Consider the following 57,671-nt stretch of genomic DNA (forward strand, 5'->3'; position numbering starts at 1 on the left):
TTCACGTCCATAAACCTCTTCATCCCAACGCATGGCTTTTTTCAAAGACTCCATTGCATGTCCACATTTATCTTCATTTCCAGGTTCAACATAAATGTGTAAATCGATAGTGCGTCCCGTACAAGTAACAAATTGATCACTAACCCGAGCCAAATTGCCAGCAACTAAAGCAAATAAATACGAGGGTTTTTTAAAGGGATCATGCCAACGTACCCAATGACGTTGATCCGTCAAATCTCCCGAGTCGATTAAATTTCCATTAGATAATAAAATAGGATATTGCTTTTTATCGGCTGAAATACGTGTAGAGTAAGTCGCTAATACATCGGGGCGATCCAGAAAATAAGTAATCCGTCTGAATCCTTCTGCTTCACACTGAGTACAAAATAGATGATTGGAGCGATATAATCCGGATAATTGCGTATTATTTTGTGGATAAATTCGCGTCATTATCGTTAAGGTAAATTCATCCGGACAATTTTCTATAATGAGTGAGTCAGGTTGTACTCTATATGCAAAAGGCTCTAATTTTTGTCCATTCATATGCACACTTATTAATTCCAATTCGTCACCATATAAATGCAAAGGTCCTTCATGGCGGCGAATTAATTTAAGTTCGTTGCTGATCAATGCATGATCATCATATAAGTCAAAATTTAAATTCACAGTATCTACTGTAAAAAAAGGAGCCTGGTAATTTTTTAAATAAACAGTAGTGTTTGGCATGATTATGACATCCTTTATGAAAGAGCGATTAATTTATTGAGTTATATAAAAAATTTACTTAGTTTAGCCTATAATAATTATAAAGGGGTAGCTTCTAGTTCAATCTTTATGGTGGATGAGAAGTTAACTAAAACATTTATTGCTTTTATTCGCGAGAAGTATTAAATGTAAAGAAACATGTTTATATCCTTCACCAGGATATGTATAAGGGGATGGCACATGAACACTCAAGATTTTTTAACCGGATATACCAAACGTTTTGTTGATAATAAAGAAGAAGAACTGAGTTTGGAAGAATACCTGGAATTGTGTAAAAATGACCCTTCTGCTTATGCCAATCCAGCGGAGCGACTATTAATGGCAATCGGGGAACCAGAAATGGTCGACACCCGACATGATCCTGTTTTATCAAGAATTTTCTCCAATAAAGTGATACCACGATATCACGTTTTTCAAGATTTTTATGGCATGGAAGAACCTATTGAGCAAATTGTCGGTTTTTTAAAGCATGCCGCTCAAGGGTTGGAAGAAACAAAGCAAGTGCTTTATCTTTTGGGACCTGTTGGTGGAGGTAAATCTTCAATTGCTGAAAAATTAAAAGATTTGATGGAAAAAATTCCATTTTACGCCATTAAAGGTTCGCCAGTGTTTGAGTCCCCACTTTCTTTATTTAATCCAACGGAAGATGCTGAATTATTGCAAGAGCGTTTTGGTATCCCTTCTCGATACTTACGCTACCTCATGTCGCCCTGGGCTGTAAAAAGATTGCATGAATACAACGGAGATATCAGCAAATTCAAAGTGATTAAAGTAAAACCCTCCCGCTTAAAGCAAATTGCCATTGCCAAAACAGAACCTGGTGATGAAAACAATCAGGATATTTCTTCCCTGGTAGGTAAAGTTGATATTCGTAAATTAGAAGAATTTTCTCAAGATGATCCCGATGCTTATAGCTATTCCGGGGGACTATGCCGAGCCAACCGTGGTCTTTTAGAATTTGTTGAAATGTTTAAAGCACCCATTAAAGTGTTGCATCCATTGTTAACGGCAACTCAAGAAGGCAATTACAATCCAACTGAAGGTTTATCATCCATCCCCTTCGAAGGAATTATTTTAGCTCACTCCAACGAATCAGAATGGCAAACATTCAGAAACAATAAAAATAATGAAGCATTTATTGACCGTATTAATATTGTAAAAGTGCCTTATTGTTTACGCATTTCTGAAGAAAATAGGATTTATCAAAAGCTTATTGATAACAGTTCATTAACTCAAGCTCATTGTGCGCCAGGTACATTGGATATGTTAGCGCAATTTTCCGTCTTAACGCGTTTAAAAGAACCACAAAATTCAAGTATTTATTCTAAAATGCGTGTGTATAATGGAGAAAGTTTAAAAGATACTGATCCCAAAGCAAAATCCTATCAGGAATATCGTGATTTTGCTGGTGTTGATGAAGGCATGAGTGGAGTATCCACTCGTTTTGCGTTCAAAATACTTTCTAAAGTATTTAATTTTGATCACAGTGAAGTAGCAGCAAACCCTGTACATTTAATGTATGTGTTAGAACGTCAAATTGAACAAGAACAGCTCCCCCAAGAAGTACAGGAATCATACTTAGGGTTCATCAAAGAATATCTTGCTCCGAAGTATGTTGAATTTATTGGCAAAGAAATTCAAACAGCATATCTGGAATCCTACTCTGAATATGGACAAAATATCTTTGATCGCTACATTACTTATGCTGATTTCTGGATACAAGATCAAGATTATCGTGATCCAGATACAGGTGAAATTTTTGACCGGGCCTTATTAAACCAAGAACTGGAAAAAATTGAAAAACCCGCTGGGATATCAAATCCAAAAGATTTTCGTAATGAAGTAGTGAATTTTGTGTTACGTGCTCGTGCAAATAACCGAGGCAAGAATCCTGTTTGGAACAGTTATGAAAAATTAAGAACAGTTATTGAGAAAAAAATGTTTACCAATACTGAAGATCTGTTACCAGTTATCTCCTTCAATGCTAAAGCGTCGGAAGATGATAAGAAAAAACATGAAGAATTTATTTCGCGAATGGTAGATAAAGGGTATACACGCAAACAAGTACGCTTGCTTTGCGAATGGTATTTGCGAGTACGGAAGTCACAATAAGAAAAACCTCTCCACGATGAGAGAACCTGGATGAACTCGAAGCGATGAGCTTGGGCTCCAGGATTATAATTGTGCCTCACCAATGCTACAAATATTCACGAAAAATGATTTTTTATGGGGATATATTATGTCGCAATTGATTGATAGACGACAAAACGCAGGGAAAAAAAGCACGGTGAACCGCCAACGTTTCCTTCGTCGTTATAAGAATCAGATCAAACGTGCGGTCTCCGATGCTGTTGGAAAACGTAGTATTACTGAAATTGACCAAGGGGAACAAATTACGATTCCCGCCAAAGATATCTCTGAGCCCATGTTTCACCGAGGTCAGGGTGGACACATAGAGCGTGTATTGCCAGGAAATGACAATTTTATAGCTGGCGATAGAATAAAAAGACCTAGTAGTAGCTCTGGGGGAAGTGGTGATAGCTCTAATGCCAGTGATAGTGGTGAAGGTGAAGATAATTTCATTTTTGAATTGTCGCGTGAAGAGTTCCTTGATTTGTATTTTGAAGATCTTGAATTACCCGATTTAGTTAAAAAAGAACTCGCACAAATTAGTACGTTCAAAACCATACGGGCTGGGGTAACCACCAGTGGTATCCCTAACAATATTAATGTTCTCCGCTCTATGAAACAAGCAACAGGACGTAGAGTGGCTTTAGCATCTCCCTATAAAAAGCAATTAAAAGAAACTGTAGAAGAATTGGATAAACTGCAAGCACAACCTGTTCTAAATACAGATGAGATAAAAAATTTGGAAAAAAGAATTGCGTTTTTGAAAAGAAAAATACAAACAGTTCCATTTATAGATACAATTGATCTCCGTTATAATTATCGCATTCGAGTGCCCTCTCCTTCTACTCAAGCAGTGATGTTCTGCGTTATGGATGTATCGGGATCAATGGATGAGGCAAAAAAAGACATTGCAAAACGTTTTTTTATCTTGCTCTATATGTTCCTTACTAAGAATTATGAAAAAATTGAATTAGTGTTTATCCGGCACCATACTTCCGCCAAAGAGGTCAATGAAGAAGAGTTCTTTTATTCTCGAGAAACTGGAGGTACTGTAGTTTCCAGCGCATTGGAACTATTAAGCGCAATTATTGAAGCACGCTATCCACCTGAGTCGTGGAATATTTATGTGGCTCAGGCATCCGATGGCGATAACTGGAATGCTGATTCACCTTATTGTCAAGAGCTTCTTCAAGATAAAATTATGCCTTTACTGCAATATTTTGCTTATATCGAAATCATGCCTCGTCATCACCAAAGTTTATGGGAAGTTTATCAGCTCGTTAAAGAGCACTATCCTAATTTTGCTATGGAAAATATTGATACGGTAGCGGATATATATCCTGTATTTCATGAGCTATTTAAAAGGAAAACCGCATGAGAAAAAAACCATTATCTACAAGCGCAGAATGGACCTTTGAATTAATTCAGGATTATGATCGCGAAATCGCACGCATTGCTAAAGATTTTAAACTCGATACTTATCCTAATCAAATAGAAGTCATTTCTGCCGAGCAAATGATGGATGCTTATGCCTCAGTAGGTATGCCCATAGGTTACCATCACTGGTCTTTTGGTAAGCACTTTGTAAGTGTTGAAAAAAGTTACAAACGAGGACAAATGGGCTTAGCTTATGAATTAGTTATCAACTCTAATCCTTGCATTTCTTATCTCATGGAAGAAAATACGATGCCGATGCAGGCATTAGTTATTGCTCATGCGTGCTACGGCCATAACTCATTTTTTAAAAATAATTATTTATTTAAAATGTGGACCTCAGCTGATGCCATCATTGATTATTTAGTATTTGCCAAAAAATACATCAGTGATTGTGAAGAACACTATGGAATTAATGAAGTTGAAGCAATACTTGATGCCTGTCATGCCCTAATGAATTATGGAGTGGATCGTTATAAACACCCTGCCCCATTATCCATGCAAGAAGAGAAGATTCGCCAACAAAATCGCGAAATATACATGCAATCCCAAGTTAATGAATTATGGCGAACTATTCCACAAAGTAAACAAGTGATAACACAGTCTCAGAAAAAACGTTTTCCAGAAGAACCCCAAGAAAACATTTTATATTTTCTTGAAAAAAATGCCCCTTTATTAGAACCGTGGCAAAGAGAAATTGTACGTATTGTACGCAAGATGGCACAGTATTTTTATCCACAAAGCCAAACTAAAGTAATGAATGAAGGATGGGCCTGTTTTTGGCATTATACGATTTTACATGCGTTGTATGATGAAGGCTTAGTTACTGACGAATTTATGCTGGAAATCTTACAAAGCCATACCAACGTCATCATGCAGCCTCCTTATAATAGCCCGTATTATAATGGTATTAATCCCTATACATTGGGATACCATATGATGCAAGACATCAAACGGATCTGCGAAAATCCTACTGAAGAAGATAAGCGATGGTTTCCTTACTTAGCCAATACAAACTGGCTAACAAGTTTAGATACAGCCATGCGTAATTATAAAGATGAAAGTTTTATTGCCCAATATTTATCACCTAAATTAATCCGAGACTTGAAGTTATTTCATATTGTCGATGACGATCGCAGCCCCGATCTTTATGTCAATGCAATTCATAATGAATCAGGATATCAAAAAATAAGAGAAGCTTTATCAAGACAATATAACTTAGGTTATTTTGAACCCGATATTCAAGTATATTCTGTTGATTTACAAGGTGATCGTTCCCTAACTTTAAGATATGCGCAACATAATAGAGTACCTTTAGGGAACACCACTTCAGATGTACTCAAACATCTTTATTCTCTGTGGAAATTTCCTATTGTTTTACAAGCGGTAAATACAGAAAATGAAGTTACCCAAGAATATCATTGCCCACCTAAACCACTACCTAATGCTTGATTTGTATCTGTTTGCATGAATCTTGGAAGGTGCGCCAAAAAATAAATGCCCCATGGAGGGGCATTAGCAATTATTCTGAAGCCATTTCAATAGCAAAAGCTAAAGCCAATTTAGAAAAATTGGTCATATGTTCTAGACTTAATTTCTCCATTGTATCAGCAGAAGAATGAATGTAAGGATTATGATCATCAAAATTAGATTCACATGGGAATGCTGCTGGAACTCCTATGTGATGCCAGGAAGCATGATCACTACAACCATAACCACACTCTGAAAAATCAACTGGAACATGTATATAAGTCTCAATCAATTTGGCTACAAATTTACTTAAACCTTTATCGGTGTAATCAGTAAATACCCACATGGTTGGATCTTCACGATCTACACGGTAACCAGTCATGTCAAATTGAATTGCTGCTTTTACTGGGATAGATTTAGACATAAAATGTTCAACTACATACTGAGAGCCCACTAAACCTTGCTCTTCAGCAGCATACCAAATAATATAAATTGGACGCTTAAATGCTATTTTAGAATGTAACAATACGCGTGTCATTTCCATATTTGATGCTGAACCACTACCATCATCACCCGCTCCTGGCATACGACCATCAAGTGTGTCCATATGTGCACCAATAACTACAGCAGGTGCTTTAATATCTTTGCCAATAACAGTCACTAAAGAAGGTTGTCTATACCGACCTGTTTTTACAAAGAAATTTGTCGTATCAGTACGCCCACTTTCAGTAACCATCGCGTCAAAGGTGTTTTTTAACCAATTAGCAGCAGATACACCAGTATCTTTATTCGCAGCACGATTATGAAATGAGGTTAATTGAGTTAGTGTATGCCAAATATTATCAGGAACTATATTTTCTAATTCCTCATTAACTTCTTTTTGGTGTTTTATCTCATACACTGCACCACTTAGATCTGTTGCTTTAATTGTTTTTTGCTGTAAAAGTCTTTGGGCTGATTGCTTTTTTGTTGCAATTTGAGCCCCCTCAATTTTATGACTCACATTCACAAATCGACCGCAATGTGTTTGATCGGCTAAATGACTTAGAGCATCTAAATCCGTCATAGACATATCAATAATTTTAAAATCCTTATTTTCGGCCAAAACCTCATAGGGAGTAGTAATTTTTTCCGCAAGACATTGAGGTACTTGCACTTGTTCGTGAATAGCACTCGCTGCAAAAATATTAGCACTCGCAAACATTGAACCCGCTGCGATATAGGTCATCCATTGATTCAAACGCATTTCTACTCCTAAGTTAAATTAATTTTAAAACGAGTTTCGCTCGTGGCCATTTACTTTACCTAAATTCCCCAATGGGATCTACTGCTTAATTAAAGTCGCGTTACAACAAACAATGAGCATGTGCTCTTTTTTTAATCTATTTGCTATTGATAATCATTTTCATTTAGGATAAAGTGGTGACCCTAATCCACTAAATGAGCAAATATATGGCAATCAATAAAAAAAAATTTCCTATAAAAAAAATTCCCTATTATCTGCTTCTAACGCTTCTGACCACAGGAGCTAGTTTAATTCTTGGTTTTTTAAGTTTTGGTGGAATGTATGCATTGATTCCCGCTTTGTCAGTAGCATGTGCCACTTTTGGCCTCTCAGTGGCTTATGAAGGTGAAATTTATTTACAAAATATTAAAGGTGCCTTTAAGAAATTATTTAAAAGTAATTACTTAGAAAATCATTTAGCTAAGGAGTATTTATTACAAAATTTCCCTGAAAATACTGACGATCCGGATTGTCCTCAGTTTTTCAAGGATTATGAAAAACAACTGCAGCTTCTTAGCCTTTTTAAGCACAAACAACTTGATAAGGAAAGCAGAAAGCAAAAAAGGCAAATCGAAAAAACGCTAGCAGACATGGAAAAATGGTTTGCATTACAGCTCTTTCCTGCAAAAAACGCGCAGAGTGAAGAGCTTTCAGCCTATGCTTTGGAGTTGCGCAAATGGCTTGCAAGTCACCAACAAAAAGAATGGCAAGAAAAATTGGAAAAACGCCAATCCACCTTTAATTATGTAAAAGGTTTTAGTGCTCTTGCAGCAGCGTTTATGGGATTAGGCAGTACTTATCTTCTCGTGGAAGCATTTAGTGTGATTCCAGTAGTTGCTGCAATTCCATTTGCTTTTTGGCCAATTTTTATTGTTCCAATGTCAGTAATTGCTGGAGCAGCTTACGGAATGCTGACCTACAATACAATTACTGATTTGATTAACAACGATACCATTAAAAAATGGTATAACAAACTTCGTGATGATTTAAGCCAAGGTTTGACTGCCCGTAACGTATTTATGACTACTATGGCTCTCTTTTTAGCAGGCCTAGCTGTTGCACTTACGATTTGTACTGCAGGTACTTGGTGGACTATAGCGACCAGTGCACGTCCATTATTTGAATGGATGAAAAAGATGCCTAGTTTTATTATGGGAGTGATTAATCCAATCATCACTGGATTATCCGCTATATTCTTTAACATCCAAAATACTGCCGAATCTCTAGAAATGGTAGATGAGGCGACCCGCTCTAATAAAAACATATTTCGCAGTATTTATGAGTCAGTTACTGAAAACCTCGCTCATGTCCGAGATACAGAAAATTGGCTCCAGATTTTTAACCCCTTTCGCCTTCTTTTAAAACTCACCATTACCCCGCTACGAATCCTGCTCTTTTTAGGGCATCTAGTCAGTATCGCAGTGACTTCCGATCGTATGCCCGGTGTCCCGCAAATTGTATCCGCCCTGGTGGGAATTATCAGTGAAGGTTTTGAAGATGCTCATTATTTTGCTGGCCATGAAGAGAAGTCTTCGCAGGACGTTAAGAAAACAGCAACGCTATTGAAAGAGCGTTTAGCAGGAGACGCAGAAAATGAGTCTGATACAGACATCCCTACTCGTCTTCTAAAAGTCATAGCATCGCCTTTATACGCTCTAGCAGCGATTTGGGATTATCTGGCCAGTAAACTTAACGCAACATCTGATGCCCAAGGTTCACGCAAAACGCTCACTTTGACGCAAGCATGGAATAAACAGCTAGGAGTACAAGAAGAGACGAAAGTGGTATTACCTACACATACAAAACATCCTTCACAAGAATGGAAAGTAGAGCATACCGCGTACTTAATTGATAAATATTCGAGAAAACACTTAAATCAAGTCAAAATTGGTACTGCCTTGGCTGATGATAAGAGCGACGCACTTAAAGAACTAAAAGGTAAAGTTCGTGCAAAAGCATCTAATAGTGAGACATTAAACGAGATACTTACTACTGCCAAAAACAATCCTGTCTATAATCAACATCGATTATTTGCCCTCTCTAAAGATGAGAAAACAACAACACAAGAGTTTGTTGAAGACTTGTCTGAACGTGTTAACGCACTTGTATAAATTCTTGGAGGCCCCTCTACGCTCATCTCTACTTTAATCAAGTGGAGATGAGCAAACTACTCTGCATCACATGATTCAAATAAAATACAAAAACTACTTTTATCACTTCGTTTAACTGCTTGGGCTAATTGAGTATTTCCTTTGTCAATATGAACTCGGGATTTACTAACGTTAAGTTCAATATTATCAATTAGTTCACCTTGATATTTCACCATGATACTAATAATAAATTAGATTTCATAATAGCATATACCTTTACATCCAATAATACCCTTTTCTTAAGAGAGAAAGGGAACCTTCGTTCTAATTTGCAGCTTCAACTTTTGATATTAGGGAATAGTTTTATAATATTGAACTGTATTATATTATATGAAGAAACTTTCTTGTGATTGATGTTGATCCAACTCATATTCCTGTAAATTTTTCAATGTGTCATAATATTCTAAAAGCAGCGTTACAAATTTGGATTTTTTTGTTTCCTTCTGAAGAGAAGACTTATCAAATAGTTGATATAAGGTTTTATTTACCGTTTTCTCAATCCGATCAGGAACAGATACAGGAGCAGATAACAAGTTCTCAAGGTATACAATTTTGGTTTGAACCGCCCCACAAGCAGGTGAAGTCAAAGCCAACAAAACAGCACGCATTTGGCTAAATTCCAATCCTTTAGGATCTTTACTCTGTAGATCCTGGGCATAGGATAGCATTTCATCAAAGACCCTACCAAGATGCATTTGGACATGCCTATATTCTTCATTCTGGGTCTGTTGATCAACAGATGATCTCACACCTTGTACTAAAGAAAGTAAGTGATCCAACTCTTTCTTTGGCAATCTTGAAGAGTGCTCACAAAAGCAAAATTCGACCATCAAACGATTCATTTCAGCATGGCAATACTTATTAATGGCATAATGCTCCATTGCCGTTACTAACGTTTGAATCACTTGAGCAAGGCAAGCTAATAGATTTTTAAATATTTTACGCTGCCTCTCAAAGTCATTTAATAGTTTTTGGCCCCAAAAAGTGGTATTCTTTTGCTCATTATGACTTTTATTATCCAATTGTTTCAGTTCAAATAAACAATTGGATTGAATCTTCAACAGACGATCCAAATATTTTCCAGGCAAGAGATACAGTTGATCCTGTATATGCTCTATCAAAACCATTCGATCAAAAAAATCAGTATGAGACAATTGATTCTTGGAACGACGCATTAAATTGCGTTCATATTGTTTTTGTTCCTTACTAATCTGATTGGCTAAGACACTTAACTCTTCAAGCAACGATTGGCAACCATCTTGATATGAGTAGGTATTCTCTTGATCTGTCAAGGCTCGCTTAAATTCCTTACAAAACCTACGAACTGCTTCCACACATTGGGGTGCAGAAAGATTTCCCTCTTCAACAATGAGCTTTAGTTGCTGATAACTCTCTCGTAACAGTTTTTTGCATTGCTCTTCGACATTACCCTTTTTATCCGTTAAAATAAACTGTAACTTATTCTCACAGTTCTTTAAGATTTGATTTAAATCACTCAATAATTTTTGATTGAATAAATAAAATGTGACCTGTTCATTAACGATTTCATGCTTTAAAGTTTTAGAAAATTCTAAATCCTGATTATTAAAAAGTGATAAATGGTGCCTGAGCTCTTCATTTATAAATTGAACACGAGACAAATGAAGCTGGGTACGTTGTAGATTAATTTCATCAATTTCTTTTTCAATACCCGCATATAGACCCTGTATGGTGCTGTCTTCTATTTTACCATAAACCAAGTCTTGATTTTCATTCTGCTGTAGTGAAATTTGAGTTTGAACAACTTCTTTAGATGGTTCATTCTCATTGTTTTCAGTACTTGTTTTGTTTCGCTGAATAGTATGCAACTGTTCTTCAAGACGGATTTTTTTTAATTTTAAATTTTCATCTCTACCAGCAATTGTCAGTTCGAACTTGGTGGTAATGCGATTAATCACTGGTAATTTATAAGGATTTGGTCGTTCTAACAAACGAGCAAGATTGTTTCTGCTTGTTTCACCAGGACCATACAATGACTCTAAGTGGTGTAATATGATTTTTATTTGCGGAGAAAGTCCACACCAGTCTTTCTTATCAAATAGTTTTTGTATATCTGAATAAACAAAGGCTTGGTACACTGCTTGTGCACTAAAATAATTTCCCATTTCAGTCAGTTCATTAGCAAGTAATACGAAGCGTTCAAATAATAGCCGACAAGAAGCTGTATCCAGTCGTTTTAAAAGCTCATTACGAATATACTCACTTTGATAGCTGGATAACTGTATTAATTCTTTGGTAATCGCTTGAATAGATTCACCTTTATCTAGGCGTTCATTGACTGTTTCAGCAAACTCTGAATAGGCTTCATTTACCATTCTGGTCATCGTACCTGCTAATAAAGAAATTGCTTTGTGATTTACTGTACGCACATGATGCGCCATCTTTGGTTCGTCATGAATTTGCTCATTTATCTTCTTATTAAGTAAAAGCTCATCCCATTTTGTTAATAGATTTGAAAACGAGAGCATGGGTTGATTCAATAAGTTATTCTTTGAAGATGAATAACCGAATTCAAAATTATGTGAATCCTGTGATTCGTACAATGAGACTTGGGTCTTGCTCAGGAGTAAACATTGCAACATCAGTTCCTGAAGTTGTGTTACAGAATCTTTTGAAATGATAAATCGTGATCGCATGGAATAGTTCTCTCGCTATAATAGTCTAATTAGATTTTTATATTGCCATAGTGGTATTTTATAAGCCTTATTGGATGTTTTAAAATCTTTGCGGGGCGATTATACACCAAAGTGATCTATTTTTGTTTTTTCAATACACTATCAGACATAAAAGGAGAAGAAAGTATCCGTCAACGATTACAGCAAGTTAATTACTTTGCATTAATAACTCTTGAGCATGGGAACGTGTTTGTTCTGTAATTTTTAATCCACCAAGCATACGTGCAATTTCATCAATTTTCTCAGCCTGTTGCAGTAAGCTAATGCGCGTAAATGTCTCCTTATTGTCGCTTTGCTTTTCCACCATAAAATGATTGTGCGCTGCAGCAGCAACTTGGGGCTGATGAGTCACGCAAAAGACTTGTAAACGCTCGCCGAGTTTACGAAGCATTTGCCCTACCAATGCAGCAGTAGCTCCCCCAATGCCAACATCCACCTCATCAAATAATAAAGTGGGGGTTGTACCTTGTTGGGCAGTAATCATTTGAATCGACAAACCAATTCGGGAAAGCTCTCCTCCAGAGGCAATTTTACTAAGCGAATCAAGCTCCATTCCAGGGTTGGTACAGACTTTATATTCCACTTTATCCATTCCATGCACTTGCATTTTTTCTAGTGGGATTAGTGAAATTTCCACTTTTCCCTTAGGCATACCCAATTGTTGGATACTTAGAGTAATTTCCTGCGCCAATTTTTTAGCCTGTTTTTGTCTTATCTCTCTCAATTTTAAAGCAGCCGTTTCATAGGCACTAACCGATTGGCGATACTGTATTTGTAATTGAGTTAATTGACGCTCATTATCGTGCAAGTTTTCGAGTTCATTTTGCAAATGCTGTGCATGAGTAGGTAACTGGCTACTATCAACATGATATTTACGTGCAAGCTGATGAATGCTGCTCATCCGTGTTTCTATCTCATATAATCGATCGGGATCGAGATGAACACGTTCAGAAAATTGGTGCATTTCATCAATCGCTTCTTCACATTGAATCAAAGCACCATTAATCAACTCTTGAACATTTTTGATTTGGATTTGCTCTTGAGGCAATTGGCTAAGCAGATGTAAAACTTGGTTTAGACTCGAACAAACATTGGGCTCATCATCCGCATTTAATAATCCATGTATTTGTTGGCAGTTATGTAAATATTCTTTGGCATGGTGCAACATCTGATGTTCTTGGTGCAAGGTTTCAATTTCATGCTCCTGGAGGTTTAATGCAGCTAACTCATCAATTTGAAATTGCAGTAACGCGACTTTATCTGCTTGTTGCTCTCGACTTTGTAACAGCTCTATTTCTTGTTGAAGTTTTTGACATTGTTTGTAAAGTTGGGCTACTTCTTCAAGTAAGGGTTGATTTTTTCCATATTGATCCAGTTGCTGCCGATGCGTGGCATGTTGCATCAGCGCTTGGTGCTGATGCTGTCCGTGAATATGTACTAATTTTTCACTTAATTCTTTTACTTTTTGCAGCGGAAAAGGTTGTCCATTAATGTACGATTTAGAACGTCCCTCAGCATAAATAACACGACGTAAATAAATATCACCATCATCACAAGAGATATCATGAGCAGCAAGCCATTGCGCCGGTTCAGAATCACGACCCACAAAAAAACCCGCCGTGATATCGCATTTTTCTTGGCCAGGACGAATCACTGAAGCATCTGCCCTCTCTCCTAAAGCGAGCATCAACGCATCGATCATAATGGATTTACCTGCACCGGTTTCACCCGTAAACGCAGACATTCCCTGAGTAAAATCTAACTCCAAATGGTGCACAATTGCAAATTGTTTGATGCACAAAGTTGTTAGCATGTTCTATCCTTGATGTTTGGATTCCCAACCAAGTTTCGATCGTAATGTATCATAATAATGATAATCAAGAGGGTGAAGCAGACGTAAGTGGTGGCGGTTTTTTTGAATAGCCACTTTTTGCCCAGGTTTTACCATTCGAGACTCATGACCATCACAACTCACTCGCAAATCAGTTTCGTTAAATTGACTGATATGCAGCTCTATTTGCGACTCCCCATCAATTACTATAGGACGAGAACTCAAACTGTGAGAAAACATAGGTACAAGAACAATAGCATTGAGTTGCGGATGCATAATTGGACCTCCCGCAGATAAAGCATACGCCGTGGAGCCTGTAGGAGTCGATAAAATCATACCATCAGAACGATAATGGCTGACTAATTGTTGATTGACATATACTGAAAACTCAATCAAATGAGTTTCTTTGCCACGTCCTAAAACGACATCATTAAGTGCATCTCCTTCAAAATAGATATGATCTTCATCATAAATACGTGTATGCAACAGAAAGCGTTTTTCCTCTTTATAATGCCCTTCTAAAACAGCACTTAATTGGGTTTCAAGTTCATTAGGCAAAATATCAGTGAGAAACCCTAACCGTCCTCTATTGATCCCAATGACTGGGGTATCTACTTTAATGGCCATGCGCGCAGCTGAGAGCAAACTGCCATCACCACCGATAACAATAATTAAATCCTGTTTTTCGCCCATATTTTCTCGAGCTAATATGGGTAATTCCACGCCAAATCCTGTAGCCGTATCAATATCCTGATAGACGTGCACGTCTTGCTTTTTCAGAAAATCAATTAAACGATATAAACTCTCACTGACTCCTTGATTGGCTCGGTGCTGACGCGCAAACAATATAATCCGTTTAAATGAATAATTATTCTTCGATATTTGCTGATCTTGATGCTTTTTTTCGTTCATGTTCTTTCAATGATTTTTTTCTTAAGCGAATAGAATCAGGAGTTACTTCTACTAACTCATCATCATCTATAAATTCCAGTGCTTGCTCTAAAGTTAATTTTACTGCAGGTGTTAAGATGATATTTTCGTCTGAACCTGAAGCGCGAATATTCGTTAATTGTTTTTCTTTAGTTACATTGACCACTAAATCATTATCACGAGAATGAATTCCAACAATCATTCCTTCATAACATACTGTTTGGGGTTCAACAAATAGCCGTCCACGGTCTTGTAAATTAAACAGAGCAAAAGCACGTGCCATACCTTGGCAATTAGCAATTAATACACCATTGGTTCGTTTGCCAATACGTCCTTTAATCGCGGGCCCATAATGATCATAAACATGATACATTAAACCAGTACCTGAAGTAGACGACAAAAATTCATTATGAAACCCAATAAGACCTCGCGTAGGAATCATATAATCAAGGCGTACACGTCCTTTTCCATCCGGGACCATATTTTGTAATTCGCCTCGTCGTTCACCTAATTTTTCCATAATAGTACCTTGGTGATGTTCTTCAACGTCTACCGTGAGATGTTCATAAGGCTCTTGTTGCTCTCCATCAATTTCACGAATAATCACTTCAGGTTTACTTATCGCTAACTCATAACCTTCACGTCGCATGGTCTCAATAAGAATGGCTAAATGTAATTCACCACGCCCAGAAACTTTAAACTTATCTGGATCATCACAATCGTCAACACGCAAAGCAACATTATGCAACAACTCAGTTTCCAGACGCTCACGAATTTTTCGTGAAGTCACAAATTTGCCTTCTTGACCTGCAAACGGTGAGTCATTGACTTGAAAAGTCATACTGATGGTTGGTTCATCAACCGATAGCACAGGTAATGCTTCAACGACGCTAAGATCACAAATCGTATCAGAAATTTTAAGTCCTTCAATCCCCGTAATTGCGATGATATTTCCCGCATTTGCTTCCTCAACTTCGACACGCTCAAGGCCTTTAAATCCTAATAATTGTAATAAACGACCCGAACGGATATTACCCTCTTTATCAATAATCTTTACTGCCGATTTTGCTTTAATTTGCCCACGCGTGATTCGTCCTATTCCAATAGTACCCACATAAGATGAGTAATCTAATGAGCTGATTTGCATCTGAAAAGGCCCCGTAGCATCTACTTGAGGCGCTTCCACTTTATCAATAATTGTCTGCAATAAAGCACTCATATCCGTGGCTTCATCTTCTAAATGAAACTTTGCATAACCATTTAAAGCGGAAGTATAAACAACAGGAAAATCCAATTGCTCATCAGTGGCGCCTAAATTATCAAACAAATCAAAAACTTGATCCATAACCCAATGAGGTCTAGCACCTGGGCGGTCAATTTTATTAATGACAACAATAGGATTTAATCCGCGTGCAAAAGCTTTTTGCGTCACAAAACGAGTCTGTGGCATAGGACCATCTACTGCATCTACCAGCAATAATACACTGTCAACCATGGATAAAATACGTTCCACTTCGCCACCAAAATCGGCATGTCCTGGGGTATCCACAATATTAATTTGATGATTTTTCCAATAGACGCATGTATTTTTCGCAAGAATAGTAATGCCTCGTTCCTTTTCTAAGGCATTAGAATCCATTACCCGTTCAACCTTAGGTGCTCTCTCATTTAGAGTACCGGTTTGCTGTAGTAACTTATCAACTAGAGTGGTTTTACCATGGTCAACATGCGCGATGATGGCAATGTTGCGAATCTGATCAATCATAAAATAACCTTTGAAGGAAAAAGCAAGTACTTGTACATAGATTTGACATTATACCTCAATAGAACATCAAAACCTATCTGATTCTTGTATTTTAGTATAGCAAAATTGCTTTCGTGCTTGAGTAAGCCAAAACAGGTCCGAAATAAAAATCATACAATGGGAGTTCGATATAAAAAATAAAATGTTTTTTTATATCAAACCGATCCCATTTAGAACTTACTTAAAACTACAAACCATAATGATTCACTCTTAACTAACCTTGTGAGAACCTGCTAATTATTTTTTAACTGCTAAAATAAAAATGAGGGGTTAAAAATAGGGAGTAATTATGAAACAGCTAATTTTACATCCCACTGATATTAGCCAATGGCATGCATTAGTTAACGAGGCACAAGCTGCGACTCAGCTTATTTTGAGTGAAAACACAGAAAGTTATTTAGTATTTCTGTTAATGCGTTTTTCTCAAGGACCTAAATTAATTGAATCCATAGTTGCACTCGATTTCCTAGAGTCCATGCATAGGCCACGAACACTGCAAATGGAATTACTGCGCGATGTGGGAGATAAAAGCTTATTATTTTGTGGTCTTTTTCCTGGAATTGCCAAAAAGAGGCATGTCAGTCTTGAGTATTTTTCCGAGATGGGACAAGCAGCTTATTTGACTGTTGGAGAATTAGAAGGAAGACATTCTGAAAATATATATTTTCAATTAAGCGAGCAATTTCTAATCTTACAGCAAATATTACAAGCCATGCGAGGTGAATGCGTTGAAATTATTCAAGGAACGCCTAATAGTTTATCTTCCATCAAGATACGTTTACAATAAACAACTAAGCCTGGGAGAACCATTCCCAGGCGTGGATTATCCTTTATGAAATAACATGGTGATATCTATAGGATCAAAAGTATATTTCTGATTGCAAAAATCACAACGAATAGATACTTCACCCTGTTCTTTTAGTAATTCTTTTGCATCCTTTTCACCTAATACAGTAAGTACTTGCTTCATTTTATCAAGACTACAGCGACACTTAAAACGCGTTTTACGACGGTCAAATATTCTTATTTCCGTTTCATGATAAAGTCGGTACAGTAATGTTTCATTATCCAAAGTCAGTAATTCGTGCTCACTCACTGTTTGACCCAGATGTACCGCATATTCCCAAAATTGCTCTCTATGTTGCGTATCTTGGCCGGGCATTAACTGCAGCAACATTCCTGCAGCAGCATTTTCATTCACTGCTAACCACACGCGAGTAGAAATTTGCTCCGATTGAGCAAAATAATTCATTAAATTTTCACTCATAGATGTGGATTGAATAGGAACCATACTTAGGTAAGCATTGGTTTGATTATTTTGATTAATAGTTAGAACCATTTGTCCTTCAAGAAATGCACTTGCATACTCTTTTGTTTCTAGATCTTCAATAAATTGAGCAAAAGCTCTCACATTGAGCTCATGATCGCATTGGACTAATAGTAATGGAAGTCGTTTATCTCCTTGGAACTGTAAATTTAAACTCCCCTGGAATTTGATACTGGAAGCTAAAAGCAAACATGAAACTAGTGCTTCTCCCAATAAGTTTTTAACCATTGGAGGATAGTTTCGTTGATTCATAATGGTTTGATAAGTCTCTTCGATGTGAACGATTTCACCACGAATATTTGCATGTTCAAAGATAAAGCGTTGCAAGGAATCGGATTGTTTCATAAACGAACTCTAAAAAATTACGGCAACCACTAAGGGGCAATGACATTCTGAAGTATAACATAATTTTTTTGTAATTTTCCTGGAGAAAAAATGATTTTGAACTATGCTTTTAAAACCCACACTAAAATTTTAAGGATGAAATCATGATTGATAAAAACATACTCGCCCCCTTATTTAAAACTATAGACAAAGTTGTTTTTGGTATTAAAGAATCTGAAGAACCTGAAACCAAACCCGAATTTATTGAAATAGACACTGAAGAAGAGTTTGATGTAGAACGTTCTACTAATTAATAGTTGATTCCTAATACCTATGCGGGCAATAATCGCTCTTTTTTGAGTGAGAAGCCTTTAGTATGTTGAACAGCCAACAAATGGCAGCAGTACGTCATATAGACGGACCTTTATTAGTTCTTGCTGGAGCTGGAAGCGGTAAAACACGAGTTATCACGCAAAAAATAGCTTATTTAATTAATACATGCGGCTATGCCGCCAATACGGTATGTGCAGTAACTTTTACCAATAAAGCAGCCAATGAAATGCGTGCTCGCGTTGCAGCCGTTCTACCCCCAGCGACTCGAAGAGGTTTAAAAGTAGCAACCTTCCATACTTTAGGCCTAAGTATTATCAAACGCCACCTTGACTTATGCGATTTAAAAAAGGGCTTTTCTATTTTTGACAGTGAAGATTGCGTACAAATCTTGCGTGGTTTTTTACCCGCGAATAAAGCTACAGAGCGAGAATTCATCCTTCAAATTCAACAACGTATTTCACGTTGGAAAAATGATCTACTTACCCCAGAACACATCATGAATAATTCCTATGATGTTCCCTATTATGAAGAAGCTGCTTTGCTTTATCCACGGTACCAACAGGCGCTTAAAGCATATAATGCTGTAGATTTTGATGATTTGATTCGTCTCCCTGTAAATCTTTTAAGTGAACACACTTCAGTATCAACCTATTGGCAAAATAAGATTCGTCATTTATTAGTTGATGAATATCAAGATTCAAACACAAGCCAATACTTATTGGTAAAAAAATTAACTGGAATACGAGCGCACTTTACTGTTGTAGGTGATGACGACCAGTCAATTTATGCCTGGAGAGGAGCAAAACCTGAAAATTTAAAACAATTACAGCAGGATTATCCGCAATTAAAGATAATAAAATTAGAACAAAATTATCGTTCAACCAATATTATTTTACATACCGCAAATCATCTTATCGCGAATAACACACATTTATTTGAAAAAAAATTATGGAGCGAGTTCGGCCATGGTGAATTATTAAGAGTTATTCGTTGTAAAGATGAACACGATGAAGCGGAACAAGTCGTTGCTGATCTAATTAGTCATAAAATACGTGCTAGAACCCAATATGGGGATTACGCATTATTATACCGTGGCAATCATCAATCCCGTATTTTTGAAAAAGTACTTCGCCATTATGGAATCCCTTATCAAATTAGTGGCGGCCAATCTTGGTTTGCTAAAGCAGAAGTAAAAGATATCTTTGCCTACTTGAAATTATTATGTAACACGTCAGATGATGCCGCATTTTTGCGAATCATCAATACACCTAAACGAGGCATAGGCGAAACAAGCCTTGATGCTTTAGGTCATTATGCACAAAATAAAGGAATAAGTCTTTATACTGCATCGGATCATCTTGCACTTAGTGAGCATATTGCTGAAAAACCACGGGCCGCTTTACTTACTTTTAAATCATGGCTGGAAGAAATAAAACTACGAGTCACTACCGGTTCTATAGTGGAACATCTCAAACAAATGGTAGAGGCCAGTAATTATGAGGCTTATATTTATGAACTCTGCGACACCCCCGCTAGGGCACAAAAAAAAATGGATAATGTTTGGGAATTATTAGAATGGATTGAGCGCCTATTAACCAAAAATCCAGAGCAAACCTTAGCTGAAGTAATTAATAAACTCATTTTAATTGATATTCTCGATCAAGCCGAGAAACAAGAAAATGATGCCTTACAACTCATGACGTTACATGCATCAAAAGGATTAGAATTTCCTTATGTTTACTTAGTAGGTATGGAAGAGGAATTATTGCCACATCGAGTCAGTATTGATGAAGACCAAATCGAAGAAGAAAGACGACTTGCCTATGTGGGTATTACTCGCGCACAAAAAGGCTTATGCTTTACTTTAGCCAAACAAAGACGTCGCGCCGGTGAAGTACAAGACTGTTTGCCAAGCAGATTTTTAGATGAACTTCCCGCGGAGCACCTTGAATGGTTCGGTAAAAACGTAGAACGTTCTGAAGAACAATCGAAACATTTAGCGAAAACTCATTTGGCTGGATTGAAAAGTTTACTACTTGAGCAGTAATTTACAAAAATTATTGTAGCTACAACACAGCACAGGCTACAATATATAGATATGATTCATCCCAATTAATCTACTGGTACCGGCACCATGAGTAAAAACCTTATCCTATTTACTGTTGCACTGGCCATGTTCATGGAAGCGGTAGATACCACCATTATTAACACAGCAATTCCTGTGATGGCCCAAAGTCTGAGTGTGGATCCTATAGATTTGAAATTAGCGCTTATCAGCTATCTTTTGAGCTTAGCAATCTTTATTCCTATTAGTGGTTGGATAGCAGATAAATTTGGTATAAAAATAGTTTTCATAATTGCTCTAACTGTATTCACTTTAAGTTCCATTTGGTGCGGATTTACAAATAACTTAGAGGAATTAATTTGTGCTCGCATCGTTCAGGGTATAGGTGGATCATTTACGGTACCTATCGGACGTTTGATTATTTTGCGAACCTGCGAGCGACATGAATTAATTACAAAAATGACCATGGTAATTATGGTTGCCTCGGTAGGAATGATGCTAGGGCCATTATTAGGAGGAATAATTACTTCTCGTTTTTCTTGGCGTTGGATTTTTTGGGTCAATATTCCTGTAGGAATACTCACAATAGGTTTAGCAAGCAAATTATTACCTTATCTAGCTCCTCGCCAGATCCCTCCTTTGGATAAATTAGGATTTGTCCTATTTGGCAGCGGACTAGCTACTCTAACTTTTGGTTTATCCATGATCAGTGAATCCAATGTAACATTGACGCAAACATCCATGATGTTACTTATCGCGCTTTTGTTATTGGGTGGATATATCAAACATTCTTACAAAAGAAAGCATCCTATTGTTCAGGTAGAACTTTTACATACCCGTACTTTTTGTATTTCAGTAATAGGAAATCTATTAACGCGCTTAAGTTTTGGTGGCGTTCCTTTTTTATTACCCTTACTATTACAAATCACCTTAGGCTACTCACCAAGCCTATCCGGCTTATTGCTCACCCCCGTAGCATTAGGTGTATTTTTAGTAAAACCTTTATCCGTTCCTATACTGCGTTGGCTTGGCTATAAAAATTTATTAATAATTAATACATGCCTTGTGAGTCTATCTCTTTTGTCTTTTTTTTCAATTAACTCGAGCTCTTCTATTTACGATATTGGAATTTTAACGTTTACTTATGGGTTCCTGGTTTCATTGCAGTATACCGGTATGAATTCACTTGCGTATGCGAACATTAAAGAAAATGACATGAGTGCAGCCACCAGTATTATAAGCACCATCCAGCAATTATCCCAAAGTTTTGGCGTCGCTATTTCGGCAATATTGGTCAGCTTTTTCACCTATAAATACTCGGTGCATCCTAATTTTTCGGTTAAAATCTTCCATGACACTTTTGTTGCTCTGGGGGCGCTTACTTTTCTTTCAGGAATTATTTTCACATTCCTAAAAAGAGAAGATGGATTGGAACTCATTGAAGTTCCTGCAACCAAACTCTTATAAGGGAGCAGTAGCATTAATAATGCCCTTTATTTTCCTCAATTCCATCAGGATAATTTACAGTTTTTGGCATACATTACGAATTATGTGTAATGTATTAGAATTTTTAAACAAAATGATCTATGATAGCAACGCATTATTGCTGTTTTGCAAAAAAATAAAAAAAATTTGAGAAAAAAACAGCACAATTAATAAAATAATGCTACAATGTGGTAGTTACAATTTAGGAAATTAACATGTCAGAAAAAATTCGCGGTACAGTAAAGTGGTTTAATGAGTCCAAAGGTTTCGGTTTTTTAGAAAGTGGCGGTAAAGATTATTTTGTTCATTTCAGTGCAATTCTAGGCACCGGGTTTAAAACTCTTGCAGAAGGTGCAACAGTAATGTTCAAGCCAAGTAACGGACAAAAAGGTCCGCAAGCTGAAGAAGTTGAAGTAGTAGCCTAATATATTTATTAAAACCCTATTTGCTTTAATACAATGTTATTTCTGGGATAGGGTTTTCCAGCAAAAAGTTATTATTCTTCCCTAAATAAATAACAGCATCGATTGGTTGTTAGTAACATCAAACTTGTTTATCATGTTTTTATAAATAATAAGCGTACCTGTAGTAACAGCTAAAATACAAGGAATCGTATTATGGTTAAAGAAATTGCAGTTATCGTTGGAAGTTTACGCAAAGAATCCTTCAATCGAAAAATGGCGCATCAGCTCATTTCTCTATCCCCCTCCTCCTTAAAACTACAAATTATTGAGATTGGTAATTTACCTTTATACAATCAAGACTTGGATGATGAAAATAGACCGCCAGTTGCTTGGACACAGTTTCGTGAGCACATAAAAGCATGCCAAGGAGTGCTATTTGTCACCCCTGAATACAATCGCTCTGTTCCTGGGGTACTGAAAAATGCAATTGATGTAGGCTCCCGTCCTTATGGCCAAAGTGTTTGGGGGAAAAAACCTGGTGCAGTAATCAGCGTTTCTCCTGGAGCTATTGGTGGATTTGGTGCTAATCATCATTTACGACAATCTTTTGTATTTTTAGATATCCCCATCTTACAACAACCAGAAACATACATTGGAGGGGCTGGAGATTTATTTGATAGCCAAGGAAAAATCAAAAAGGAAGAAACTTTAAAATTTATTAAAAAATTCATAGAGGCCTATGCTGCTTGGGTTGAACTAAACACCTCCAAATAAATCTACTGTCATTAAAAAAACATCAGTTATAGATAAAGATTCTATAAAATCGAGTCGAAATCGAGGTGTGTTGACACCCTAGTTCCGTTCGAGATAATGATCTGATCGCTTATCCATAACTCACGTTAGTTAACTTCACAGACTAGGTGGAAAATAGAACTCTAAGGATATAGAATAGTGAATACAGCCAGTTTGCCTACGCTAAGTCAATTATAAAATCTATGACCAATAACTACGAGCAGTTTGAACAACGTAAACAAGATCATATTAAGTTAGCCTTAATGCCTGAAAATCAAACTACTGATTTAAGTACTTTAGATAATATTGATTTGGTACATGAAGCGCTTCCTGATTTGAATTTTGATGATGTCTCTATTGAAGGGACTCGATTTGGTCAGGCAGTTAAAAAGCCTTTTCTTATTAGTTCCATGACCGCAGGACATCGTCGTGCAAAACACATCAATCGAAACCTTATTGAGGCCTGTGCACAAAATGATTGGGCAATGGGTGTAGGCTCGCAAAGACGCGAACTTACTGATCCTAAAGCAGCCTTTGAATGGCAACATTTACGTCAAGATTTTCCAGAGGTACACTTATACAGCAATTTAGGGATAGCCCAATTAATTGAAACATCGATTACAGACATTCTACGCTTAACTGATGCCTTACAGGCGAATGCATTAATTATTCATTGTAATCCCTTGCAAGAATGTATGCAGCCTGAGGGAACAACAACATACAAAGGTTGCTGGAATGCATTGACAAATCTGGTAAAAAATTTGCCATTGCCAATTATAGTTAAAGAAACAGGCTGCGGTTTTTCACGTGAAACCATGATACGCTTAAATGATATTGGTATTGCCGCAATTGATGTAGGAGGCTTAGGTGGAACACACTGGGGGAGAATTGAAGGACACAGGGCAATTCATGATCCAATTCGACAACAGGCAGCCATAACTTTTCGAAACTGGGGAATTGACACTGCAACTTCAGTCAGACTTGCCATGGAACTCAAACCCTCTTACGAAATTTGGGGATCTGGCGGAGTTACTAATGGTTTAAATGCCGCTAAGCTTTTTGCTCTTGGAGCAACAACTGTGGGCTATGCAAGACCTTTACTCGAAGCAGCACTAAAGTCATCAGCGCAAGTCAGTTTGTGCATGCAGACAATAGAATACGAGTTAAAAGTGGCCATGTTTTGTACTGGCAGTAGAGTACTCGCAGACTTGACGAAAAAACTAGGGTAAAGATAATAGGCTCAAATTACAGAAATGAGACAAATGCGAACGCAAGCGTTCACTTAATGGCGTCAAATTAAGGGAAAGATGAGGTTTCGAGGAACTCACGGTTTCGAAAGAACGTCACCCTCCGCGAAAGCGGAGGGTGACGATTTGCCTAGAGACGAAGATTGATCCTTAAGTTGACGACATTAAGCGTTCACTGTATCCTTCAAATCTTCAACGCAGCATCGTTCTGCTTCGTCAACGCTCTTAACTAACTTCACAATTTAATTTGTTGAAAAAAAGATTCTCTAAAACCATCAAATTCGCAAAACTTGGGGCTGATTATTAACTGTTATCATTTTCTCAAGTTCCGATTTAAGGTTATTAAATGCCTTCGTTCTTATTTTAAACAATTCCTTAAGCGCAACTAAATCGCCTGCTATCCCCTGCTGTTCGGCGGAATCGTCCCCTACTGCCCACTGTCTCTGAACTTTATATATTGCAAAATGACTACCTAATTTAGAAGCAACATCAAACCAATGTTCATATTGTTGAGTTGTCCAATTATAAAATGTCCTTGATGATTTTGGCCGGGAGGTAAATTGAGGTACAGGAACAAAGGGAACATTAGAGCAGTATTCATCAATCACGTGCATGGGGAGTAGCTTTTGAGCACCACCAACCTCTTGTCGCCATTGCTTATCAATTGCATTCCAATTCCTAACAGCGTGAAGAGAGTTAACTTGTATCTGCAATTCTCTAATGATGGTATTTTCGAAATCAAAATGCATCTCCGTAATTGTTTTTCCATTAAGACTATAAGTGACTTTCTCTGTATTAATCTGGTGATATTGAGCAAGCAGTTGTACCAATACTGCTTTACCTTTTGTATTATTAGGAATGCATTCTAGCATTGTTTTCCACATGTGTTCATCGAGGGCCCAAAGCGCGTATTCAAAAGCACTGATGTGCTCAAAGGTTCGTCCAGAACAATCCGTTATATTGCCCTGTTGAAAAATTAAATGGATATTTTGCTCTAACAGTTGTTTAACTGCATCATGCTCCCCACGTACTACATGGTGCAATAGTTTACGAACATCAATCATTGGCTTAAAGAATTGGTAATGCTCTTGAGTGACTATCGCATAATTTAATAAATCAGGAGTCAAAGACCGTGTTCCTATTTCATAGTTGATATCTTGTAAATTATCAAATTTATCTTGCATGCTTACCCTACTATTAAGTGAGACTAATTTGAAATTACTACTAAATCAATACAACTTTGTATCGTTATTATCCAGTGCATTTTGAATAAAATTTAATTTGAGAAGTAAGTCTTTAATTTCATGTACGGTTAATTGCTGTGTATTATGAGAGGTATAATCCTCAAAATTAGAAATAATTTCCTCGCCTTCAACAAAATATTTTTTATAATTCAGATCTCTATTATCCGCTTGAATACGATAATACCGACCCATATCTTCTGCTTTTGCCATTTCTTCCCGAGAAATTAAAGACTCATACAATTTTTCACCATGACGAGTGCCTATAATTTTCACTTCACTCTTACTTTTAAAAATTTCAATTAATGCTTGGGTTAAATCAGCAATAGTGGATGCAGGTGCTTTTTGAATAAAAATATCGCCTTGATTGGCATAAGAAAAAGCATGTAATACCAAATCAACTGAATCTTCCAATGACATTAAAAATCGAGTCATTTTAGGATCAGTTATGGTTAATTCTTGTTTCGCTTTGATTTGCTCCACAAAAAGAGGAATTACAGATCCTCTTGATGCCATGACATTTCCATAACGTGTGGCGCAAATAATAGGGCCATTTTCAGAAACAACTCGGGATTTAGCAACAACGATCTTTTCTGCCATCGCTTTGGAAATCCCCATAGCATTAATCGGGTAAACTGCTTTATCAGTACTTAACACCACTATTTTTTTTACTGAGCGCGCTATTCCGGCAGCCAAAACATTATCCGTACCAAGAATATTAGTGCGTACCGCCTCCATGGGATAAAATTCACATGAAGGTACTTGTTTCAAAGCTGCAGCATGAAAAACATAATCCACGCCAATCATAGCATCGGCTACTGATGCATAATCGCGAACATCACCAATGTAAAACTTTACTTTGTCATTATTCAGCTCATTACGCATGTCTTCTTGTTTTTTTTCATCGCGGCTGAAAATTCGTATTTCACGGATGTCTGATTTTAAAAATCGCTGTAAAACAGCATGTCCAAAGGATCCTGTTCCTCCGGTAATCATCAGAACTTTATTATTGAACATGCTTATAAATCCTCATATAAATTTTTTGACTCATGCATTAAAGCAACTAATTGTGACCAATCAGGAGCAACATAACCCGTTGCTTGTTTAAAGCGTTCGCCATTCAGTGAGCGATCAATCATAAGTTCCTCATCTGCCAAGATACTTATTTTTTTCTTGTAAATTTCAGCAATTAGCGAAAGCAACTCATATTTATTAATTGGAGTCGCGGCAACATGATAAAGTCCCCACAGTTCGGGTTTAGGGATAACATAATCACGCATCACTCGTGCTAATTCAAAGGTAGGCAATCCTGAAAAAATAGCGTTCACATACCCCTTTACGGATACCTGCTGCGAAAGGAACCATTCAACCAATGCTGTTTTACTATTAAATTCATGGCCTATTATTGAGGTACGCAGGGTAATTGCATGTGAATTATCTGTAATTTCACCAATAAACTTTGATTTACCGTATAAATCTTCTGCATCTGAGGGATCATTTTCGGTATAAAAACCTTTTTTCCCAGAAAAAACGCAATCCGTACTTACATGAATCAGTCGTGATCCAGCCAATTGGCACAATCGTGCTAATTGGTGGGGCAACATCGCATTAATAGGCAATGCAGATAAAGGATCTTTAGCGCTTGATAATTGTTTAATTAATCCAATGCAATTAATGACCACATGAGGACGAATCTGAGCAAAGACTTTACACAAAGTATCTAAATTGAGAACATCAACATCAGAAATAAGGTAAGGATGAAAAGAACTTGGAATATATTTTAAACTCGCTCTACTTCTTAAAGTGCCCCAAACTTCAAAATCATTCTGCTGATTAAACGTATGAAACACTGCACTTCCCAGCATACCAGTTATACCTAAAACCAGAACTTTCAAATCAGTCTACCTCTTTTTTAATTTTTTTATTAAGAATTTCAATGAGTCGGCGACTTTGCTGCGTCATTTCGAAATGCTCCAGAAAATAAGCTCGCCCCGATCTTCCCTGTTTTTCTCGCTCTGAAACAGGCATATAATATAATTTTTCCATATTTTTAGCCAGCGCATCAGCATCTTCAGCTGGCGCTACTAATCCTGCTTGCGCCTCTTTAACAATACGAGCCCCTTCGCCATCTAATGCAGCCAAAATAGGTCGCCCTGCTGCTAAATAAGCTTGAACTTTGCTGGGAATTGTATAAGAAAAGAGCTTATCCTTTTTTAATGTGACTAAAAGAGCCGCTGCTTTAGAAAAAATATGAGGCATTATAACAGCAGGAAATCGACCAGGAATTAATACATTTTTTATCTTTCTTTGAGTAATTTGAAGATACAGCCAGTCGCTCATACTACCACTACCGATTAAAATAATTTTGCATTGAGTTAAATGTGCGATCTTCTCCGCAGCATTAATAATCGTCTCAAGTGATTGAGCAGTACCCAAATTACCTGCAAAAACAAAGCAAGTCTGGGACTCTAGCTCTGATAATAAGTGGGCAGGAAGATCCTTATGAGTGGTAGATCCCGCTGATGAATCTAAGAATGAATTTGGATAATATACCACTTTTTCCAACGAAGTGTACTTTTCCATTAACGTGGGAAATGCCTTTGATTGCACCAATAAAGTATCCGCAGCAGCATAAATACCTTTTACAAGATAGCCAATGATCTTTAATAAAAAATTATTTCGAATAAATCCTGTCGCTTGAACACTTTCAGGCCATAAATCCTGTACCCAAACCGCGAGATGTGCTCTTAAACGCCATTTTAAATAAATCGCTGGTATCACTGAGGTAATTGGAGAAGGGACAAATACAAAAATAACATCAAACTGCTTCTTTCTGACAAACCGAGGAAAATAATAAAGACCATTAACAATAAATGATAAGTAATTTAATAATAGTTTTTTTCCACCTTGACCTCTAGGATAAAGAGGCGCTCGATGAATAGGAATTTCATGAAACATTTCTGTATAATGGCCTGAAGCACGATAGCCCTCAAAAAGAACACCTTCAGGATAATTGGGCTTTCCAGTAACGACCTCGATTTGATGTCCTTGCGCTGTAAGACACTGCACCAATTCATTTATAATAAATGTTTCTGGCCAAAAATATTGTGAGACGACTAAAATTTTCACTTGTTTCTTTTATTAATTGATTGAGTTTTTTATGTAACACTTTATAAGTAAAAACTCTTTAGAGCGGATGTTAAGAGATTTTTCCACAGAGTACAACCAAAATAAAAGACAATTTTTCCAGATATTATCTAGATAAATACCTTATAGATTTCGACATATAAATATTATAAAATCATTCATGCGTAAATTCTTGTTACAATAAATCGCTAAACTCATACAGAGGTATAATGCTTAAAGTGGCAATCACAGGAGCAAATAGCTTTATTGGCTCTCATTTGATCGAAAAATTATCATCCTTAAATGTAACAATCAATGCATTATACCGAAACGCTCCTCGAATGAATAATCATTATAATAATGTGCATTTTTATTCTGGAAATTTGCTAGAAAGTGCAACACTTAAAGATTTTATAAAGGGATGTGACGTAGTAATTAACCTCTCCTATTTATGGGAACATGATTGTACACAAAATTTAGAAGCGATAAGAAATTTAGCAGATACCTGTGTTTCTCATAAAATAAAGCGTTTCATTCATTGCAGTACGACCTCGGTATATGGAACTGTAGTGATAAATAGTGTTGATGAAGATACTCCTTGTAATCCTCAAACAGAATATGCAAAAACGAAGTTTGCCTTGGAAAATTATTTGTTAGAGCATTACATCTCTTCCTTTGAAATAATGATTTTAAGACCAACCCAAGTTTTCGGCCCTAGAGGTAAAAATCTTCTGAAACTAGCGGATGATCTAATTAAAGGTTCTTCATTGAAAAATTATTTAAAGTCTAGTTTAATGGCTAAGAAACCCATGAATCTTGTTTGCGTTGATAATGTAGTAGGAGCCATTGAATATTTGGTTTATCTAAAAAAAAGCAATAAATTCATTTACATAGTCTCGGACGATGATGCTAAAGCAAATAATTTCCATCAAGTGGAAAGTTATCTCATGAGTCAGTTAAAGATTCCTGATTACTTCTTTCCCTATTGTTCTCTTCCTTTATTTTTATATAAAAATTTGTCTCGAATAATGGGTAAAGGCTCAATTAATCCCAAAACCATTTATTATGGTAAAAACCTTACTGATGCAGGCTATATTAAACCCGTTAAGTTTGAAGATGGTTTGGCCAAATTTATGGAATGGTATAAACTAAGAATCGGCAATAAGGTTCGTTGATGAAGATATTAAATGTAAATTTTTCCATAGATCCTGTAAATGGAGGAGGCACAGCTGAAAGAACAAATCAAATGAGTAGATATTTAAGTCAAAAAAATCATGATTGCACCATTCTTACTTTTTTCTCCAATCCGAATAATGAACATATTGATGAGTTCAAAAATATCAAATTAATTATACTCCCTTATTTTTTAAAGCGCTTTTTTATTCCAAAAGGTGGATTCAAACAAATAAAGAAAGCCGTGCATGAAGCAGACATTATTCATATTATGAACCATTGGACTATTTTGAATGCAATAGTTTATTGCTATGCTCGTTATTTTCGCAAACCTTATATAGTTTGTCCTGCCGGTGCTCTCCCCATTTTTGGACGTTCTAAGATCTTCAAAAAAGTATACAATTTGATTATTGGTAAGCGTATCATTAATAATGCTGACGGATATATTGCCATTGCAGAAAACGAGATAGAACACTATAAATCTTATGGAGTTGATAAAGAGAAAATCACTTTGATTCCAAATGGAGTATTCGTAGAAGATTTTCAAGAAATTAAAACGGTCAAACCTAGAATAAATTTACCCGAAAAATATATTTTATTCATGGGCAGACTAAATTTCATAAAAGGTCCGGATCTAATCTTACATGCATTTGCGAACTTACCTAAAGAATATGATATTTATCACTTGGTTTTTGCGGGTCCAGATGGCGGTATGCTCTCTTCTCTCCAGGATAGTACAAAAAAGCTGAATCTTAGTAGCAGAATTCATTTTCTTGGAGGTGTATCTGGGATAGATAAAAATTATGCATATCAGAACTGTTTATTTTTAGTAGTTCCTTCTCGCCAGGAAGCTATGTCTATAGTTGTGGTGGAAGCCGGCATATTTTCAAAACCTGCATTAATTACTAATCAATGTGGTTTTGATTTAGAAGATATAGAAGCAGGATATGTAGTTCCTCCAAGTATAGAAGGTATAGAGCAAGGTTTAATAAAAATGTTTGCCAGCACTCGAAAAATTGAAATGGGAAACAGTTTACATAAACTTGTCCTTAAAAATTATACTTGGTATTCTGTAGGGGAAAAACTAAGCGTTTTATATAAAAGTATATTAGAAAAATAGAGTAAGAAGATCATCTTACTTTTAATTTTCGTAACTGTTCAGCAATTATTATTCAGGAAGCTCTTGATGTTTAAGCCTGATGGGACTTTTAGTCCAAAATTTCATTAACCAGTTATAACAGAGATTAATTAAGCATAAAAGCACAGGAATAAAAAGGCATTCGATCAAATTAACCACTCCTAAATAAGGAATATTTAAACCAGAAACACACCAATAGCCTAATATTAACCCTAGTTGTGCTAATAAAAACTTATTGTTTAATGCTAAGTAAATAATTAGTTCAAAACAACACAGTAAGAAACATATACTTGCCATGCCCCAGAAAACCACACTTGGAGAGTTAGTATAATTCAATATACTCACCAATCCTGGCAACGAGGAAAACATAGTCTTCTTAGTATTTTTATAGTTATTGGGTTTTAAAACCTCACGCGTATAAATGCCTATATCCCCTACAGAAGGTTTTTCCATAATACCTTTCTTAAAAAAATTCCAACCTGATTGGGGAAAAGCTGTAGTTGCCATGACTCCTTCTACTCCAACCCATCTACCTATAAATAATTTTTTTAATTGCGAAAGTTGTTTACTAGTTTGTCCAATGAAGGATGGTGAATGATACTGTGCAAAATAATAGGAACGCCCCATACTCACCAAAATTAAAGATAATAGTGCATAACCAATAAAACTAAAAATTAGTTTTCTATGGTGCCATACTAATGCTTTCGTTAAAGAAAAATTAAGATTAGAAAGAACTATTATAATATAAGGTAGTGTCCAAAAGAGATATACAGAACGACTTAAGGAAGATAAAGAGGTAATAAACGCCAACAAACAAACAGAGTAAAATCGATTTTTCTTTTGCCCTAAACTTTGATCCCACCCTAAAAATGCAGCCATTAATAAGGGAATAGCAAGAGCCATAATCCAAACAATTACTGCATTTAGATGAAATGGCAAGACCAGTTGCGGTCGTAATCCCGTAATAGAAATATGAAAAAAAATATTTATTGCATTGGTCAGAAACCCCAAAAAAAGGATTAAACTCCAGGCTAAATTATGATGTTTTGTATACCATAAGGGAGCACTCGATTTATTTGCTTTCTTTGTTTTATTTTTCGTACAAAAGAAAAATAAAGTATTAACTGCTAAAATCGCGCATGCAGCTAGGGATGATACCCATAAAACTTGATCCCAAGATGCCGAGCTGAAGTTTGAGCTCCAGTAGCCTGTTGGTTCGATAAAAGGAACCTTTAAAATCAAACAAGCCATGAGTTTTGCCCAAAAGCCCAGAAAAAGCATGATCTGGATGTAGAAAATAACATACGTTTGAGAACAACAAAGCGCTGTAAATAATATTGCCAACCAGCTAAGATCAAAAATAGCGTAATAAAAAAGTGAACCCTGGTAAGCCTCTATGCCCGCTAAAGAGATAATAAATAGGACTAAAATCAACATAATTCCATATTTAATACCCATGAACTTTAAAATCATTTGCTAGCACCTTGAATTTTTTTTATATAGATTTTTTTTAAAAATGCATTTAAAGTAATCCGATAAAAATCCTGCTTAAGAAGTTGGCTTAAGTCAAGCTTTATAGCAGTAGCTATATAATGTATGGCTGTTTTATATCGTCCTGACTCTAGATGTGTTCGCGCAGAAAATAAATAAGACCGACTTAATATTTTGTCTTTAATATTAATTAACTTCTCATCAGTAATCATTTTAAATTCATTTTTCATCAACGTTATAAATTCATCAGCTGCTTCCGGACTTACTTTGTTTAAGGATAATGCTTGAGCATGTAACCTAGAATAACCTAGTACTTGAGGTATGTACTTAAACTTACCTATTTTTGCCAAACGTAATTGATAGGCATAGTCAGGCATTAAACGATATTTGCTGTCCCAACCCCCAATTTGGTTGAATGCTGATTTCAAAAAAAATGCACCCACCCCAATTCTACATTTTGCATGAATAATAAAGTCATAATAATCATATTCAGGGGCTGTATGCTTACGGATAATTTCAGACTTGGAATTAATTACATAATTATCTGGATAAGTTAATACAATATCAGTATTTTCGAGAAATGCATTAACAGTAGTGCTTACTGCATTTTTTGTTAAAAGGTCATCTGCACTTAAATACCCAATTATATCTCCTCGGCTTAATTGCCATCCTTTATTAAGAGTAGCTGCTTGCCCCATATTAGCATGTGAGTCGAAATAAAATGTACCTTTATATTTTTTTAAAAATTCGAATGTATTATCCGTGGATCCATCATCTAAAACAATCAATTCAATATTCGGATAATCCTGCGATAAGACACTCTCTATTGCTTCTTCCAAATAAGGCATACCATTGTAAGCAGGAATTACAATAGAAACTAATGGATGTAGGTGATTCAATATCATCTTCTCTTATATAAAAATTATGTAAAATATTACATAAATTAATGTACACCATCTATTATTGGAAATATTACCTAAGGGGTGAATGGTATAACAATTAGTGAAAATTGTCAGTACATTATGAAATTTTAGTAATCTTTCTACTCCTTAAATTGCACAAATATTAATAGATCTTTGTGAGTTATACTAAGTCTCCGTATGCATCGAACTGGTTTGGAGAAAAATTAGAGAGATACTAACTTATAGTTTTTATTTTCCTGTTTAAAATATAAAATCACAGTCCCACCCATAAGAAGCCAATAAACAACATAAGTTAATGCAAAAGCATAAGTTACCCCGATTAACCCATAAATCCTTGAAAACGGATAACTCAAACAAACAAATGTCAAACTCAGAAAAACTTCAGTAATTACATACGTCTTAGACCACGCCTTTGCTAAAAGCAAATACGTAAATAACCAACTTGATACTCGGAAAAAATCACCAATAAGTTGATAAGCGAATAAATAAGTGGCTGGAGCAAATGTCTTGCTATAAAGACAAGAGATAATAATTTCTCTACAAAAATAGATAAGAATTAAAATAGCACTTACAAGAGGTATTAACATTCGATAAGCATGAACGATTTCCTTTTTTAAAGCATCTAGTGTTTGTAATGTCGATAAACGAGGTAGATAATAGGCGGTTAATGCTGAAGTGACAAAAAGTATATACGCATCTGATAAACGAATAACTGCCTGCCAATAACCCACAGCATTCCAACCAAATTGGGCATCCAAATCATTACGGACTATAATTTGTGCAAGAGGCATGGTTAAAGTACTGACAGTAGTCATTAATGAATAGCGCACTAAATTAATCCAATACTTTCGTTTTGCGCTCCAGGAAAATAATAAAAGGAACCACTTTTTACGATAAACAAAGGCTAATGAAACTAATAGAGAAAGAGCCTGAGCTAAAATAAAAGAAAATAAAATCCCTTTTAATTGAGAAAAAACCGCTGCACTACCTACCATGATGAGACTGAGCACACTACTCATGATGGTGATAGTCATCAGCAAACGAATTTGACCAAAACCATTTATTATTGAATACACTAATAAATTCATGGCTATAAATAACTGAGCTATTGCCAACCAACGTATAAGGTAAGTAAATTCAGTAGAACCCAAAATCCACTTCGCTAAAACTTGACTGTAAATCAAGCCAACAACCATAGTTAAAAGAGAAAAAAATAAAGTATAAAATGTTGCTGTTGATAAAAACTCTTTAAAGTCCTGTGTATTTACATATTCAGCAACATACTTAATCACTCCCAAAGTGATGCCGCCTCCGGCGATAGTAGCAAAAATATTAACTAGTCCCATAAATTGGCCAAAGATGGCTATTCCTTCAGGCCCGGTGTATAAAGCGATTATTTTTAGACTAAAAATTCCTGTTAAAATCTTAACAAGAGTAGATACCCCTGATATAGCCGATGCTTTTAATAGCTTATTATAAATTTTCATGAAATTTTACAACAAAATATACTTTACTTATTCTACAACAAAATGTGGTATTCAATTTTTTGAGAACATGATTTATTTGGATATTGATACTTGAGAATAGGCAATTTTTGGTTATTATTAAAAATAATAACATTCATTTTATATTTTAACCACAACATTTGTCTCTTATATATTTCAAATTATCTTCTAAAAATTCGCATGAAGTAACTTACCATTTTTCTTGTCATCAATGCAGAGGGGCTCATAAAGCCCGCTTTTACCATTCGAGCAATAAATTTCATATAGCGCCCTGAATAACCATGCATAAAACCAGACAACATTAGGGCATTAGCTATGGATCGTTTCCGCCATTTTAGAAATGAGGAGGGAAGATTTTTATGAGAAAAGAAACCCTGTACCACCATTAAAGGTTCATCCGCCTTTGCTACAGAGGAAGGACTATACGTAGTAGAACCAGAGTGAACACGAAAATCAGCTAATGCTTTAGGTACTCTTAAAAATGAACCGTGAAGGCATAGGCGTAAGTAAAAATCAACATCGGGAATACTATGTAGTTTTGTATTCCATCCTCCAACTGATGCCCAAGCTTCGCGACGAAATAAAGCTCCAGGCCCCGGTAAACAATTAAAATCAGCAATAATTGATTGTAGGTCATAATCCTTAACTTTTATTGACCGCACATAATTTGCATTTTCATCAATAATACAAAAATCCGGGTAGACCATAATTATTTCAGGACGAACTAAAAGCTGTGCTACCAAAATGCTAATTGCTTTAGGATGCAAACGATCATCAGCGCTTAAATAACCTAAAATAGAGCCTGAACTTTGCTCCCAACCTAAATTCATTGCTGCACTTTGCCCTAAATTTTTTTGCGAAAAAACTTTAAATTTATCTTGATGTGAGGTAAGCAATTGTTCTGTATTATCTGTGGATCCATCATTAACAACTATTAATTCGATAGGTGAATACGTTTGTTGAAGTATACTATCAATGGCAGTCATTATATATTTTTCTGCGTTATAGGCGGGTATTACTAGTGAAACCAAAGGATTAGATACATCCTTATTGTGCATAATTACTCCTAACTGTGAATTTTTAAAATTCGAACCATTTTTACTGAATTTTCTTCACCCTATAAGCTGCGGTATTACAGAGGTCCCACGATCAAATGGTCTATCTGTATGTTTGTCGCTACGTAAATAAACAAATTGATTTTCATCCTCATATGAAGAAATTTTTTGTCTTGTTGCGATATTCATTAGCAAATAATCAATAGGCAATTGAATATTACTATAATTAGCATCTTCTAAACGACTTTTTACAGCAAAGAATGTACTATAAGTTCTAATAAGATTCTCTGCTGTAAAAGAATAACTTTTTTTCATAGTTGGTTTTGGTATTCGTAATCCATGATCCCCATGAATGACAATAGTACTATTTTGTGCCTCAGGATTTTGAGCAAGTATCCGAAGAAACTCGTTCACCATTTTGTGAGTACATTTCACTTGCTCAAGGTAAGTAGCAACTGACTTACCGCGATCACCTAAGTATTCACAATTTGAGTCGAAAACATATGGGTAATGTGGCATCAATAAATGGATAAAATAGGCGTTTCCTTTTTCAACCTCTTTAGCTAAATTCAGAACGTCCGGGAATGTTCTATATGTTGCTGTGGATGCCTCAATAATAGTTTGTTTTTTATTGTTGGGAAATACCAGCGAAAACAATTTATGATTAAATTTATCAAATAAGGGCACTACTGAAAAAATATTATCAATTATATCCAGTGATTTTTCTTTGACTTTAACGATAGGGTAAGGAATTGGTGCAGCATAATTATAAGTACTACATTTTTTTAAGTTAATTTTTTCTCGATACTCACACAAATCTACAAAGGTACTTTGAAATACATTAATTGCATATCCTTGACTACTTAATACCTCAAATAGTTTATTTTGTGTAATCGCATTTTTACCATCTGTGGTATTTATATAATTATCCAGTTCGCCAATTGGTTTGAAATTAAGAAAACTCGCAAATGAAGAAAGTGTCTGAAAATCACGACTGTAAGCTTGTCCATAAACTGTAAAACCTTTATTAATATATGCATTAACTAGATCGTTAGAAAAATAGTGCGTCTTTTTATCCAAGATCGACCCCCCTTGAATACCAATTTGTTCATCAAGAACTATCTCAATATAAGGTGGTAATTCCGAGCCTTCTTTATTTTGCAAAGTTTGAAATTTTTGAACCGAAATAAGCGGTGTTTTTACTGTAAAGAAAGCACCTATCCAAAAAACAGTAAACATGAGGAGAAGTAATTTATCGAGCTTTTCACGAATAAAATATAAGATCGTAGTTAAGCCAATTAAAAATAATGGAGCAATATAACGATATTTTAATCCTAAAGGCAAAATAGGTAATACTTTAATTTGGGTTAATAGAAAAAGAATAAGTACTCCTGATATAGTGATCAATCGCAATAGCGTGCCACCAAAAACCATTAGAACACCCGGAAGTACCCCCAACAGAACTAATAAAAAATATGAAAGTAATGCTTCTGGGTTAAGGATATTAATTCCATTATGTTTAATAAAAGCAGTACATAACGCACTAAAAAATAGAGGAGTTACAAAAAGGTAACGCCAATTTTTTTTAAATTGATACAACATTTTATTTGCCTATTCTTTTCATCAGAAAAATCGTTCGGTGAGTTTCTCGAATAGTCTTTTCTTCCAATATCGTGTAATGTTTTGAAAAAACTTTTTTGAACCGCTCTAAGTGATAATCAGAAAAAATATCTGTCCTACTTGCTAAAAGACGTTGTACTTGAGAGTCTTCTTTTGGAACAAATTCAATAATTAAATATTCTCCCAATCTGGAAAAATAATCAGCAATCCTATCCAGAGGAACATTGTTAGAAATTGCTAAATGATGGATCAAAGCAAGCGCCATAATTAAGTCAATCTTACCACTTCTTTCAAGTAAACCATCACGCTCATTCTGTTGCCATCCTAAACTTGCGCTTGGATTGGTCAAATCTTGCAAAATAGGTAAAATTAATTTGCATTTATCCTTTTTTACTTTTTGATAATTTGTTTCTACAGCCATAGGATCTATATCAAAACAAATCACGCTTGTTGCTCCTGATTCCGCAACAATTCGGCTGTAATAACCATTATTACCACCTAAATCCCAAACAGACCGAGCTTTGGATTGAACAAAGAAAGATCTAACAATTTCTGATTTATGCTTTGTTGCATCATCAGAATAATTGGTTTGATTATAATAATCCCCCCACTCAGTTTTTATAGGTAACCAGGTTAATTTTTTGATCAAAGAGCTTAAATTATCTAATAAGCTAAGCAGGCTTATTTTGGAAATCTTACGATTAGCGTTATATTTCCTATTTATTACATTGCTGTATTTTTCTTGCATTCTTGCATGAGCATAAATATGGGCAAAAATAGAAAAGGAACATTTATTTTTAAAAGGTAATAGCTTACTGGCGAGATCAAGCGGTATTCCATTAAGGTAATGTAAAGAAAGTTTACTCATACGAATATCCACTTGTGTCATCAACAACAAAGGAGCTAAAAAGTGCCGACAAAATTGATTATAAGCTATCCAAGGTTCTCCTTCCTGATAACAACTAAAAGAGGAAGTATCTATGAAAATGGGTTTACTGTAATGAAATTGAATATTATGAGTACTCGCATCTTTTAAAATCATTCCATATTCTATAGCCAATTTAGCGATTTCAAGAGTAAGCAATGCAGCATCTTTAAATTGTGTAAAAGACCATTCATAGCAGTAAGAAATAAATCCAATTTGTTCTGGCTTTAATACAACACGACCCCATTCATTGAGTGCAAACTCGAGGGAAACTTCTTGGTGAGGAATTAGATACCCTTTAGATTGAAGCTTTTCATACAATCCTGAGGACATAAGCTGTTGATAGTCCGAAACCCCTTGCTTATTAATTTGTCTATATATTTCACCATTTAACTGATAAACTTGTGCACTGGGATCACGAAAAGAAGATTGATGAATTTCTGCTTCCTGAATATAAAACTCACTTTCATTGATCATCATTTTCCTCTTTTATTTTTTCTTTCTTAAAAAAGAGCTTAGCCTTCAGCTTGTGCCAATAAGTTTTTAAAATAAAAAGTCCACCAGTAATCACTGCAATAATAGACTGAATCACTAAACTACCTGTGCCTGGATCTAGATAGGCATAAGCATTAGAGATCCAAATAAACGAAAAAAATGCGATTATAATATACTTCATATTTCTGAGATCCTATTCTGCGCAGATTAGAAAAAAAATGCTAACACATAATAGCATTGAATGTATGATAAATCCTCTACTTCATAACAAACGTCGCGAAGGCCCGCATTCTGCTATAAAATAAATACCATACTTTATCCCAACCGAAATTAGCTTTGGTAAATTGCCGCAGATGCTCTATTGGCTGCTCCACAAAATAATTGATTAAGCCACCTACAATGATTGCAGAAATAAAAGCCATAAGCATCGCCCAAATTTGATTTGGCCAAAATTGTATGTATTTCATATAAACAAACCAATGAAAAAGATAAATTGAATAACTCCATTTACCTATAACTCGAAAAAAATGGGTATAAAGAACTTTTCCAAAAAAACCTTTACCTTCCATAGTAAACACAATAAAAAATGCCCACAATAAACCAAAATAAACAAACTGATTAGCTAAACTAATATCCAGAGGTATTTTGAAAAAATACCTCTTGGTAATTGGCAAAGAAAGCAAACAGATTATCACCGTTACACATCCCATCCAATTTGCACTTTTCGCTGTTACATATAACTTTAGTCGTTCATAGATTACGGCAAAGAACACTCCTGTAGTAAAGGGAGTCAAATAATGATTCACATCAATTGAATTAATAGGAGTATGCCAATAGGGCCAAAAAATTTGTTCCAATAAAACGAAAAATATAAATAATAATAACGAAAATATAGGATTAACTTCTGCAGATTTAATAAAAAGAAAAGCAAATAACGGTAAATAAAAGTAAAACTTAAACTCAACAGGAACGGTCCATAGATGGGCAAACCCTTGTTTCAATAGTACAGAATCTACAACATTTTTCCAAGAACTGATATCAGTTGTGCCTAGAAGCTTATAAATAATGAGTGCAACCAAATAAAGAGGAATAATTCTTAAAAAGCGACTTATTCCATAATGTATAATCTGAGGAAATGCAAAACCTTGAATTTTAAATTTTGTTGTTAATAAGAAAGCACTCAAGACAAAAAACAGCCAAACACCGATTTTTCCACTACCTGCAAAATAAGCCGACGAATTCATAAAAAACATAGTAACCGCATGTGTTACGAGCACAATAAAACATGCCAATCCTCGTATGCCATCAGCACAGGAAAAATAGATAAAACCAGGCGAAAAATCTCTTTTTTTATTCACGATTCAATATAGATACCATCATTTTACGCAAACTTCTCAATAAGTCCGAGCAAATTGTTCTCTAGAGATCTAAACAAAGAACGAGATTCCAGGATTCTGCGAACAAGCCGCAGAGCCTAGGCTGCGATTTTGCTCAGACTTATTGAAAAGTTCTCATTTTACTTTAACCATACTTCTCGATTCACATAATCCACATAGCTGGTCACAATGCGAACTATTTTTTTCGAAACACACCCACCTTCATAATCCGAAACTACAGAAAAGGTACGTGAGTCTTGATTATGTTGGGAAGTGACGATACGCACCGCATTTAAAACACTAGAAGTTTTAAGTCCACACATGATTAAAGTAGCTTCATCCATTCCCTCAGGACGTTCATGCGTGTTGCGAATAGTCACTGCTGGCAGATTTAAAAGAGAAGCTTCTTCTGTAATTGTGCCGCTATCCGATAAAATGCAATAAGCGTCCATTTGTAATTTAACATAATCCAGAAAACCAAACGGTTTTAAAAAACGAATACGAGAATCCAGTTGTGTCACATTCAGCGCTTCCAGACGCTTTTTTGTTCTAGGATGTGTTGAAACAACAATAGGCATATCATATTCTTTTGCTAACGCACATAATGTTTCCAGTAAATCGTGTAGATTGGCCGGGATGTCCACATTTTCTTCCCGATGATTGCTCACTAAGAAATACTGTTGAGGATTTAAATCAAGTTGTGATAAAACAGTTGATGATAAAATTTTAGGCATAAAATGATTCAGTACTTCCTGCATGTGCGATCCCGTTTTAATAACGCGCTCTGCGGGTATTCCTTCCTGAATTAAATAGCGACGGGCATGTTCTGATAAGACAAGATTAATATCACTTAAATGATCGAGCACTTTACGATTAAGCTCTTCAGGTACCCGCTGGTCAAAGCATCGATTACCTGCCTCCATATGAAATACCGGTATTTTGCGTCGCTTGGCTGAAATCACTGACAAACAAGAATTCGTATCACCATACAGAAGAAGTGCATCAGGCTGTTCTTTTTCCAAAACTTCATCTGCTTTTTCAATAATTCGAGCAATTGCGCGTGCAGCTGTATCTCCTACTGCATCTAGAAAATAATCGGGTTTACGTATTTCTAAATCATCAAAAAAAATCTGATTGAGTTCATAGTCAAAATTCTGACCGGTATGAACTAAAATATGTTGGGTATGCTTATCAAATTCTGCGATGACACGAGACATTTTGATCAATTCAGGTCTTGTTCCAACAATAGTCATCACTTTGAGCATTTCAGAATATCCTAAATTTTAACCGATGAGTGCGTCAATTTATCATAAAACAAATGGTAATAACAGAATTCATAAAAATGCTCGCTATTAAAACAAAGACTCAACTAAGAACAGCAACCAACCGTCTATGAGCACAATAATGAAACATACTAATTGAACCAGCCACAGCAAAAAGTATAGGAATGAAAAAGTTAAAATTGATTCCAGTAAACTCAATGATAAGTACAATTGCTGTGATTGGCATCTTTTGTGCAGCAGCAAGAAACGCTGCGCCACCAATTACCGCAAAAGCAGATATGGAGATCCCCGGCCACAAATAACTCCAAAGAATACCCAAAATAACAGCCATTAAAGCTCCATTTGCAAGTGAGGGAGTCAGTATTCCACCTGAAGCACCTGCCTGTATACTCGTACAAACAATTAAAACTCTAAGTATAAATAGGACTATAGCTACTCCTAGCCCTAACATATTTCCATCGAATCCTAACTGGGCGGCAGAGCGTCCATTTCCTAATATTTCTGGAAAATAAATCGATATAAGACCAATTATAAAAAAATTAACAATACAAAGTACCATAATTTTCCAATCACGTGGGGCTCTGCTTTGGGCTCTATTGGTCATCTCTTTAAACCAATACGCTGAAAAACCAAAAATAGGCCCTGATATAATCGCCCAAATAACCACTGATGTATCAAGCATAAAAGAAGGTATATGGTATAAGGATTGATTACCTAGCCCAATCCACGAGATGGCTACTGCTATCGCAGCTGTAGTAACTGCGGGGATCACGGCAAACACGCGAAAAGAGCCGAGTAAAACCTCTAAAGTAAACATGGCTCCACCAAAAGGAACATTATAAACAGCAGCAAGTCCTGCCCCAGCAGCGCAAGCCACCAGTATTTGACTTTCTTTGGGATGTAGCTTCATTTTATTAGTGAGCCAGCATGCAAACGTTGCCGCCAACTCACGAGGAGCAACCTCACGTCCTAAAGGGGATCCTAAAGCTACTGTAATTATCTGGAGCAAGACATGGATAACCGTAGTTGTTATAGGCATATAGGGTCTAGGTGATTTAATGGCATTTGCAATACTCACTAAAGGTTTTCCATAACGAAAAACAGCCCACCAACCAAAACCTGCAATGAAACCGCAAAACAGTAGTGTAGTGACTCTCCTGGGGGGAGTTGACATACTAGCAACGTATAGAAAACTCTCACCCTGAAAAATAGGAACTACGGTATGCTCATAAGCCAAGTGTTGCAGAAAATGCAGCAATAGGGCTAAAAACATACCCCCAAAACCTGAGAAGATCCCAATAGCTATTGTGGCAAAAAAAAGAAGAGGCCATCGAGATGCTCTATGTTGGGTCATGAACCTCTCCTATTAATTCATAACGGAATCTGAGCGTTTAATCCTATGCAAGCTAAAAGCACCGCTTTTCTAGGATAATTTTCCTGCAACTTGCAATTGATGCGCAACCATACGAGCAAGGTAGTCAAACTCAATATTTACCTCTTGCCCAGGTTTTAAAAAACTCAAGGTGGTATTAAGTAATGTATGCGGAACAAGCATTAATTTAATGCGTTGTTCCGCAACTGAATTAATGGTTAAACTCACCCCTTCAACAGTAATACTCCCTTTAGGGATTAAATACAACATTGCATTAGCGTCAAACCCACTGAGCTCTATTTCAACAAACTCATTCATCTGCTTAATAAAATGGATCTGAGCAATTGCATCTACATGTCCACTCACATAATGACCACCAAAACGTGTAGATGCAAGCATAGCGCGTTCTAAATTTACTTCGTCACCTGATCTTAAACGACCTAAAGTAGTTCTATTCAACGTTTCAGGAGAAACATCAAAACACAAATCGAAACCATCAGAAGGTAATAAGGTTAAACAGACGCCATTAACTGCTATACTTTCGCCTACTTGCAATTGTTCAAAAGCAGATGAGATAACCAACCGATTAGCACCTTCACGGCTCCAATTGCTAATCACAGTACCCTTTCTTTCAATTATTCCAGTAAACATGGATTTATCTTACTCCTGACTCAAATGAGTTCTTCTTTCTTGCATGGTCTCTACACTATTAATTACTGTTTGCCGACAAATCTCTTGCATCACTGGAATTTCTTTAAGGGGTACTCCCTCATGAATTGAATAAGCAATAAGAAAACTATCTCGCCATATTTTTTCATTTCTTTTTTCTTTGGCTTTCATCCATAGAGCAACCCATAAAAAGTGAAACTGCCATTTACTACGATGCAATTCCATTTCTTCTGTAAATACTGCATCTATAGCATCTTTCATACGGCAAACTCTAATCCCATCAACAAAACTACTGTTGTGATTCACTATCTTATCAATTACAGGATTTTCCAAAAACCAAGATTCAGTAAATGATTTATTTTTTAGCCATGCTTTTGAACGCTGTAAAGACTCTTTTATTGCTTCTTGAGTAAACGGAGTAATTTGTACGCCTAATTGCTCAAATAAATAGTCTAAATCCAATTTTTGCGGTCGCAAACGAACTCCAAGTGACTCTTGAATTTCCAAAAAATGTACATTAGGTATTTCACCTTGCTCGATTGTTACTGCGAGAAAATGTTCTACAATCAGGGTGAAATAGGATAAATCAACTTCACGTAAAGTCACATTCTCATCAAAAGCTTGATTGTAATAGTTTTTCACCTCTTTTGATGAAATTGTAGGGGTGATCCATGCATCTTTAAGACCCGACTCATACTTAAGCAATAGCCCACAAAGTCTATTTTTTCTACTCTTACGTATATGAAGAAAAATACCTTGAGAGCCACTACCATCTACTTCTGTCGCTCTGATTGTCATGTTAGCTATCTCGGTCTCAGGAGTAAATACAACTCCCTTTTTACGTTGTATTTTTATCCAGGAATTAAAAAGATCGTGATAGCGTTCAGGGTACCAATACTTAATGGTTTGTAATCGAGAAAGAGAAATAGACGTTAAAGTAACTAAATCCATGACTTGCTGCATAGTCGCAATAGCTACTTCACGCACTTCTACATTTGGATGTAACAATATAAGTACAGCAATGTCAGCGCCTTCTTCAATGTTATAGAGATCAATTAGAAGATCGGCAAAAAAATCGGCAGGCATAGCATAGCTTTGAGCAAAGAAATTTTCAGCAATATCAAAAACAGAAAGATCAGATAATTCATGAATTAGATCACGAATTGCGTCTAAATGGGATAAGGGCTCATCATCATTAATGAACTCTTCCTCATCACTAGCCAAATCATAATAAGCATTTTTTAAATCATCAGTAAGCTCAACATGAGACTCATAAAAAGAATTCAAGATAGGTAACCAAAAACTTAATGTATGTTTTTGGGAGTTTATCAGTTCCGCTAAGTGATTCATTAATTGCGTTAATGTCTTAGCACTGGCTTTATTTGATTCTGCTGCACCTTGTAATTGAGCAACACAAATATCCAAAGCAAAAACGCAAGCGGAATAAACAGAAAGTCCTTCGTCTAACTTTTCTTCCAAATTATTAATAATATCGATGAGCTTAAAAGCAAGTTCTGGCTGTTGGAAAAATAGAACATACAATTGAGGATCGGGTTCAGAGTTTTGCTCAATTAAAGTAGCCATCTCAGTGAGTAAATGGTACAGTTCTGGCGAATTACTGGTCATTTTTGCTTAGGCACCTGTCTTGGTCTACCCTCTTCATCCAGAGCCACAAAAACAAAAACACCCTCGGTCACTTGATATGCTTCGTTTTGAGTTGCAGGATGAGCCCAGACTTCGACACAAAGGGTCATGGAAGTATTACCTTGTTTTACCAAATGTACGTAACAACTCACCAGATCACCAACATGTACTGGTTTTAAAAAACTCATGGAATGAATGGCAACTGTTGCCACTCGCCCTAAGGCTAATCTTTTTGCCAAGATTCCTGCGGCTAAATCCATCTGTGAAACTATCCATCCACCAAATATATCACCATTAGGATTAGTATATGCGGGCATTGCCAAAGTTTGGATTGTAAGCTCTCCCTTTGGAGTACTGGTCATTATTTTCCACCATATCTATGTATCGATAAAATCAAAATTAATCTGCTGCCATTAAATTAATGTGAACTTCAGATAAGGAGCGGCTCATTTTTACCACGAACCGCTCGGGCTGAGGAGGCATTTATGCCGTCTCGAAGCCTTATATGGGATTAATGTTTCGTGCCAAAGCTTCGAGACGATACTTAAACATTTCCTCAGCCCGAACAGACCTAGATATCGACTAGATCTTATATAACCCTTATCCGTATCTACATGATTATTTATTGATTGCGTTTTAATTTAGCTAATGCATCTGCCATTGCTGTATTAAATACTGTTTTTTTAACAGGCTCAACTTTTTTACCCATTTCAGGTTTTTTCTTATGTTCTGCTTTTTTAGCCTGGGGTATTTTTTTTGTTTCAGGAGCTTTAGCCGTTTTTTTCACTGGAGCACTTAAAGGTTCATCTTCTAATTTCATGCTCAAACCAATACGCTTTCTTTCTCTATCTACTTCGATTACCTTAACTGTTATAATATCGCCAGCTTTCACTACAGTCCGTGGATCTGAAATGAATTTATGCGTCATTGCTGAAATATGGACTAATCCATCCTGATGTACACCAATATCAACAAAAGCACCGAAATTAGTCACATTACTGACCACACCCTCAAGAATCATACCTTCTTGCAGATGCTCAATGTCTTCAACACCTTCTTTAAATTGTGCCGTCTTAAATTCCGGCCTAGGATCACGTCCTGGTTTTTCTAACTCACTCAATACATCTCTAATAGTAGGTAAACCAAATTGTTCATCAACAAATTGCGCTGCATTCACGCTGCGTAATTCTTCTTTATTACCAATCAAATTTTTTATATCTATTTTTTTATTAGCGATAATTCTTTCAACCAATAAATAAGCCTCTGGATGCACACAAGATGCATCCAAGGGATTATCTCCATTCATAATGCGTAAAAATCCAGCTGCTTGTTGAAACGCTTTTTCGCCCATACGACCAACATTTTTTAATTCCATTCTATTTTTAAACGCCCCATGTTCATCACGATAGAGCACTATATTTTTAGCTAATGTTTCATTTAGGCCAGAAATATGGGATAACAAAGCTGCCGAAGCAGTATTGACATCTACACCTACTGCATTAACACAATCCTCTACCACACCATCAAGACTTCGAGCGAGGCGAGTTTGATTTACATCATGCTGATATTGACCCACACCAATCGATTTGGCCTCTATTTTTACCAACTCAGCAAGAGGATCCTGCAAACGTCTTGCAATAGAAACAGCTCCTCTTAAGGTTACATCCAAATCGGGGAACTCTTGCGAGGCAATTTCTGAAGCAGAATATACAGATGCCCCTGCCTCACTCACGATTACTTTATTGAGCCTTAAATCGGGGTACATTTTGATAAGTTCAGAGACCAAGCGCTCCGTTTCGCGAGAGCCTGTGCCATTACCAATGCTAATTAAGTTAACCTGATATTTTGCCGCTAGTTTAGCTAAGTCAGTAATTGCTGAGTGCCATTCATTTTGTGGTGCAAATGGAAAAATAACCGTGTAATCCAGTAGCTTACCTGTTTCATCAACCACAACCACTTTAACCCCTGTTCTAATTCCAGGATCCAGTCCAATGGTAATTTTGGGGCCAGCGGGAGCTGCAAGTAATAAATCACGTAAATTTCTTGAAAATACTTTAATTGCTTCTTCATCCGCAATTTCACGTAAGCGAGTAAGCAACTCCAATTCAAGCTTAGTAAATAATTTTACCTTCCAGGTAAGGCGCACTGTTTCTAACAACCAACTATCTGCCTTTCTTTGACGATCAGCGATATGGAAATGGGCTGCAACTTTATTTTCACCGTAAGAAAGATCATTCTCAGGTAAAACTAAGCTCACTTGCAACACACTTTCACGACGTCCGCGAAATAATGCTAAAGCACGGTGTGATGGGATTTTTTTAATTGCCTCAGAATAATCAAAATAATCTGAAAACTTGTTGATTGTTTCTTTTTTCTTGGCACTACCTATTGATTTAACAATGCCATGTTGCCATAAATATTCTCGCAATTCATTAATCAAATCGGCATCTTCAGCAAAATGCTCCATTAATATATGGCGCGCCCCTTCTAAGGCTGCCTTGATATCCTCGACTCCAGCTTCAAGATTAACAAACCGCGCCGCTTCTTCTTCGGGATCTCTATCTGGATTTTTCCAAAGTGTTTGGGCTAATGGATCAAGTCCCGCCTCTACAGCGATTTGTGCTTTAGTTCGACGCTTAGGCCTAAATGGCAAATATAAATCTTCGAGTCGCGTTTTCGTGTCCGCAGCCAAAATACTCTTTTCAAGTTCAGGGGTTAATTTTTCTTGTTCACGGATTGACTGTAAAACCACGGCGCGACGTTCATCTAATTCGCGCAAATAATGCACTCGCTCCTCAATAAAACGTAATTGTACATCATCGAGTCCTTCCGTAGCTTCCTTTCGATAACGAGCAATAAAAGGAATTGTTGCTCCCTCGCTCAGCAGACGAATGGCCGCCTCTACCTGCGCGGGTTTAACTTTAATCTCTTGCGCAATAATTGCAGCTAATCCCAACATCTCTTGAGTCATTTACATCCCCGTAACACATAAATAGATAACAATTAATTATCCCACCCTAACTTCATCAGGTAACTAGTGAAGATCCTGTTGCACTTACTTCATCCAAGCTCCACGATCCTATTCTACAAGCTCTCCTTCTCAGAACAAACAGGAGAAAAATGAATTAAGGATGACTAATAAAAAACGCCACATTATCACTCAACAGTTACTGATTTGGCAAGATTACGTGGTTGATCCACATCGGTACCTTTGACAACAGCAACATGATAGGCCAACAACTGTAAAGGGATAGTATAAATTATAGGAGCAACCCAAGAACCACAAGAGGGAACTTTAATTAAGTGCGCTCCATTGGCACGCCAACTTTGGCCATCATCAACAAAAACAAATAATTGACCCCCTCTTGCACTTACTTCATGCAAATTAGATTTTAATTTATCAAGAAGTTCATCATTTGGAGCAACAGCCACAACCGGCATGCTTTCATCAACTAAAGCGAGTGGCCCATGTTTTAGTTCACCAGAAGGATAAGCTTCAGCATGAATATAGGAAATTTCTTTAAGTTTTAACGCACCTTCTAAAGCAACCGGATATTCAACACCACGTCCTAGAAATAAGGCGTGCGCTTTATTCACAAATAGAGAGGCTAAGTTTTCAATTTCTCCATTCATCTTTAATACCCGCTCACAGCATGCAGGTAACTCTTGTAATTGTTTTATAACTTCATTGGCTCGACTATCAGGACAAAGAGCGGTAGCTAACATTAAAAGCGCGGCTAATTGAGTAGTAAATGCCTTGGTAGATGCCACACCAATTTCAACCCCTGCTCGTGTTAGAAAGACACAATCAGCCTCTCTTACTAAAGTACTCGTTGCTACATTACAAATAGCCAAACTGGCTAAATACGGCATCTCCTTTGCTTTCTGTAAGGCAGCAAGAGTATCTGCTGTTTCACCTGATTGAGAAATAGTTATGAACAATGTGTCCTTGGGAACTACTACATCGCGATAACGATATTCACTAGCAATTTCAACTTGGGTAGGGAACCCAGCTAGAGACTCCAACCAATACTTAGCAACCATTCCTGCATGATAACTAGTACCACAAGCAACAATATGAATTTGTTTTATTAGTGGAAATACATGAGAAGCACGTTCACCAAAACTAGACTTAAGCACTTCAAGAGTATTCACACGGCCTTCTATAGTATCAGCCAGCACTTTAGATTGTTCAAAGATTTCTTTGAGCATGAAATGTCGATAGGGACCTTTAGTTACAATTTCGGCCTCACTCATTAAAAGATGAGAAGGGCGCTCAACAACTGAACCTGATGAATCATAAATAGCAACGTTTTTGGAAGTAATAAACGCACTATCTCCTTCCTCTAAATAGTAGACTGATTGTGCAAAAGCTTTTAATGCCAGGCTATCAGAAGCAATAAAATTTTCACCAATGCCCATGCCAACAACTAAAGGACTTCCTTTGCGGACAGCAACTAACTCCATAGGTCTTTGTTGATGGATTACGCCTATAGCAAAAGCACCGTGCATTTCTGCTGCTGCAGCCTGCACGGCTGCAAGTAAATGTTCACGTTGAAGATAATGGTAATGAATCAAATGAGCAGCAACTTCCGTATCTGTTTCAGAAGTAAACAGATATCCTCTTGTAATTAATTCTTGGCGCAGTTTTTCATAATTTTCAATAATTCCATTATGCACTAATGCAATTTGTCCATGAGATAAATGAGGATGTGCATTTTGCTCTGAAGGCTTACCGTGTGTGGCCCATCGTGTATGAGCAATTCCGGTATTTCCCATAACGGCAGTTTCTTGCATGGCATCGGCTAAATTTTGTACCTTACCCTGAATTCGTACGCGCTTTAAATGCCCATGGTTATCAATTACCGCAATACCTGCAGAATCATAACCTCTATATTCTAAGCGCCGTAACCCTTCCAGTAAAATTTTACTAATATCCCTTTCAGATACAGCTCCGATTATTCCACACATAATCTTCTCCTCGCTTCACTAAACCTTATTTGAACGATATATGAATAAATAAGACGGGAATTATGCCACAAACATGAGTAAATCACTAACACGTTTGCTCAAAGAATCAGAAAGGGGCTAGTTCTGTTCGGGCAGAGAAAATACGCCGCTACCATTAAATTAATCGTCATCCCTCGCTTTGCTCAGAATGACGATTTTGCGGACATACTTAACTTAATATCAGTAGTCCTCAGACAGCTGCAAGACTAATAAATCACAAAACTACAGATCACTTCCATTACTCAATTGGATTTTTACAATTCACTGAATATCCATGATCTTTCATCGCATTACATACTTCAAAAGCGAGTAATCCATGAGCGCGAGTGCTTGGATGAATTTCATCCCAGAATAAATAGCTTTCTGGAGTATCGCAAACATGATAGTTTTTATCCCCAGCGGAGAAGCTTGCATCTCTATATTGGAGTACTTGTGCATAACGTAATACATAGTTATGAGCAAAAGGTGAAGTACGAAATGAATCATACATCGGTAGTTTCACATCAATACATGCATCCTTAATATTTGTAAAACCATAGTTCTCAGGATTTGTTAAAGCTCTTTCCATGTATTCTTGCATGTTAATATAGAGGATGTCGGCATTAGGATAAATTTTCGCCCACTCTTGGATTCGATTTTGCAGGCGTTCATTGTGCATGTCGATTGCATTGTTTAACACTTCTCTATCCGGAGTTTGTACTGCTCGTGGGGTATCGCCCAAATGAGGCAAACCCATAACGACAAAGCGACGAGCCCCAGCTTTCATTAATTTCATTACCGCAGCACCAGTACTTGATAACACGTTATCGACATAAGTGCTCATGACTTCAGTATTGTAATTATCCTCGAAAAACAAGACATTAATGTAATCATTACTGCCAGAGAACACAAAAAACACTGTTTCATCGCTCAAAGTAGGATGTTCTAATAAGTAAGCTTGGACAGTTAAACCAAGACTTGGGGGAACGAGCTTACCCACAATAAGATTTTTGATTGTTCCTAGTGGATGGCGAATTAAGTTCCATATCGTTAATTGGTAATCATATGTAGCTGACCAACTGCCACCGAACGCACGATTCAAATAGACTTCCTCGTCATCAGCAGAAATGGAAATCATTTTCGCTAAATATTCATTCCATACTTGTCCATTGGAAAACCTTGAATTCCAATAGGGTTTTCCTGGTAATATTGGAACCAATTTGATTTTACTCACTAAATTTGCAATATAGGGTGCCAGCTGATTATCAAAAAATTCAGTAACAATGGCGATACCTGAATCTAATACCATTTGAGGAACATAATATTCTTCAGCGAATTCAACCATTTTGTTCAACACAAATACTTTAAATGGGGCAACTAAAAAAGCGGGATCCTCTTCCTGGCGTAAACTTTTAAGCAAATGAGTAGTATTGCCTGTATCAGACAAACTATCACCAAAAACAACCATAGATTTTACGGGGGTGGCGGCAAAACCGACTATCGGGATAAAAATACAAAGGGCGAAAAACCAACGTAACTTCCTAATGTAATGTGCCATATTATCTCCTTATAAACCTGGGGGGAATGAAAAACACGAATACCTGTGTTGGTATATAACAGTATGATCGCTGATTGGCTTTTGTCAACGCATTTAGTTAATTTTTGCTTAATATTTAACGTGAGTTCGACATAAAATATAAAGTGATTTTTTATATCGAACTGTTTTTATTTAGGACGTTATTTAAACCCAACTTGAGTGCATTTAATTCATGCCTATTGATTAAATTCTGTGTAAATGGTAATTTTTGCTGAATATTTTCGTTATGATTATCAGGTAGTACAATGAAAAAAATAGTCATTGCCGCATTTTATAAGTTTGTTTCTTTAGAAAATTTTGAAACCTTGCGCCAACCTTTATTGATCAAAATGCAAGAAATCGGCATCAAAGGTACAATTATCTTAGCCTCTGAAGGAATTAATGGAAGCTTTGCTGGTACACGGGAACAAATGGATCTTTTTTACCAATTTATCCATAAGGATGAACGCTTGGCCGATTTAAAATTCAAAGAAACTTTTGATAATGAAAACCCTTTCGACAAGTCTAAGGTCAAACTTCGCAAAGAAATTGTAACTATGGGTATAAAAAATGTGGACCCATTGAAAACTGTAGGGACCTATTTGACGCCCCAGGAATGGAATGAACTCATTGTTGATCCTGATGTTGTCTTAATCGACACCCGTAATGATTATGAATTTGAATTAGGTACATTCAAAAATGCAATCAATCCTAATACAGAAAATTTTCGCGATTTTCCAGAATACGTACACCAATGCTTGCTTGACAAAAAAGACAAAAAGATTGCTATGTTTTGTACTGGCGGCATACGATGCGAAAAATCAACGGCTTATTTAAAGGAGCTTGGTTTTGAAAACGTTTTTCATTTACATGAGGGTATTTTGAATTATATAGAACAAATACCCAAGGATGAGTCACTCTGGGAAGGTCAATGTTTTGTTTTCGATAACCGAGTGGCGGTTGATCAAGAGTTAAATAGGGTCTATCCTCAATTACCACTAGATTACAAGCATGATCGTGATCGTGCTAAAGAATAAATTCTATGACCAACAAAAAACAATCCGATTCAACCATTGTGTTCAACCGTAAAGCAAGTTTTGATTATTTTATTGAAGAGCAATACGAAGCCGGTCTTGTGCTTGAAGGCTGGGAAGTGAAAAGCTTGCGTGCTGGAAAAATTAATTTATCCGATTCACATGTTATTATGAAAAATGGCGAAGCCTTTTTATTGGGAGCACAAATTCAACCCCTGATTACAGCCTCTACACATGACATTCCAGATCCAATCCGTACGCGAAAGCTTTTATTAAATAAAAAAGAATTGAATCAACTCATCGGTAGCGTAGAACGTCAGGGCTATACAATAGTGCCACTGTCCTTATATTGGAAAAAAAATAAAGTAAAAATCAAAATTGCTCTGGCCAAAGGTAAAAAGGAACATGACAAACGAGATACGATTAAAGATCGTGAGTGGCAAAGAGATCGTTCACGTATCATGAAAAAAATAGGGAGAGATTGATGAATATAGGCGAATCCGTACCTAATTTTACGTTTACTGCAACTAATGGATTATCAGGCCAACTTAGCGATTATCAAGGTCAATATGTAGTACTCTATTTTTATCCCAAAGATGCAACCCCAGGATGCACCACTGAAGGCCAAAACTTCAGAGACGCGTATCCCCGATTTCAAGCCCTAAACGCCCAAATATTTGGAATTTCCCGCGACAGTTTAAAATCACATGAAAATTTTAAAGTAAAACAAAGTCTCCCCTTTGAGCTGATTAGTGATCAAGACGAACAACTATGCCAATTGTTTGATGTGATTAAAATGAAATCCATGTATGGCAAGCAAGTGCGTGGAATTGAACGCAGTACTTTTATCATTGACCCTCAAGGCAAGCTGATAAAAGAATGGCGAAAAGTTAAGGTCAATGGTCATGTAGACGAAGTGCTAGATACTTTAAAATAAGGATATTCTCCTTGACTGTGTTTCATTCCCTAAGCACAATAAAATAATTAAAAATACAGCAGTAACCTCACTGCATTAAGTTAACGTGAGTTTCAGAAATGACAATGGCTCCATCATAAAAGGTGAATTTATGGATAAAAGCAATACCGTTCCGAAGCTTTTTGTACTCGATACTAATATTTTAATGCATGATCCTACAGCCATCTACCATTTCGAAGAGCACGACATCTATTTGCCAATGGTTGTATTAGAAGAATTAGACAATCATAAAATGGGGACATCGGAAGTAGCACGCAACGTAAGACAAACCAATCGGATGTTGGTAGAACTTATGAGCAATTCCTCTCATGAACAAATTGTCTCCGGATTACCCATCCCTAATTACTCGGATAAAAAAAAATGTAGCGGTAAACTGTTTTTCCAAACGGATGAATTTAACCAAGTGGTCCCTTCCACATTACCCGGACATAAAGTAGATAATACCATCCTAGCTACTGCATTAGGATTACAAAAAAAGCATGCAGAAGCAAAGCAAGTTATTATTGTGTCAAAAGACATTAACTTACGTATCAAAGCAGGAATACTTGGAATTCTTGCTGAAGATTACTACAGTGACCAAGTGCTTGATGATGTCAATCTTCTGCATCGAGGGCTACATATACTGGATAATAATTTCTGGGAAACTCATGCTAAAGATATGGGATCCTGGCAAGACAGTGGCAAAACTTTTTATAAAGTAGCGGGTCCATTAATTCATCAATGGAATCCAAATGATTGTCTCAGTACTGAAGATGATCAGTTCCAAGCCATCGTAAAAAAACTAGAACATGATCATGCGGTCATTCAATTAATTCGTGACTACACCAAGCATTCTGTTTGGGGAATTCATGCTAAAAACCGTGAACAAAATTTTTCCCTTAATCTGCTTTTAGATCCTGAGATTGACTTTGTAAGTTTGCAAGGCCCTGCGGGTACAGGAAAAACGCTCCTTACCATTGCTGCAGGATTAACCCAAGTTTTAGATCAAAATCGCTTCACTGAAATTTTAATGACTCGCGTTACCATCCCTGTAGGCGAAGATATCGGTTTTCTTCCTGGAACCGAAGAAGAAAAAATGACTCCTTGGATGGGTGCGTTAATGGATAATTTAGAAGTGCTCCACAGCTCACAAGTTGGAGGTAGTTTTGGACGTGGTGCAACTCAGGATTTATTACAAAATAAAATTAAAATTCGTTCTTTAAACTTTATGCGTGGTCGTACTTTTTTAAATCGTTATATTATTATTGATGAAGCGCAAAACTTAACCCCAAAGCAAATTAAAACTTTGGTTACACGCGCAGGCCCAGGATCGAAAATTATTTGTCTTGGGGACATCAAACAAATCGATACTCCTTATTTGAGTGAAACAACTTCCGGTTTAACTTTTGCAGTGGATCGTTTTAAAAGTTGGGAGCATAGCGCCCACATGAGCTTAACCCGTGGCGAGCGATCAAGACTTGCATTTTATGCGGCAGAACATTTGTAGCCCTAATAGACCTTGTACGAAATGTGAGGTATAGTATGCACTTTAAGGATTTACCATGACAGACCATGCCATCACTTTTGATGACGTTCTCCTTGTTCCTGCATACAATCATCATGAATCAAGAAGAGTAGTAGAAACCACGAGTACAGACCGTTTGGGCAAATTAACTCTAGAATTGCCTGTAATCAGTTCCAATATGGATACCATTACTGAAAGTGCTATGGCTAATTTCATGACCTCTAAAGGAGCTATGGGTGCCTTACACCGATTTATGTCTGTAGAAGAGAACATCGCCGAGTTTAAAAAGTGTAGCGGCATTGTTTTCGCCTCTGTGGGCTGTTCTACTGCTGAATTAGAAAGAGCCGAAGCGTTACGCGATGCAGGTGCTGATTATTTCTGTGTGGATGTTGCCCATGCGCATGCTAAATATGTGGGAAAAACACTAAAAAGCTTACGCCAAATACTTGCTGATCGTTGTATCATGGCAGGAAATGTTGCCACCTACGCAGGTGCCGATTATCTTGCCTCTTGCGGCGCTGATATTATTAAAGCGGGTATTGGCGGTGGTTCTGTATGTAGTACTCGCATCAAAACAGGTTTTGGGGTCCCTATGTTAACCTGTATTCAAGATTGCTCGCGCGCGGATCGTTCTATTGTTGCAGATGGTGGCATTAAAACATCTGGCGATATAGTAAAAGCCTTAGCTTTTGGTGCTGATTTTGTGATGATCGGTGGTATGCTCGCTGGCACATCCCCCACCCCTGGCGAAGTGATTCAAAAAAGCGATGGCAGCAAAGTAAAACGTTACCGCGGTATGGCCTCTAAAGAAGCACAAGAGAATTTTTTAGGTGAAATGCATGAGTGGAAAACTGCCGAAGGCGTCGCCACTGAAGTTCCTTTCAAAGACAATCCTGATGCGATTATTGCAGATATAGTCGGCGGGTTAAGATCGGGCTTAACGTATGCGGGTTCGGATACAATCAGTGAGCTGCAACGTAAATTAAATTACGTTATCGTCACTCAGGCGGGACGTCTTGAAAGTTTGCCGCATAAATTGTTGGCTGGAAATTAATATCAGACCTGGGTAAAGGCAACTCAACCCTAACCCAGGCCTCACAAAATTTAGCCACCACCACTACTTCATACTGCTCTGATATGTTTTCTCTTGTGTTTCTTCTTGTGTTTTATCAGTACTGGGTGAAGTTGGTTGTGTTGAACTGTAATCAACATCGTCTATGTCCTTTTTCCCCTGTTCCCCAGGAGAGGAACTTGTAGAGGATAATGTACTCATTTCAATGTCCTTTTTCTCTGCTTTCATTTCTTTCTTTTGCTGTTCTTCTGTCACTTCCTGTTGTTCTTTCTTCTTCGCATTTTTTTCAGTATAGTCCTCTAGTTTTTCTGCGAGGTTGTTCAATGATTTGGTTGCTTTATCTATTGGTGCAGTAAGGGTATCCTTGACCGTATTTTTAGCGTTATCTAATACCTCTAGTGCCTTTTTCACTCCAGGCTTATTTTTTAAATCGTCAAGTTTGTCAGTAGCAGCTTCATTAAGCTCATTTAGTGCCGTTTTTGCCGCTCCCTTAACAGCCTCACCAGCTCTTATTGCCGCTTTTCCAGCATCAGTCTCCGCTAAAGCCTTCCCAAGCTTTTTCGCTTTATCTTTGCAAAAATCGGTAATATCATCATTAATCTCTTCAACCATCTGGGACAGTTCATCAATAAGCTGCATCCTTGGATCTTTACTACCTGAATCAATACCTTTTTTATCTTTCTTATCATCTTTTTTCGGACCTTGATTCTCATCTTGCGCCTGATTCTTCTTATCTTTCTTAGTGTCATCCGTTGGCACATTGACAATGTCAGGTTTCTTTGGATCTGTTGTAGGTGTTTTACTTATTGATTGATCTTCGTTTTCTTTCATATATTGAACCTCAGTAATCTACCCCTATTATCTTTAAAGATAGCACATCATTAAATACAATGCTCTAGAAACAGTGATAGCATACACTTTATTAATTGAGTACTATAATCATAACAAGGATTATTTTTGATGAATTTCCTCTGCAACTAATTTACACTAAATT

At 36.6% G+C, this 57,671-nt stretch carries 47 protein-coding genes (1 of these 47 only partly in view); 18 read left to right on the forward strand and 29 right to left on the reverse strand.

Annotation, left to right across the window (positions count from 1 at the left end; genetic code table 11):
* Nucleotides 1-726, reverse strand: the 5' end (the start) of a protein-coding gene (gene pepN / locus Lgra_RS05095; RefSeq protein WP_058498197.1) for an aminopeptidase N. The gene continues 1,860 nt to the left of window position 1, outside the view; 726 of the gene's 2,586 nt are visible here — the first part of the coding sequence; it begins with the start codon at nt 724-726; its stop codon lies off the left edge, out of view.
* A 219-nt stretch (nt 727-945) separates the two neighbouring features.
* On the opposite strand from pepN, the gene Lgra_RS05100 reads away from it, so the two are divergent.
* From Lgra_RS05100 to Lgra_RS05110, 3 genes are all read left to right on the forward strand, one after another.
* Nucleotides 946-2,877, forward strand: coding sequence for a PrkA family serine protein kinase (locus tag Lgra_RS05100; RefSeq protein ID WP_058498198.1), 1,932 nt, complete (start codon nt 946-948; stop codon nt 2,875-2,877).
* A gap of 127 nt (nt 2,878-3,004) precedes the next feature.
* The gene (locus tag Lgra_RS05105; RefSeq protein ID WP_058498199.1) at nt 3,005-4,273 is read left to right on the forward strand and encodes a YeaH/YhbH family protein; all 1,269 of its coding nucleotides are present in this window, start codon (nt 3,005-3,007) and stop codon (nt 4,271-4,273) included.
* The gene (locus tag Lgra_RS05110; protein ID WP_058498200.1) at nt 4,270-5,781 is read left to right on the forward strand and encodes a SpoVR family protein; all 1,512 of its coding nucleotides are present in this window, start codon (nt 4,270-4,272) and stop codon (nt 5,779-5,781) included. The genes Lgra_RS05105 and Lgra_RS05110 overlap by 4 nt, the downstream gene beginning before the upstream one ends.
* A gap of 70 nt (nt 5,782-5,851) precedes the next feature.
* Here Lgra_RS05110 and lapA read toward each other — a convergent pair whose 3' ends face one another.
* Nucleotides 5,852-7,045, reverse strand: a complete 1,194-nt coding sequence (gene lapA / locus Lgra_RS05115) for an aminopeptidase LapA (RefSeq protein WP_058498201.1) — start codon at nt 7,043-7,045, stop codon at nt 5,852-5,854.
* Between the two features lie 206 nt (nt 7,046-7,251).
* Here lapA and iroT point away from each other — a divergent pair, with 206 nt between their 5' ends.
* Nucleotides 7,252-9,195: a T4SS effector ferrous iron transporter IroT/MavN gene (gene iroT, locus Lgra_RS05120; protein WP_058498202.1), complete on the forward strand. Its 1,944-nt coding sequence runs from the start codon at nt 7,252-7,254 to the stop codon at nt 9,193-9,195.
* Nucleotides 9,196-9,251: 56 nt separating this feature from the next.
* Here iroT and Lgra_RS17420 read toward each other — a convergent pair whose 3' ends face one another.
* The 5 genes from Lgra_RS17420 to typA form a co-directional block, all read right to left on the reverse strand.
* Nucleotides 9,252-9,410, reverse strand: coding sequence for an SNARE domain-containing protein (locus Lgra_RS17420; protein WP_083502859.1), 159 nt, complete (start codon nt 9,408-9,410; stop codon nt 9,252-9,254).
* Between the two features lie 150 nt (nt 9,411-9,560).
* On the reverse strand, nt 9,561-11,909 hold the full coding sequence (locus tag Lgra_RS18240; RefSeq protein ID WP_238584365.1) for a RasGEF domain-containing protein: 2,349 nt from the start codon (nt 11,907-11,909) through the stop codon (nt 9,561-9,563).
* Nucleotides 11,910-12,096: 187 nt separating this feature from the next.
* The gene (gene recN / locus Lgra_RS05135; RefSeq protein WP_058498203.1) at nt 12,097-13,761 is read right to left on the reverse strand and encodes a DNA repair protein RecN; all 1,665 of its coding nucleotides are present in this window, start codon (nt 13,759-13,761) and stop codon (nt 12,097-12,099) included.
* 3 nt (nt 13,762-13,764) lie between these two features.
* Complete coding sequence (locus Lgra_RS05140; protein WP_058498204.1) at nt 13,765-14,691, reverse strand: NAD(+) kinase; 927 nt, start codon at nt 14,689-14,691, stop codon at nt 13,765-13,767.
* On the reverse strand, nt 14,648-16,474 hold the full coding sequence (gene typA, locus Lgra_RS05145) for a translational GTPase TypA (protein ID WP_058498205.1): 1,827 nt from the start codon (nt 16,472-16,474) through the stop codon (nt 14,648-14,650). The genes Lgra_RS05140 and typA overlap by 44 nt, the downstream gene beginning before the upstream one ends.
* A 328-nt stretch (nt 16,475-16,802) precedes the next feature.
* Here typA and Lgra_RS05150 point away from each other — a divergent pair, with 328 nt between their 5' ends.
* Nucleotides 16,803-17,300 (forward strand): hypothetical protein, encoded by a 498-nt coding sequence (locus Lgra_RS05150; RefSeq protein WP_058498206.1) that lies wholly within the window; start codon nt 16,803-16,805, stop codon nt 17,298-17,300.
* 36 nt (nt 17,301-17,336) lie between these two features.
* On the opposite strand, the gene hslO is transcribed toward Lgra_RS05150, so the two are convergent.
* Nucleotides 17,337-18,185, reverse strand: a complete 849-nt coding sequence (gene hslO, locus Lgra_RS05155) for an Hsp33 family molecular chaperone HslO (protein WP_058498207.1) — start codon at nt 18,183-18,185, stop codon at nt 17,337-17,339.
* Nucleotides 18,186-18,328: 143 nt separating this feature from the next.
* Here hslO and Lgra_RS17980 point away from each other — a divergent pair, with 143 nt between their 5' ends.
* The 6 genes from Lgra_RS17980 (at nt 18,329) to fni (ending at nt 24,472) form a co-directional block, all read left to right on the forward strand.
* Entirely contained in the window at nt 18,329-18,478 is a 150-nt protein-coding gene (locus Lgra_RS17980) for a hypothetical protein (RefSeq protein ID WP_165482864.1), read from the forward strand.
* A gap of 62 nt (nt 18,479-18,540) precedes the next feature.
* Nucleotides 18,541-20,544 (forward strand): UvrD-helicase domain-containing protein, encoded by a 2,004-nt coding sequence (locus Lgra_RS05160; RefSeq protein WP_058498208.1) that lies wholly within the window; start codon nt 18,541-18,543, stop codon nt 20,542-20,544.
* A gap of 87 nt (nt 20,545-20,631) precedes the next feature.
* Complete coding sequence (locus tag Lgra_RS05165; RefSeq protein WP_058498209.1) at nt 20,632-22,029, forward strand: DHA2 family efflux MFS transporter permease subunit; 1,398 nt, start codon at nt 20,632-20,634, stop codon at nt 22,027-22,029.
* Nucleotides 22,030-22,262: 233 nt separating this feature from the next.
* Entirely contained in the window at nt 22,263-22,472 is a 210-nt protein-coding gene (locus Lgra_RS05170; RefSeq protein ID WP_058498210.1) for a cold-shock protein, read from the forward strand.
* A 192-nt stretch (nt 22,473-22,664) separates the two neighbouring features.
* Nucleotides 22,665-23,225, forward strand: coding sequence for an NADPH-dependent FMN reductase (locus tag Lgra_RS05175; protein WP_058498211.1), 561 nt, complete (start codon nt 22,665-22,667; stop codon nt 23,223-23,225).
* Nucleotides 23,226-23,446: 221 nt separating this feature from the next.
* Nucleotides 23,447-24,472, forward strand: a complete 1,026-nt coding sequence (gene fni / locus Lgra_RS05180) for a type 2 isopentenyl-diphosphate Delta-isomerase (RefSeq protein ID WP_058498212.1) — start codon at nt 23,447-23,449, stop codon at nt 24,470-24,472.
* Between the two features lie 293 nt (nt 24,473-24,765).
* Here the strand turns inward: fni and Lgra_RS05185 are convergent, their stop codons facing one another.
* The 4 genes from Lgra_RS05185 to Lgra_RS05200 are packed head-to-tail and all read right to left on the reverse strand — an operon-like array spanning nt 24,766 to nt 28,860.
* Entirely contained in the window at nt 24,766-25,674 is a 909-nt protein-coding gene (locus Lgra_RS05185) for a hypothetical protein (RefSeq protein ID WP_058498213.1), read from the reverse strand.
* Between the two features lie 45 nt (nt 25,675-25,719).
* Nucleotides 25,720-26,748 (reverse strand): polysaccharide biosynthesis protein, encoded by a 1,029-nt coding sequence (locus Lgra_RS05190; RefSeq protein WP_058498214.1) that lies wholly within the window; start codon nt 26,746-26,748, stop codon nt 25,720-25,722.
* Nucleotides 26,749-26,750: 2 nt separating this feature from the next.
* The gene (locus Lgra_RS05195; RefSeq protein ID WP_058498215.1) at nt 26,751-27,626 is read right to left on the reverse strand and encodes a dTDP-4-dehydrorhamnose reductase family protein; all 876 of its coding nucleotides are present in this window, start codon (nt 27,624-27,626) and stop codon (nt 26,751-26,753) included.
* Nucleotide 27,627: 1 nt separating this feature from the next.
* Nucleotides 27,628-28,860, reverse strand: a complete 1,233-nt coding sequence (locus Lgra_RS05200; protein WP_058498216.1) for a glycosyltransferase family 4 protein — start codon at nt 28,858-28,860, stop codon at nt 27,628-27,630.
* 227 nt (nt 28,861-29,087) lie between these two features.
* On the opposite strand from Lgra_RS05200, the gene Lgra_RS05205 reads away from it, so the two are divergent.
* A complete protein-coding gene (locus Lgra_RS05205; protein WP_058498217.1) occupies nt 29,088-30,032 on the forward strand; it encodes an NAD-dependent epimerase/dehydratase family protein in 945 nt (314 codons plus the stop codon).
* Nucleotides 30,032-31,150 (forward strand): glycosyltransferase, encoded by a 1,119-nt coding sequence (locus Lgra_RS05210; RefSeq protein ID WP_058498218.1) that lies wholly within the window; start codon nt 30,032-30,034, stop codon nt 31,148-31,150. Before Lgra_RS05205 ends, Lgra_RS05210 begins: the two co-directional genes overlap by 1 nt.
* 48 nt (nt 31,151-31,198) lie before the next feature.
* On the opposite strand, the gene Lgra_RS05215 is transcribed toward Lgra_RS05210, so the two are convergent.
* From Lgra_RS05215 to plaC, 16 genes are all read right to left on the reverse strand, one after another.
* Nucleotides 31,199-32,641 carry a hypothetical protein gene (locus tag Lgra_RS05215; RefSeq protein ID WP_058498219.1) on the reverse strand — a complete coding sequence of 481 codons (1,443 nt, stop codon included), beginning with the start codon at nt 32,639-32,641 and terminating at the stop codon, nt 31,199-31,201.
* The gene (locus tag Lgra_RS05220) at nt 32,638-33,558 is read right to left on the reverse strand and encodes a glycosyltransferase (RefSeq protein ID WP_420795197.1); all 921 of its coding nucleotides are present in this window, start codon (nt 33,556-33,558) and stop codon (nt 32,638-32,640) included. The genes Lgra_RS05215 and Lgra_RS05220 overlap by 4 nt, the downstream gene beginning before the upstream one ends.
* A gap of 227 nt (nt 33,559-33,785) precedes the next feature.
* Nucleotides 33,786-35,069 carry an O-antigen translocase gene (locus tag Lgra_RS05225; protein WP_058498220.1) on the reverse strand — a complete coding sequence of 428 codons (1,284 nt, stop codon included), beginning with the start codon at nt 35,067-35,069 and terminating at the stop codon, nt 33,786-33,788.
* Between the two features lie 179 nt (nt 35,070-35,248).
* Nucleotides 35,249-36,145 carry a glycosyltransferase gene (locus Lgra_RS05230; RefSeq protein ID WP_058498221.1) on the reverse strand — a complete coding sequence of 299 codons (897 nt, stop codon included), beginning with the start codon at nt 36,143-36,145 and terminating at the stop codon, nt 35,249-35,251.
* A 54-nt stretch (nt 36,146-36,199) separates the two neighbouring features.
* Nucleotides 36,200-37,744 (reverse strand): sulfatase-like hydrolase/transferase, encoded by a 1,545-nt coding sequence (locus tag Lgra_RS05235; RefSeq protein WP_058498222.1) that lies wholly within the window; start codon nt 37,742-37,744, stop codon nt 36,200-36,202.
* Nucleotide 37,745: 1 nt separating this feature from the next.
* Nucleotides 37,746-39,167 (reverse strand): class I SAM-dependent methyltransferase, encoded by a 1,422-nt coding sequence (locus Lgra_RS05240; RefSeq protein WP_131743522.1) that lies wholly within the window; start codon nt 39,165-39,167, stop codon nt 37,746-37,748.
* Nucleotides 39,154-39,363, reverse strand: a complete 210-nt coding sequence (locus tag Lgra_RS05245; protein WP_058498224.1) for a hypothetical protein — start codon at nt 39,361-39,363, stop codon at nt 39,154-39,156. Before Lgra_RS05245 ends, Lgra_RS05240 begins: the two co-directional genes overlap by 14 nt.
* Nucleotides 39,364-39,439: 76 nt before the next feature.
* A complete protein-coding gene (locus Lgra_RS05250; protein WP_058498225.1) occupies nt 39,440-40,540 on the reverse strand; it encodes an acyltransferase family protein in 1,101 nt (366 codons plus the stop codon).
* 158 nt (nt 40,541-40,698) lie between these two features.
* Nucleotides 40,699-41,823, reverse strand: a complete 1,125-nt coding sequence (gene wecB / locus Lgra_RS05255; RefSeq protein WP_058498226.1) for a non-hydrolyzing UDP-N-acetylglucosamine 2-epimerase — start codon at nt 41,821-41,823, stop codon at nt 40,699-40,701.
* 100 nt (nt 41,824-41,923) lie between these two features.
* Entirely contained in the window at nt 41,924-43,195 is a 1,272-nt protein-coding gene (locus Lgra_RS05260; protein ID WP_058498227.1) for a chloride channel protein, read from the reverse strand.
* Nucleotides 43,196-43,264: 69 nt separating this feature from the next.
* A complete protein-coding gene (ribE, locus tag Lgra_RS05265) occupies nt 43,265-43,864 on the reverse strand; it encodes a riboflavin synthase (RefSeq protein ID WP_058498228.1) in 600 nt (199 codons plus the stop codon).
* A gap of 9 nt (nt 43,865-43,873) precedes the next feature.
* Complete coding sequence (locus Lgra_RS05270; protein ID WP_058498229.1) at nt 43,874-45,508, reverse strand: hypothetical protein; 1,635 nt, start codon at nt 45,506-45,508, stop codon at nt 43,874-43,876.
* Entirely contained in the window at nt 45,505-45,888 is a 384-nt protein-coding gene (locus tag Lgra_RS05275; RefSeq protein ID WP_058498230.1) for an acyl-CoA thioesterase, read from the reverse strand. Before Lgra_RS05275 ends, Lgra_RS05270 begins: the two co-directional genes overlap by 4 nt.
* Before the next feature lie 260 nt (nt 45,889-46,148).
* Nucleotides 46,149-48,497 carry a Tex family protein gene (locus tag Lgra_RS05280; protein WP_058498231.1) on the reverse strand — a complete coding sequence of 783 codons (2,349 nt, stop codon included), beginning with the start codon at nt 48,495-48,497 and terminating at the stop codon, nt 46,149-46,151.
* 185 nt (nt 48,498-48,682) lie between these two features.
* Entirely contained in the window at nt 48,683-50,497 is a 1,815-nt protein-coding gene (gene glmS, locus Lgra_RS05285) for a glutamine--fructose-6-phosphate transaminase (isomerizing) (RefSeq protein WP_058498232.1), read from the reverse strand.
* A 277-nt stretch (nt 50,498-50,774) separates the two neighbouring features.
* A complete protein-coding gene (gene plaC, locus Lgra_RS05290; RefSeq protein WP_058498233.1) occupies nt 50,775-52,073 on the reverse strand; it encodes a lysophospholipase/glycerophospholipid:cholesterol acyltransferase PlaC in 1,299 nt (432 codons plus the stop codon).
* Between the two features lie 284 nt (nt 52,074-52,357).
* Between plaC and trhO the strand changes: the two genes are divergently transcribed.
* From trhO to Lgra_RS05315, 5 genes are all read left to right on the forward strand, one after another.
* The gene (trhO, locus tag Lgra_RS05295; protein WP_058498234.1) at nt 52,358-53,128 is read left to right on the forward strand and encodes an oxygen-dependent tRNA uridine(34) hydroxylase TrhO; all 771 of its coding nucleotides are present in this window, start codon (nt 52,358-52,360) and stop codon (nt 53,126-53,128) included.
* 5 nt (nt 53,129-53,133) lie between these two features.
* Nucleotides 53,134-53,610, forward strand: a complete 477-nt coding sequence (smpB, locus tag Lgra_RS05300; protein ID WP_058498235.1) for an SsrA-binding protein SmpB — start codon at nt 53,134-53,136, stop codon at nt 53,608-53,610.
* Complete coding sequence (locus Lgra_RS05305; RefSeq protein ID WP_058498236.1) at nt 53,610-54,062, forward strand: peroxiredoxin; 453 nt, start codon at nt 53,610-53,612, stop codon at nt 54,060-54,062. Before smpB ends, Lgra_RS05305 begins: the two co-directional genes overlap by 1 nt.
* A gap of 130 nt (nt 54,063-54,192) precedes the next feature.
* Complete coding sequence (locus tag Lgra_RS05310) at nt 54,193-55,587, forward strand: PhoH family protein (RefSeq protein WP_058498237.1); 1,395 nt, start codon at nt 54,193-54,195, stop codon at nt 55,585-55,587.
* Between the two features lie 55 nt (nt 55,588-55,642).
* On the forward strand, nt 55,643-56,659 hold the full coding sequence (locus Lgra_RS05315; RefSeq protein WP_058498238.1) for a guanosine monophosphate reductase: 1,017 nt from the start codon (nt 55,643-55,645) through the stop codon (nt 56,657-56,659).
* Between the two features lie 63 nt (nt 56,660-56,722).
* Here Lgra_RS05315 and Lgra_RS05320 read toward each other — a convergent pair whose 3' ends face one another.
* Nucleotides 56,723-57,508, reverse strand: coding sequence for a hypothetical protein (locus tag Lgra_RS05320; RefSeq protein WP_058498239.1), 786 nt, complete (start codon nt 57,506-57,508; stop codon nt 56,723-56,725).
* Nucleotides 57,509-57,671: the final 163 nt, after the last annotated feature.

The sequence above is a fragment of the Legionella gratiana genome (genome assembly GCF_001467695.1).
Lineage (GTDB): Bacteria > Pseudomonadota > Gammaproteobacteria > Legionellales > Legionellaceae > Legionella > Legionella gratiana.

Excerpts from the sequence above, each read along its gene's own strand:
- Lgra_RS05100 (WP_058498198.1), top strand. The coding sequence starts at position 946 with ATGAACACTCAAGATTTTTTAACCGGATATACCAAACGTTTTGTTGAT.
- Lgra_RS05105 (WP_058498199.1), top strand. The coding sequence starts at position 3,005 with ATGTCGCAATTGATTGATAGACGACAAAACGCAGGGAAAAAAAGCACG.
- Lgra_RS05110 (WP_058498200.1), top strand. The coding sequence starts at position 4,270 with ATGAGAAAAAAACCATTATCTACAAGCGCAGAATGGACCTTTGAATTA.
- lapA (WP_058498201.1), bottom strand. The coding sequence starts at position 7,045 with ATGCGTTTGAATCAATGGATGACCTATATCGCAGCGGGTTCAATGTTT.
- iroT (WP_058498202.1), top strand. The coding sequence starts at position 7,252 with ATGGCAATCAATAAAAAAAAATTTCCTATAAAAAAAATTCCCTATTAT.
- Lgra_RS17420 (WP_083502859.1), bottom strand. The coding sequence starts at position 9,410 with ATGGTGAAATATCAAGGTGAACTAATTGATAATATTGAACTTAACGTT.
- Lgra_RS18240 (WP_238584365.1), bottom strand. The coding sequence starts at position 11,909 with ATGCGATCACGATTTATCATTTCAAAAGATTCTGTAACACAACTTCAG.
- recN (WP_058498203.1), bottom strand. The coding sequence starts at position 13,761 with ATGCTAACAACTTTGTGCATCAAACAATTTGCAATTGTGCACCATTTG.
- Lgra_RS05140 (WP_058498204.1), bottom strand. The coding sequence starts at position 14,691 with ATGAACGAAAAAAAGCATCAAGATCAGCAAATATCGAAGAATAATTAT.
- typA (WP_058498205.1), bottom strand. The coding sequence starts at position 16,474 with ATGATTGATCAGATTCGCAACATTGCCATCATCGCGCATGTTGACCAT.
- Lgra_RS05150 (WP_058498206.1), top strand. The coding sequence starts at position 16,803 with ATGAAACAGCTAATTTTACATCCCACTGATATTAGCCAATGGCATGCA.
- hslO (WP_058498207.1), bottom strand. The coding sequence starts at position 18,185 with ATGAAACAATCCGATTCCTTGCAACGCTTTATCTTTGAACATGCAAAT.
- Lgra_RS17980 (WP_165482864.1), top strand. The coding sequence starts at position 18,329 with ATGATTGATAAAAACATACTCGCCCCCTTATTTAAAACTATAGACAAA.
- Lgra_RS05160 (WP_058498208.1), top strand. The coding sequence starts at position 18,541 with ATGTTGAACAGCCAACAAATGGCAGCAGTACGTCATATAGACGGACCT.
- Lgra_RS05165 (WP_058498209.1), top strand. The coding sequence starts at position 20,632 with ATGAGTAAAAACCTTATCCTATTTACTGTTGCACTGGCCATGTTCATG.
- Lgra_RS05170 (WP_058498210.1), top strand. The coding sequence starts at position 22,263 with ATGTCAGAAAAAATTCGCGGTACAGTAAAGTGGTTTAATGAGTCCAAA.
- Lgra_RS05175 (WP_058498211.1), top strand. The coding sequence starts at position 22,665 with ATGGTTAAAGAAATTGCAGTTATCGTTGGAAGTTTACGCAAAGAATCC.
- fni (WP_058498212.1), top strand. The coding sequence starts at position 23,447 with ATGACCAATAACTACGAGCAGTTTGAACAACGTAAACAAGATCATATT.
- Lgra_RS05185 (WP_058498213.1), bottom strand. The coding sequence starts at position 25,674 with ATGCAAGATAAATTTGATAATTTACAAGATATCAACTATGAAATAGGA.
- Lgra_RS05190 (WP_058498214.1), bottom strand. The coding sequence starts at position 26,748 with ATGTTCAATAATAAAGTTCTGATGATTACCGGAGGAACAGGATCCTTT.
- Lgra_RS05205 (WP_058498217.1), top strand. The coding sequence starts at position 29,088 with ATGCTTAAAGTGGCAATCACAGGAGCAAATAGCTTTATTGGCTCTCAT.
- Lgra_RS05210 (WP_058498218.1), top strand. The coding sequence starts at position 30,032 with ATGAAGATATTAAATGTAAATTTTTCCATAGATCCTGTAAATGGAGGA.
- Lgra_RS05215 (WP_058498219.1), bottom strand. The coding sequence starts at position 32,641 with ATGATTTTAAAGTTCATGGGTATTAAATATGGAATTATGTTGATTTTA.
- Lgra_RS05225 (WP_058498220.1), bottom strand. The coding sequence starts at position 35,069 with ATGAAAATTTATAATAAGCTATTAAAAGCATCGGCTATATCAGGGGTA.
- Lgra_RS05230 (WP_058498221.1), bottom strand. The coding sequence starts at position 36,145 with ATGCACAATAAGGATGTATCTAATCCTTTGGTTTCACTAGTAATACCC.
- Lgra_RS05235 (WP_058498222.1), bottom strand. The coding sequence starts at position 37,744 with ATGTTGTATCAATTTAAAAAAAATTGGCGTTACCTTTTTGTAACTCCT.
- Lgra_RS05240 (WP_131743522.1), bottom strand. The coding sequence starts at position 39,167 with ATGATGATCAATGAAAGTGAGTTTTATATTCAGGAAGCAGAAATTCAT.
- Lgra_RS05245 (WP_058498224.1), bottom strand. The coding sequence starts at position 39,363 with ATGAAGTATATTATAATCGCATTTTTTTCGTTTATTTGGATCTCTAAT.
- wecB (WP_058498226.1), bottom strand. The coding sequence starts at position 41,823 with ATGCTCAAAGTGATGACTATTGTTGGAACAAGACCTGAATTGATCAAA.
- Lgra_RS05260 (WP_058498227.1), bottom strand. The coding sequence starts at position 43,195 with ATGACCCAACATAGAGCATCTCGATGGCCTCTTCTTTTTTTTGCCACA.
- ribE (WP_058498228.1), bottom strand. The coding sequence starts at position 43,864 with ATGTTTACTGGAATAATTGAAAGAAAGGGTACTGTGATTAGCAATTGG.
- Lgra_RS05270 (WP_058498229.1), bottom strand. The coding sequence starts at position 45,508 with ATGACCAGTAATTCGCCAGAACTGTACCATTTACTCACTGAGATGGCT.
- Lgra_RS05275 (WP_058498230.1), bottom strand. The coding sequence starts at position 45,888 with ATGACCAGTACTCCAAAGGGAGAGCTTACAATCCAAACTTTGGCAATG.
- Lgra_RS05280 (WP_058498231.1), bottom strand. The coding sequence starts at position 48,497 with ATGACTCAAGAGATGTTGGGATTAGCTGCAATTATTGCGCAAGAGATT.
- glmS (WP_058498232.1), bottom strand. The coding sequence starts at position 50,497 with ATGTGTGGAATAATCGGAGCTGTATCTGAAAGGGATATTAGTAAAATT.
- plaC (WP_058498233.1), bottom strand. The coding sequence starts at position 52,073 with ATGGCACATTACATTAGGAAGTTACGTTGGTTTTTCGCCCTTTGTATT.
- trhO (WP_058498234.1), top strand. The coding sequence starts at position 52,358 with ATGAAAAAAATAGTCATTGCCGCATTTTATAAGTTTGTTTCTTTAGAA.
- smpB (WP_058498235.1), top strand. The coding sequence starts at position 53,134 with ATGACCAACAAAAAACAATCCGATTCAACCATTGTGTTCAACCGTAAA.
- Lgra_RS05305 (WP_058498236.1), top strand. The coding sequence starts at position 53,610 with ATGAATATAGGCGAATCCGTACCTAATTTTACGTTTACTGCAACTAAT.
- Lgra_RS05310 (WP_058498237.1), top strand. The coding sequence starts at position 54,193 with ATGGATAAAAGCAATACCGTTCCGAAGCTTTTTGTACTCGATACTAAT.
- Lgra_RS05315 (WP_058498238.1), top strand. The coding sequence starts at position 55,643 with ATGACAGACCATGCCATCACTTTTGATGACGTTCTCCTTGTTCCTGCA.
- Lgra_RS05320 (WP_058498239.1), bottom strand. The coding sequence starts at position 57,508 with ATGAAAGAAAACGAAGATCAATCAATAAGTAAAACACCTACAACAGAT.